This window comes from Shewanella indica (assembly GCF_033842865.1).
In the GTDB taxonomy this organism is placed as follows: domain Bacteria; phylum Pseudomonadota; class Gammaproteobacteria; order Enterobacterales; family Shewanellaceae; genus Shewanella; species Shewanella indica.
In genome coordinates, this window is the sequence record NZ_JAWXXR010000001.1 from 4,334,684 (window position 1) to 4,392,184 (window position 57,501).

At 51.4% G+C, this 57,501-nt stretch carries 53 protein-coding genes and 10 tRNA genes (2 of these 63 only partly in view); 20 read left to right on the forward strand and 43 right to left on the reverse strand.

What is annotated here, in order from left to right; translation table 11 throughout:
* The 4 genes from SIL79_RS19385 to trmJ all read right to left on the reverse strand — a co-directional run.
* Nucleotides 1–715, reverse strand: partial view of an IscS subfamily cysteine desulfurase gene (locus tag SIL79_RS19385; protein ID WP_039033840.1) — the 5' portion only. The gene continues 500 nt to the left of window position 1, outside the view; only the first 715 of its 1,215 coding nucleotides appear in the window; the start codon lies at nucleotides 713–715; the stop codon falls past the left edge of the window.
* Nucleotides 716–796: 81 nt separating this feature from the next.
* On the reverse strand, nucleotides 797–1,258 hold the full coding sequence (gene iscR / locus SIL79_RS19390) for a Fe-S cluster assembly transcriptional regulator IscR (protein ID WP_025011489.1): 462 nt from the start codon (nucleotides 1,256–1,258) through the stop codon (nucleotides 797–799).
* Between the two features lie 197 nt (nucleotides 1,259–1,455).
* Nucleotides 1,456–2,277: a serine O-acetyltransferase gene (gene cysE, locus SIL79_RS19395; protein WP_039033839.1), complete on the reverse strand. Its 822-nt coding sequence runs from the start codon at nucleotides 2,275–2,277 to the stop codon at nucleotides 1,456–1,458.
* A gap of 14 nt (nucleotides 2,278–2,291) precedes the next feature.
* Complete coding sequence (gene trmJ, locus SIL79_RS19400; protein WP_039033838.1) at nucleotides 2,292–3,020, reverse strand: tRNA (cytosine(32)/uridine(32)-2'-O)-methyltransferase TrmJ; 729 nt, start codon at nucleotides 3,018–3,020, stop codon at nucleotides 2,292–2,294.
* Between the two features lie 150 nt (nucleotides 3,021–3,170).
* On the opposite strand from trmJ, the gene suhB reads away from it, so the two are divergent.
* The 6 genes from suhB to SIL79_RS19430 all read left to right on the forward strand — a co-directional run bounded on the left by suhB (nucleotide 3,171) and on the right by SIL79_RS19430 (nucleotide 7,611).
* A complete protein-coding gene (suhB, locus tag SIL79_RS19405; RefSeq protein WP_039033837.1) occupies nucleotides 3,171–3,971 on the forward strand; it encodes an inositol-1-monophosphatase in 801 nt (266 codons plus the stop codon).
* 332 nt (nucleotides 3,972–4,303) lie between these two features.
* Nucleotides 4,304–5,470, forward strand: coding sequence for an NnrS family protein (locus SIL79_RS19410; RefSeq protein WP_162206715.1), 1,167 nt, complete (start codon nucleotides 4,304–4,306; stop codon nucleotides 5,468–5,470).
* Between the two features lie 85 nt (nucleotides 5,471–5,555).
* The gene (locus tag SIL79_RS19415) at nucleotides 5,556–5,960 is read left to right on the forward strand and encodes a phosphate-starvation-inducible protein PsiE (protein ID WP_039033836.1); all 405 of its coding nucleotides are present in this window, start codon (nucleotides 5,556–5,558) and stop codon (nucleotides 5,958–5,960) included.
* A gap of 270 nt (nucleotides 5,961–6,230) precedes the next feature.
* Nucleotides 6,231–6,533, forward strand: coding sequence for a PilZ domain-containing protein (locus tag SIL79_RS19420; RefSeq protein WP_039033835.1), 303 nt, complete (start codon nucleotides 6,231–6,233; stop codon nucleotides 6,531–6,533).
* 72 nt (nucleotides 6,534–6,605) lie between these two features.
* Nucleotides 6,606–7,274, forward strand: a complete 669-nt coding sequence (locus SIL79_RS19425; protein ID WP_039033834.1) for an AAA family ATPase — start codon at nucleotides 6,606–6,608, stop codon at nucleotides 7,272–7,274.
* Nucleotides 7,261–7,611, forward strand: coding sequence for a replication protein RepA (locus tag SIL79_RS19430; RefSeq protein WP_039033833.1), 351 nt, complete (start codon nucleotides 7,261–7,263; stop codon nucleotides 7,609–7,611). Before SIL79_RS19425 ends, SIL79_RS19430 begins: the two co-directional genes overlap by 14 nt.
* On the opposite strand, the gene SIL79_RS19435 is transcribed toward SIL79_RS19430, so the two are convergent.
* Complete coding sequence (locus tag SIL79_RS19435) at nucleotides 7,605–7,847, reverse strand: YecH family metal-binding protein (protein ID WP_071476478.1); 243 nt, start codon at nucleotides 7,845–7,847, stop codon at nucleotides 7,605–7,607. The two genes, SIL79_RS19430 and SIL79_RS19435, sit on opposite strands and share 7 nt — an antisense overlap.
* Before the next feature lie 121 nt (nucleotides 7,848–7,968).
* On the opposite strand from SIL79_RS19435, the gene SIL79_RS19440 reads away from it, so the two are divergent.
* From SIL79_RS19440 to SIL79_RS19450, 3 genes are all read left to right on the forward strand, one after another.
* Nucleotides 7,969–9,645, forward strand: coding sequence for a sensor histidine kinase (locus SIL79_RS19440; protein ID WP_039033831.1), 1,677 nt, complete (start codon nucleotides 7,969–7,971; stop codon nucleotides 9,643–9,645).
* Nucleotides 9,642–10,352, forward strand: a complete 711-nt coding sequence (gene btsR / locus SIL79_RS19445) for a two-component system response regulator BtsR (RefSeq protein ID WP_039033830.1) — start codon at nucleotides 9,642–9,644, stop codon at nucleotides 10,350–10,352. The genes SIL79_RS19440 and btsR overlap by 4 nt, the downstream gene beginning before the upstream one ends.
* A 134-nt stretch (nucleotides 10,353–10,486) precedes the next feature.
* Entirely contained in the window at nucleotides 10,487–11,929 is a 1,443-nt protein-coding gene (locus SIL79_RS19450; RefSeq protein ID WP_039033829.1) for a carbon starvation CstA family protein, read from the forward strand.
* 88 nt (nucleotides 11,930–12,017) lie between these two features.
* Here the strand turns inward: SIL79_RS19450 and SIL79_RS19455 are convergent, their stop codons facing one another.
* The 10 genes from SIL79_RS19455 to SIL79_RS19500 form a co-directional block, all read right to left on the reverse strand.
* A complete protein-coding gene (locus SIL79_RS19455; RefSeq protein ID WP_039033828.1) occupies nucleotides 12,018–12,566 on the reverse strand; it encodes a YaeQ family protein in 549 nt (182 codons plus the stop codon).
* Nucleotides 12,567–12,620: 54 nt separating this feature from the next.
* Nucleotides 12,621–13,532 (reverse strand): precorrin-2 dehydrogenase/sirohydrochlorin ferrochelatase family protein, encoded by a 912-nt coding sequence (locus SIL79_RS19460; RefSeq protein ID WP_071476479.1) that lies wholly within the window; start codon nucleotides 13,530–13,532, stop codon nucleotides 12,621–12,623.
* Nucleotides 13,532–13,891, reverse strand: coding sequence for a rhodanese-like domain-containing protein (locus SIL79_RS19465; protein ID WP_039033826.1), 360 nt, complete (start codon nucleotides 13,889–13,891; stop codon nucleotides 13,532–13,534). The genes SIL79_RS19460 and SIL79_RS19465 overlap by 1 nt, the downstream gene beginning before the upstream one ends.
* Nucleotides 13,892–13,921: 30 nt before the next feature.
* Nucleotides 13,922–14,239 (reverse strand): putative signal transducing protein, encoded by a 318-nt coding sequence (locus tag SIL79_RS19470; protein WP_039033825.1) that lies wholly within the window; start codon nucleotides 14,237–14,239, stop codon nucleotides 13,922–13,924.
* Between the two features lie 249 nt (nucleotides 14,240–14,488).
* Nucleotides 14,489–15,436, reverse strand: coding sequence for a protein translocase subunit SecF (secF, locus tag SIL79_RS19475; protein ID WP_039033824.1), 948 nt, complete (start codon nucleotides 15,434–15,436; stop codon nucleotides 14,489–14,491).
* An 11-nt stretch (nucleotides 15,437–15,447) separates the two neighbouring features.
* Entirely contained in the window at nucleotides 15,448–17,298 is a 1,851-nt protein-coding gene (gene secD / locus SIL79_RS19480) for a protein translocase subunit SecD (protein ID WP_039033823.1), read from the reverse strand.
* A 17-nt stretch (nucleotides 17,299–17,315) separates the two neighbouring features.
* On the reverse strand, nucleotides 17,316–17,648 hold the full coding sequence (gene yajC / locus SIL79_RS19485; protein ID WP_025011473.1) for a preprotein translocase subunit YajC: 333 nt from the start codon (nucleotides 17,646–17,648) through the stop codon (nucleotides 17,316–17,318).
* A 28-nt stretch (nucleotides 17,649–17,676) separates the two neighbouring features.
* Complete coding sequence (tgt, locus tag SIL79_RS19490) at nucleotides 17,677–18,801, reverse strand: tRNA guanosine(34) transglycosylase Tgt (protein ID WP_071476480.1); 1,125 nt, start codon at nucleotides 18,799–18,801, stop codon at nucleotides 17,677–17,679.
* 149 nt (nucleotides 18,802–18,950) lie between these two features.
* On the reverse strand, nucleotides 18,951–19,988 hold the full coding sequence (queA, locus tag SIL79_RS19495) for a tRNA preQ1(34) S-adenosylmethionine ribosyltransferase-isomerase QueA (RefSeq protein WP_319619901.1): 1,038 nt from the start codon (nucleotides 19,986–19,988) through the stop codon (nucleotides 18,951–18,953).
* 58 nt (nucleotides 19,989–20,046) lie between these two features.
* Nucleotides 20,047–20,208, reverse strand: a complete 162-nt coding sequence (locus SIL79_RS19500) for a hypothetical protein (RefSeq protein WP_157823027.1) — start codon at nucleotides 20,206–20,208, stop codon at nucleotides 20,047–20,049.
* A gap of 144 nt (nucleotides 20,209–20,352) precedes the next feature.
* On the opposite strand from SIL79_RS19500, the gene SIL79_RS19505 reads away from it, so the two are divergent.
* Nucleotides 20,353–20,946, forward strand: a complete 594-nt coding sequence (locus SIL79_RS19505; protein WP_039033817.1) for an acyl carrier protein phosphodiesterase — start codon at nucleotides 20,353–20,355, stop codon at nucleotides 20,944–20,946.
* A 98-nt stretch (nucleotides 20,947–21,044) separates the two neighbouring features.
* Nucleotides 21,045–21,698 (forward strand): RluA family pseudouridine synthase, encoded by a 654-nt coding sequence (locus tag SIL79_RS19510; RefSeq protein WP_039033816.1) that lies wholly within the window; start codon nucleotides 21,045–21,047, stop codon nucleotides 21,696–21,698.
* A gap of 98 nt (nucleotides 21,699–21,796) precedes the next feature.
* Here SIL79_RS19510 and SIL79_RS19515 read toward each other — a convergent pair whose 3' ends face one another.
* The 7 genes from SIL79_RS19515 to SIL79_RS19545 all read right to left on the reverse strand — a co-directional run bounded on the left by SIL79_RS19515 (nucleotide 21,797) and on the right by SIL79_RS19545 (nucleotide 29,355).
* Complete coding sequence (locus SIL79_RS19515) at nucleotides 21,797–22,132, reverse strand: hypothetical protein (RefSeq protein WP_233962769.1); 336 nt, start codon at nucleotides 22,130–22,132, stop codon at nucleotides 21,797–21,799.
* Between the two features lie 465 nt (nucleotides 22,133–22,597).
* Entirely contained in the window at nucleotides 22,598–23,818 is a 1,221-nt protein-coding gene (gene sstT / locus SIL79_RS19520) for a serine/threonine transporter SstT (protein ID WP_071476483.1), read from the reverse strand.
* A gap of 141 nt (nucleotides 23,819–23,959) precedes the next feature.
* Nucleotides 23,960–24,856 carry a chemotaxis protein gene (locus tag SIL79_RS19525; protein ID WP_071476484.1) on the reverse strand — a complete coding sequence of 299 codons (897 nt, stop codon included), beginning with the start codon at nucleotides 24,854–24,856 and terminating at the stop codon, nucleotides 23,960–23,962.
* Between the two features lie 75 nt (nucleotides 24,857–24,931).
* Nucleotides 24,932–26,449, reverse strand: coding sequence for a phospholipase D family protein (locus SIL79_RS19530; RefSeq protein WP_052248028.1), 1,518 nt, complete (start codon nucleotides 26,447–26,449; stop codon nucleotides 24,932–24,934).
* A gap of 84 nt (nucleotides 26,450–26,533) precedes the next feature.
* On the reverse strand, nucleotides 26,534–27,007 hold the full coding sequence (locus tag SIL79_RS19535; RefSeq protein WP_039033813.1) for a phosphatase domain-containing protein: 474 nt from the start codon (nucleotides 27,005–27,007) through the stop codon (nucleotides 26,534–26,536).
* An 87-nt stretch (nucleotides 27,008–27,094) separates the two neighbouring features.
* Nucleotides 27,095–27,664, reverse strand: coding sequence for a methylated-DNA--[protein]-cysteine S-methyltransferase (locus tag SIL79_RS19540; protein WP_052248027.1), 570 nt, complete (start codon nucleotides 27,662–27,664; stop codon nucleotides 27,095–27,097).
* 113 nt (nucleotides 27,665–27,777) lie between these two features.
* Complete coding sequence (locus SIL79_RS19545) at nucleotides 27,778–29,355, reverse strand: DNA-3-methyladenine glycosylase 2 family protein (protein WP_071476485.1); 1,578 nt, start codon at nucleotides 29,353–29,355, stop codon at nucleotides 27,778–27,780.
* A gap of 278 nt (nucleotides 29,356–29,633) precedes the next feature.
* On the opposite strand from SIL79_RS19545, the gene SIL79_RS19550 reads away from it, so the two are divergent.
* On the forward strand, nucleotides 29,634–31,463 hold the full coding sequence (locus SIL79_RS19550) for an ABC transporter ATP-binding protein (protein ID WP_319619978.1): 1,830 nt from the start codon (nucleotides 29,634–29,636) through the stop codon (nucleotides 31,461–31,463).
* A 390-nt stretch (nucleotides 31,464–31,853) separates the two neighbouring features.
* On the opposite strand, the gene SIL79_RS19555 is transcribed toward SIL79_RS19550, so the two are convergent.
* The 11 genes from SIL79_RS19555 to gltX all read right to left on the reverse strand — a co-directional run bounded on the left by SIL79_RS19555 (nucleotide 31,854) and on the right by gltX (nucleotide 35,601).
* Nucleotides 31,854–31,929 (reverse strand) — tRNA-Ala (locus SIL79_RS19555).
* 35 nt (nucleotides 31,930–31,964) lie between these two features.
* Nucleotides 31,965–32,040 (reverse strand) — tRNA-Glu (locus tag SIL79_RS19560).
* 188 nt (nucleotides 32,041–32,228) lie between these two features.
* Nucleotides 32,229–32,304 (reverse strand) — tRNA-Ala (locus tag SIL79_RS19565).
* 35 nt (nucleotides 32,305–32,339) lie between these two features.
* Nucleotides 32,340–32,415: transfer RNA gene (locus SIL79_RS19570), tRNA-Glu, on the reverse strand.
* Nucleotides 32,416–32,907: 492 nt separating this feature from the next.
* A tRNA-Ala gene (locus SIL79_RS19575) sits at nucleotides 32,908–32,983 on the reverse strand.
* A 35-nt stretch (nucleotides 32,984–33,018) separates the two neighbouring features.
* Nucleotides 33,019–33,094 (reverse strand) — tRNA-Glu (locus SIL79_RS19580).
* Nucleotides 33,095–33,609: 515 nt separating this feature from the next.
* Nucleotides 33,610–33,685, reverse strand: a tRNA-Glu gene (locus tag SIL79_RS19585).
* Nucleotides 33,686–33,746: 61 nt separating this feature from the next.
* Nucleotides 33,747–33,822, reverse strand: a tRNA-Glu gene (locus tag SIL79_RS19590).
* A 60-nt stretch (nucleotides 33,823–33,882) separates the two neighbouring features.
* A tRNA-Glu gene (locus SIL79_RS19595) sits at nucleotides 33,883–33,958 on the reverse strand.
* Between the two features lie 51 nt (nucleotides 33,959–34,009).
* Nucleotides 34,010–34,085 (reverse strand) — tRNA-Ala (locus SIL79_RS19600).
* Nucleotides 34,086–34,191: 106 nt separating this feature from the next.
* A complete protein-coding gene (gene gltX / locus SIL79_RS19605) occupies nucleotides 34,192–35,601 on the reverse strand; it encodes a glutamate--tRNA ligase (protein ID WP_071476245.1) in 1,410 nt (469 codons plus the stop codon).
* A gap of 267 nt (nucleotides 35,602–35,868) precedes the next feature.
* Between gltX and SIL79_RS19610 the strand changes: the two genes are divergently transcribed.
* The 6 genes from SIL79_RS19610 (at nucleotide 35,869) to SIL79_RS19635 (ending at nucleotide 42,716) form a co-directional block, all read left to right on the forward strand.
* Nucleotides 35,869–36,096 (forward strand): hypothetical protein, encoded by a 228-nt coding sequence (locus SIL79_RS19610; RefSeq protein WP_025890110.1) that lies wholly within the window; start codon nucleotides 35,869–35,871, stop codon nucleotides 36,094–36,096.
* A 261-nt stretch (nucleotides 36,097–36,357) separates the two neighbouring features.
* On the forward strand, nucleotides 36,358–37,377 hold the full coding sequence (locus SIL79_RS19615) for a TRAP transporter substrate-binding protein (RefSeq protein WP_039033792.1): 1,020 nt from the start codon (nucleotides 36,358–36,360) through the stop codon (nucleotides 37,375–37,377).
* A 45-nt stretch (nucleotides 37,378–37,422) separates the two neighbouring features.
* A complete protein-coding gene (locus SIL79_RS19620; protein ID WP_025012078.1) occupies nucleotides 37,423–38,061 on the forward strand; it encodes a TRAP transporter small permease in 639 nt (212 codons plus the stop codon).
* An 8-nt stretch (nucleotides 38,062–38,069) separates the two neighbouring features.
* Nucleotides 38,070–39,467 carry a TRAP transporter large permease gene (locus tag SIL79_RS19625; protein ID WP_319619902.1) on the forward strand — a complete coding sequence of 466 codons (1,398 nt, stop codon included), beginning with the start codon at nucleotides 38,070–38,072 and terminating at the stop codon, nucleotides 39,465–39,467.
* Between the two features lie 88 nt (nucleotides 39,468–39,555).
* Nucleotides 39,556–41,352, forward strand: coding sequence for a sensor histidine kinase (locus SIL79_RS19630; RefSeq protein WP_215774183.1), 1,797 nt, complete (start codon nucleotides 39,556–39,558; stop codon nucleotides 41,350–41,352).
* Entirely contained in the window at nucleotides 41,349–42,716 is a 1,368-nt protein-coding gene (locus tag SIL79_RS19635) for a sigma-54-dependent transcriptional regulator (protein WP_319619903.1), read from the forward strand. The genes SIL79_RS19630 and SIL79_RS19635 overlap by 4 nt, the downstream gene beginning before the upstream one ends.
* Here SIL79_RS19635 and SIL79_RS19640 read toward each other — a convergent pair.
* Nucleotides 42,695–43,957, reverse strand: coding sequence for an MFS transporter (locus SIL79_RS19640; RefSeq protein WP_045282643.1), 1,263 nt, complete (start codon nucleotides 43,955–43,957; stop codon nucleotides 42,695–42,697). The genes SIL79_RS19635 and SIL79_RS19640 overlap by 22 nt on opposite strands.
* Nucleotides 43,958–44,105: 148 nt before the next feature.
* Here SIL79_RS19640 and SIL79_RS19645 point away from each other — a divergent pair, with 148 nt between their 5' ends.
* The gene (locus SIL79_RS19645; protein WP_319619904.1) at nucleotides 44,106–44,987 is read left to right on the forward strand and encodes a LysR family transcriptional regulator; all 882 of its coding nucleotides are present in this window, start codon (nucleotides 44,106–44,108) and stop codon (nucleotides 44,985–44,987) included.
* Nucleotides 44,988–45,040: 53 nt separating this feature from the next.
* On the opposite strand, the gene SIL79_RS19650 is transcribed toward SIL79_RS19645, so the two are convergent.
* The 9 genes from SIL79_RS19650 to phhA all read right to left on the reverse strand — a co-directional run bounded on the left by SIL79_RS19650 (nucleotide 45,041) and on the right by phhA (nucleotide 56,363).
* Nucleotides 45,041–45,502: a hypothetical protein gene (locus SIL79_RS19650; protein ID WP_144361192.1), complete on the reverse strand. Its 462-nt coding sequence runs from the start codon at nucleotides 45,500–45,502 to the stop codon at nucleotides 45,041–45,043.
* Between the two features lie 10 nt (nucleotides 45,503–45,512).
* Nucleotides 45,513–47,630, reverse strand: a complete 2,118-nt coding sequence (locus SIL79_RS19655) for a S8 family serine peptidase (protein ID WP_319619905.1) — start codon at nucleotides 47,628–47,630, stop codon at nucleotides 45,513–45,515.
* Between the two features lie 704 nt (nucleotides 47,631–48,334).
* Nucleotides 48,335–48,781: a hypothetical protein gene (locus SIL79_RS19660; RefSeq protein ID WP_039033784.1), complete on the reverse strand. Its 447-nt coding sequence runs from the start codon at nucleotides 48,779–48,781 to the stop codon at nucleotides 48,335–48,337.
* A 12-nt stretch (nucleotides 48,782–48,793) separates the two neighbouring features.
* A complete protein-coding gene (locus tag SIL79_RS19665) occupies nucleotides 48,794–50,905 on the reverse strand; it encodes a S8 family peptidase (protein WP_319619906.1) in 2,112 nt (703 codons plus the stop codon).
* Nucleotides 50,906–51,365: 460 nt separating this feature from the next.
* Entirely contained in the window at nucleotides 51,366–52,025 is a 660-nt protein-coding gene (gene maiA / locus SIL79_RS19670) for a maleylacetoacetate isomerase (protein WP_162206769.1), read from the reverse strand.
* A gap of 165 nt (nucleotides 52,026–52,190) precedes the next feature.
* Complete coding sequence (locus SIL79_RS19675) at nucleotides 52,191–53,180, reverse strand: fumarylacetoacetate hydrolase family protein (protein ID WP_039033782.1); 990 nt, start codon at nucleotides 53,178–53,180, stop codon at nucleotides 52,191–52,193.
* 261 nt (nucleotides 53,181–53,441) lie between these two features.
* Nucleotides 53,442–54,980, reverse strand: coding sequence for a transcriptional regulator TyrR (gene tyrR, locus SIL79_RS19680; RefSeq protein ID WP_025010902.1), 1,539 nt, complete (start codon nucleotides 54,978–54,980; stop codon nucleotides 53,442–53,444).
* Between the two features lie 198 nt (nucleotides 54,981–55,178).
* A complete protein-coding gene (locus tag SIL79_RS19685; protein ID WP_025010903.1) occupies nucleotides 55,179–55,517 on the reverse strand; it encodes a 4a-hydroxytetrahydrobiopterin dehydratase in 339 nt (112 codons plus the stop codon).
* A gap of 54 nt (nucleotides 55,518–55,571) precedes the next feature.
* Nucleotides 55,572–56,363, reverse strand: a complete 792-nt coding sequence (gene phhA, locus SIL79_RS19690; RefSeq protein ID WP_039033780.1) for a phenylalanine 4-monooxygenase — start codon at nucleotides 56,361–56,363, stop codon at nucleotides 55,572–55,574.
* 286 nt (nucleotides 56,364–56,649) lie between these two features.
* Between phhA and galU the strand changes: the two genes are divergently transcribed.
* On the forward strand, nucleotides 56,650–57,501 hold the 5' portion of the coding sequence (gene galU / locus SIL79_RS19695) for a UTP--glucose-1-phosphate uridylyltransferase GalU (protein WP_039033810.1). Its footprint extends 60 nt past the window's final position; only the first 852 of its 912 coding nucleotides appear in the window; its start codon is at nucleotides 56,650–56,652; its stop codon lies off the right edge, out of view.

Below are 57,501 nucleotides of genomic sequence, written 5' to 3' on the forward strand. Positions count from 1 at the left end.
TACCACGCTCATGACCACCGCCGTGCATCTGTGCTTCCAGACGAATACGAGGCTTACGGCGCACATACAGGGCACCTATGCCTTTGGGGCCATACATCTTGTGACCCGAGATAGACATGAGGTCGACCTTGGTCTTTTGAATATCGATAGGCAGTTTACCGGCACTCTGGGCAGCATCCACATGGAAGATGATGCCTTTGCTACGGCACAGTTCGCCGATGGCATCGATATCGTGGATCACACCAATCTCGTTGTTGACATGCATGATGCTGACAAGAATGGTGTCGTCACGCATGGCCGCTTCCAGGCGCTCCATGGGAATAATGCCGTTGGCTGCAGGCTCCAGATAAGTGACCTCGAAACCTTCACGCTCCAACTGACGACAAGTATCCAGTACTGCCTTGTGCTCAGTCTTGCTGGTGATGATGTGTTTACCCTTCTTCTGGTAGAAGTGGGCAACACCTTTGATAGCCAGGTTGTCAGATTCGGTGGCACCTGAAGTAAACACAATTTCACGGGGATCGGCATTGATCAACTCCGCGACTTGGTTACGGGCGATATCCACTGCTTCTTCGGCCTGCCAGCCGTAGCGGTGTGAACGGGATGCGGGGTTACCGAATACACCGTCCATTGTCATGTACTGTACCATTTTGTCTGCAACCCGGGGGTCTACAGGCGTTGTTGCGGCATAATCCAAATAGATAGGAAGCTTCATTACACACTCCGTACTTCGCAGTCTCGGCCGAGGCTACATACAACGTACATTATTCGTTTTTATATCCAACAGAGGATCAGCTCAAGCGCTGACTCTCTGCTCCTGCTGCATCTTGTCTTGCTTTACCGAGATAAACTGTACATCTCGTTTCTGCATCAGTGCAGCAAGGCTGATGCCATTTAAAAAGTCAGAAATCTGTTTGCTCAGGTCACCCCAGAGCGAATGCGTCAGACAGCGGGTGCCACTTTGGCAATTCCCCTGGCCTTGACAGCGGGTGGCATCGACAGATTCATCTACCGCATGTACCACCATGCCCACCGAGATGTCATTGGCTTCCAGTCCGAGGCGATAACCACCACCGGGACCGCGCACACTGGCAACCAAGCCCTGCTTTCTCAGTTTGGCAAAGAGTTGTTCTAGATAAGAAAGGGAAATCCCCTGGCGCTCGGAAATATCTGCCAGCGGTACCGGCCCCTGCGCCGAATGTATGGCCACGTCCAGCATGGCTGTCACTGCGTAGCGACCCTTAGATGTAAGTTTCATAAAACGACCACGGCTCCCAAACAGGTATGTGGGAATTTCAACATACCCGAGCAATTTAGTCAAGTATAAATCCTACTTGTTTACTCGGGTATTGTGGTTCATAAATCAGGTTGAATACCCTGTCTGCTTGGTGGGGTATTTAACCTTTTTCGCCACGATTATTCAATGGCAAAAGCCGATAAAATGGTCATCGAGTATCAGATAATGGGATCAAACTCATCCATTGACTGTTGACGCTTTTGTGCCGCAGCAGTTTCGGCATCACTGAACTCGCCCACATCCAACTCAGGCAGACGTTCAGTACAGACACTACCGCCCATTTTCTGAACCGCCTGACAAACTTCCTGTACTTTGGAGTCCATCAAATGCATATGATCCAGCATCTGGCCTATGGCATTGGCAACAGGGTCTGGATTATCGGGAGAAACGGCGTAGGCATCAAAACCGTACTTCTTGGCCATGGCACTGCGGCGGGCACTGGTTTCCTTGGATTGAGCCGATGCAACAGTGACGGCCCGGCCAGGAATGCCCACAACGGTAGTGTCCTTGGGCACATCTTTAACCACCACAGAGTTGGAACCAACACGAGCCCCATCATGCATAGTAATGGGGCCAAGCACCTTGGCTCCTGCGCCTATAACCACGTTATTGCCCAAGGTCGGATGACGTTTGCCGGCTTGCCAGGTGGTGCCCCCCAGAGTCACCCCGTGATAAAGAGTGCAGTCATCACCAATTTCGGCTGTTTCGCCAATCACGACTCCCATGCCATGGTCAATAAAAAATCGCCTACCTATGGTTGCGCCCGGGTGTATTTCCACCCCGGTAAGCCAACGGGAAAAAGTAGACAGACAGCGCGCCAGAAAACACCAATTGGCCTTCCACAGTTTATGGCTGATACGATGCAGCCAAATGGCCTGCATTCCCGGATAGTTGAGCAATATCTCCAATGTGCCCCGCGCCGCAGGATCCCTGTGATAAATGGATCCTATGTCCTCTTTCAGTCTGGCTATCACACCCATCTTGATTCCTCGGATTACTCTTCTTTACTGTCGACCTTTTTTTCTACCGATGTCAGGATCCCGCGCAGTATATTCATCTCCTGCGTTTCGATTCTGGCCCGGGTAAACAGGCGCCTCAGCTTAATCATCACCTGTCCCGGATGATTCTTAATGATAAAGCCGGTTTTTTGCAGTGTCCGTTCCAGATGTTCAAAAAAGCGCTCATGATCTTCACTGCTGGGATACTCGACCAGCTCCTGCTCGGCTTGTTGATGTTTCTCCAACCAGGCCACCCGCGTTTCATAGCAGATAAGCTGCACCGCCTGAGCCAGGTTGAGTGAGCTGTATTCCGGGTTGGCGGGGATACACACATGATAGTGGCATTTTTGCAACTCTTCGTTGCTCAAGCCATGGCTTTCACGGCCAAAGACAATAGCGACAGGCCCCTGGCAACTTTCAAGCGCCAATTTGCTGCCCGCCTCACGGGGTTCAAGCACGGGCCAGTCGAGTGTGCGACTGCGGGCACTGGTGGCAATCACCAGACTGCAGTCTTTAATTGCCTCTTCCAGGCTGTCGACTTTGACCAGATGTTTGAGAATATCAGAGGCGCCGGCGGCAAGCGCTATGGACTGACCGTCTGGTTCAGCTTTTGGCTCCGCTAGATAAAGGTTGGATAATCCCATTGTTTTCATGGCCCTGGCCACAGAACCTATATTGCCGGGATGCGTGGTACCTACCAGGACGACACGAATATTGGAGAGCATGGAACAACTTCAAAAATAAAAAATCAGGAGGCGGATGGTACCACAGGCATATTTTTTTGCTTATAGAAAAATCGCCATTTGATATCGGCGTCAACTAGGGTATAATCTGCGCCGAATTTTTGTCCGTTCTTTAACATCCAGGGGATTGCAATGCATCCGATGCTGACTATTGCCGTGCGCGCTGCTCGCGCTGCGGGCCAAACTATTATGCGTGCCTACACCGAACTCGACCGTATTGAAGTCGATGCCAAAGGTGTCAACGATTTTGTGACCAGTGTAGACAAGGAAGCAGAAGCAGCAATTATCTATCAGATCCGCAAGTCCTATCCAGACCACAGTATAGTGGGTGAGGAAAATGGCGAAAACCGCGGCACCAACCAAGATTATCTGTGGATTGTTGATCCTCTGGACGGCACCAATAACTTTGTTAATGGTGTACCTCACTTCGCCGTTTCTATCGCCATGCAGTACAAGGGCAAAACTGAAGTTGCCGTTGTTTATGATCCCGTTCGCGATGAACTGTTTAGCGCCGTCCGCGGTAAAGGGGCCAAGCTGAATGATTTCCGTCTGCGAGTAAACAATGTCAACGATCTGGGTGGAAGCCTGGTTGCCACTGGATTCCCTTTCAAGGCCCGTCAGCACACCGAAACTTATATGAAACTGTTTGGCGAAGCTTTCTCTCTGAGTGCCGACTTACGCCGCGCCGGCTCTGCCGCTCTGGATCTGGCTTATGTAGCCGCCGGTCGTGTAGACGCCTTCTTCGAACTGGGCCTCAAGCCTTGGGATATCGCCGCCGGCGATCTGATTGTTCGTGAAGCCGGTGGTACAGTTACCGACTTCAGTGGCGGTCACAACTACCTGCTCTCCGGCCACATAGTTGCCGGTGCGCCTAAAGCCACCAGCCTGCTGGTCAAACGCTTCCGTCCTCTGTTGAGCGACGCTCTGAAGTAAGTTATTAAGCAAGGTGCTTAATTAAATAGAGAAAACCGCCTTATGGCGGTTTTTTTTATACCTGGGTGCCGCGAAAGTGAAGCCAACCTCAGTCCATTCGCCCCTTGCTTGATGCAATCAAGATTTGCTCAAACCGGGATTAATCAATAAGGCGTTGGACGAGCCAAGCCGAAATAACCAAGGATGAGTATCTTCCCCCTACCCTTCAAGCAGATAACTCTTTGGATGTATTTACATGCATTTACATTACACCTTAAAATACCCGAGTATTTTGTTTGGGTATTTGAGGCAAGACTATGAGCAAATCCGGCACTCGCAACATCCGAGGCAGCATCCTCAACATCGATGAACCGGTCAACAAGCAGTTTCCGCTGGCGCTCTTTCGTTTGGGCTTCAGGCCTTTTTTTCTCGGCGCCAGCCTGTTCGGCTTGTTGTCGCTCTTGCTTTGGGGAGCCTTGCTCAGTGGTCAAACCCAACTGACGTTCCACGCCAATCCCCTGTGGTGGCATGGTCACGAAATGTTATTCGGTTTCACCGGCGCTGTTATCGCGGGCTTTTTGTTAACAGCAGTTCAAAACTGGACAGGGATCCCCGGCATAAGAGGCTGGCCTTTACTGCTGCTCTGGTGTCTATGGCTGGCTCCCAGACTACTCTTGCTCGATGCCGACACAATTCCTTTTACCTGGGTCATGCTGCTGGATCTGGCCTTCTTCCCGATCACGGCGCTACTACTCGGTTTAGCCGTTATTCGAGTCAAACAGTGGCGTAACCTGGTGTTTGTGCCGCTGCTGCTGTTGCTCTTCGGCGCCAACGTCCTCTCTTATCTCGGCCTTGAACAGCCAGGGTTGGCACAAAAGGCACTGCAGGCCGCAGCCTTGTTGATCGTTATTCTGATGGCCCTGCTCGGCGGCAGGGTGATCCCCTTCTTTACCGAACGCGCCACAGATTTCAAGCGCGGGGCGCCAAGCCCTGTACTCGAGGCACTTAGCTTCGCCTCTTTGATTCTCATGCTGATCAGCTTGTTTTTACCCTATTCCTGGTTGACACAAACATTGGCCTTGCTGGCTGGCACAGTACTGTTGTTGCGCTGGGCACGCTGGGGCTGGCATGCCAGCCTCAAGGTACCACTGCTATGGTCACTGCATTTAAGTTACCTGTGTATTCCGATAGGACTGCTGATTATTGGTGTCAGCGGCCAGATGATGTTGGGGTTTCATGCTCTGACCGTTGGCGGTATGGGTGGAATGATCTTGGCTATGATGGCAAGGGTATCTCTGGGGCATTCCGGCAGACCATTGCAGATTGCCTGGCCTATGATCCCCGCCTTTGGCTTAATGTTACTGGCTGCAGCCTTGAGGGTCGCGGCAGCCATTGTGCCTCAGCTAAGTCAAATCTTACTTATGGGCGCGATTCTCTGCTGGCTATTGGCATTTACCACTTTTATAGTGCTTTACGCGCCAATTCTTTGCCGAGCGAGGTTGGATGGCCGCCCCGGTTAAAGGTTCTGTGAAAGCTATCACACAGATTTCGCGGCGAACTGGAAATTTACTGATACTATTTAGGAAATGATTTCAGGGAGTTTTCATGGAACTGTATCGCCAATACGGCTCTAAGAGCCTTAAAGCCGTCGAACATCTGGTCTTGTTTGTTATTGCCATTGCCACAGTCGTCGCCATTGGCCAGGAGATAGTGCATATCTTCAAAATGGGCGCTGTGGCCCTTGCCGATCTACTGCTGCTATTTATTTATCTGGAAGTGCTGGCTATGGTGGCCAATTATGCCGAATCCGGCAAGTTACCTGTGCGTATGCCACTCTATATCGCAATAGTAGCTTTGGCCCGTTATCTCATCCTGGACATGAAATCGATGGAAGACTGGCGCATAGTGGCCATTTCAATCTCAACCTTGGTACTTGCCGCAACCGTGATAGTGATCCGCTGGGGACAGTTAAAAATGCCCTACCCCAAGAATCAAGAGTATGACAACTAACTGGAACCCGGCAGACGCCGGGTTCTTTTTTATCTGCTCTTTAGAACTGACCCTAGCTATCGACAAATCTATGCTATTTTTAAAACACTTACCCCATTTACATAGGGTTTGATTCTCACATCGATAATGAAAATGTATGGTGCAAATACGCTAAATCAGAGTTGTCAGGACACATGTCCAGAGCCGTTTCCGCATCCACAGCCTCGAGAGACTCAAACCTAGTAAATATGGGATAACGGCCTACTATCCATTGAACTTAAGGGGACTGCCATGGATGAAAATCTGGATGACTTTATCGAAAGACGCAGATCATTGCGGGTCGATCTGGAGGCGGAGCGGATCAGGCTTCATTGGATAAATAAAGCGGGTGATGAACTCAATGACGATGGCATCTGTATCGATCTGTCCAGACGGGGAGTTCTGTTTGAATACCATCAGCCCTTTACCTTGGGAGAACTGGTATCTGTAACCTTCCATGCAGGAACCGATTCACAAAATACCATCAAGGGACAGGTGTGCCGTTGCAGCGAAATCAACCCAAAGCGTTTTCACATCGCCATGCAACTTATCTAGACCCCGACGTAGTATCCGGGGTGTTCTATACTTTACATCAACTTAAGTACCAAGGACACGGGGAGAAAATCCATGATACTGCTCGTAGGCGGAGAGAAAGGGGGTAGTGGCAAGAGCTGTCTGGCCCAAAATCTGGCTGTACACATTACCCAGAAATATCGGGCCAACGTGTTAATGGTCGACTGTGACCCCCAGCGCACCACATCCGACTGGATCCAGGCCCGCAACAATGACCCTTCCCTGCCTGCGATCAACTGTATCCAGCTCTACGGCAAGATCCGTAACGATCTCCTGAGCCTGGATGAACGCTTCGACTATGTGATAGTCGACTGCGGTGGCCAGGATAACCTGGCAATGCGGGCCGCCATGTCGGTGGCCAGTTATGTGGTGATCCCTTTGAGACCCAAGCGGCGTGATTTAAAAACCTTGCCCCATATGGAAGATATGCTCAGCACCTGTAAGATGGTCAACCCCAAGATGGTGGCAACAATAGTGTTGACTCAATGTCCGGCGCTGCCTTCACAGTTCAAACGCATTCTGGAAGCGAAAGATGTAGTAAAGTCGTTCGGTCTGAGGGCGCTGGACTCGGTCACTTTTAGCCGCAATATCTATGATGACAGTGAAGAAAAAGGCTCCTCGGTCATCGAAATTGAGCCCGATGGAAAAGCCGCCGAGGAGATACGCAATATTGCCGACGAGCTGTTATCCATCCCGCCGGAAAACTCTTATGAGCTTAACTGATCTCAAACGTCACAAGATCAAACCCAAGGCCAAAAAGGTCTCTGTCGACGATTTCATCGAAGATGCCAATAACTACGCCCATGGAAAACCCAGTCGCTTAGGTGGGAGCTCTTTGGCCAAATCTCGAACGGGACTGGATAAAAAATCAACCCGTCTCTATCGCCATGCAACTTTTACCCTGACTGAAGCCAGCATTAGTCAACTGGACAACATTGCCCGCAAGACTGGTATTGCCAAGTCCAAACTGCTGCGTATCTTCATTCGTAACTTTCACAGTCTAAGCGACAAAGCCCAAGCCGAAATGATTGCCAAAGATCAGGCGAATGAAACTCAGTGACGACAAATTTTGCTCTCAAGGGTGCTCAGCCCCTGAGATGATTCGATAAATTTACCCTTGGCGGCCAGAAAGTTGAGCAAAGCCTCTGCGTCCATTCCCTCGGCGCTGCAGGTATGATAGCGGGCGTCTCTACCGAAACGCTCCTGCATCAAAGCCTTGAGATCGTCCCGTTTAATGGGAGCGGTTTGTTCCAGCAACAACTGCAACACCTGATGGCCATGTACCGACGAATTCATGTATCCTCCACAAAACTATGAGTCGCAGTCGATTTTTAACGGATTTTGCTGCAGTATTCCCTGATTTAACGCAACTTGTTTGTCGTTTTGGCGGTTGTTTGCTTGTGCAAGAGGAGTTGTCATGTCCCTTATTCTATTGCTTACACAGCAGATGAGCCTGTATTTGGTGATCGTTTATCTGGTCAGCAAGACCCCTTTGTTCAAGTTGTTTACCGAAGCATCGACCCGCCTGCCCCATAAGATCTTTCTCTATCTGGTGTTTTCCGGCTTTTGCATCATGGCAACCTATTTCGGTGAGCAAACCCATGGCGCTATCGCCAATACCCGCGCCATGGGTGCAGTACTCGGTGGCCTGCTCGGTGGCCCAACGACGGGTTTGCTGGTCGGCTTGACCGGCGGCTTACACAGATACAGTCTCGGTGGATTCACCGATCTGGCCTGCGCGGTTTCCACTACCTTGGAAGGTTTATCGGCCGGGATGTTCAGCTATTATCTGCGCCGTCAAGGCAAGGCCGAGTTGGTATTCAATCCCATTCTGGTGTGTCTTATCACCTTTTATGCCGAGATGATGCAGATGAGCATTATCTTGCTGCTGGCTGAACCCTTTGATGAAGCTTGGGGGCTGGTGCGTCAAATAGCTCCGCCCATGTTGCTGGTCAACTCCATAGGTGCGGCCCTGTTTATGAGCATGGTACGGGATCAAAAAACCATGTTCGATAAGCTCTCCTCCAGCTTTTCCACCAAGGCGCTGAAAATTGCCGAACGCAGTGTGGGGCTCTTGAGCTCCGGCTTCAACGAGGAAACCAGTACTCAGGTTGCCAAGATAGTCATAGAGGAAACCAATGTCGGCGCAGTGGCCATCACGGACAGGGAAAAACTCCTGGCCTTTATCGGCATAGGTGCCGACCACCACTTGCCCGGCACCTTGATATCGTCCCAAATAACCCTGGATGCCATACACCAGAACAAGGTTATGTTTGCCGATGGGGTGGAAGTTCCCTATGCCTGTTCCATTTCCCCCAACTGTAAACTGGGTTCCAGTTTGGTGATCCCACTTCGCAGTGACAACGAGGTCATAGGCACCATTAAACTGTATGAACCCAAGAATAAGCTGTTTCTCAACATCAACCGCACCTTGGGAGAAGGGATCGCCCGCCTGCTGTCGAACCAGATTCTCTACGGCCGTTTCGAGCAGCAACAAAACCTGCTCACCCAGGCGGAACTCAAACTGTTGCAGGCTCAGGTTAACCCACATTTTCTGTTCAACGCGCTCAATACCATAGGTGCCATCATACGTCGCGATCCGCCCATGGCCAGAACCTTGCTACAACAGCTGAGTCAGTTTTTACGGATTAACCTCAAGCGTACTGCCGGCCTGGTGACCCTGGGAGATGAACTCGAGCATATCGAAGCCTATCTCACCATAGAAAAAGCCCGCTTCATTGATAAGCTCGAGGTGGATATCGCCATACCCGAATCTCTGCTGACCATCAGAGTACCGGCCTTTACCCTGCAGCCCATCATAGAAAATGCTGTCAAACATGGCACTTCGCATCTGATAGACACTGGCCGTATTCAGGTAGAAGGCCGCCGCACAGATGACAGACTCATACTGGAAGTCACCGACAATGCAGGGCTTTATCAACCCGCCGAAGAATCCGATGGCCTGGGGATGAATCTGGTGCATAAAAGAATACAAAATCTCTTCGGCCCCGATTATGGCGTCAGTGTCGAATATCAACGTGACAGTTACACTAGAGTCAGCATACATCTACCTATAACGGAAACAGCCCTGTGATCACTTGTCTTATTGTCGATGACGAACCTTTTGCCCGTGAAGAGTTGGCCGAGCTGCTGCTTCAGGCCGGCGACATTGAAATTCTCGGTCAATGTGGCAACGCCATTGAGGCCATGCAGGCGATAGCCAAGCTCAAGCCTCAGTTACTGTTCCTGGATATTCAAATGCCGAGGATCAGTGGCATGGAGCTTATCGCCATGCTGGATCCCGACAATATGCCCAGAGTGGTATTTGTTACTGCCTACGATGAATTTGCCGTCAAGGCCTTCGATAACCATGCCTTCGACTATCTGCTCAAACCCTTGGATGAGAAGCGCCTCAGTCAGACCCTGGATAAGCTGCGCCGGGATCTCAGACCTCAGTCGCTGTCAGCCATAGCACCGCAACAACTGGAACACCTTCCTTGTTTCAGCGGCAACCGTCTCAAGGTGATCCCGGTCACTGAGGTAGAGTTTGTCTTCAGCGATCTCGGTGGAGTGCATGTTGCGACCGCCAGAGAAAAGGTTCATACCCAGTTAACACTGAAACTGCTGGAAGAAAAAACCCCGCTGCTCAGATGTCATCGCCAGTATCTGGTGGCCCCCAAGGCCATTGCCGAAATAGAACTGCTGGAAACAGGCGCCGAAGTCACCACTCGCAGCGGCGCCAAGATCCCGGTATCTAGGCGCTTTCTCAAGCCACTGAAGCAGCTGTTTGGTTATCAGTAAAGCACAAGCTAACAACCGCTCAGCGGCCTAGATAACCGCTCACCCCCGACTTTTGACCGCTGACCCAGTTCCCGCTGGGCCTTGTAACCAAAGTGTTTACAATTGCGTCAACTCAAATCGGGGAGATTACAACTATGATGTGGTTTTTGCTGTGTGTCGGTCTATTGATTGGCGGCTACTTCATCTACGGTACTTTTGTAGAAAAAATATTCGGGATCAACAATAAAAGACAAACACCCGCCTACGCCCAAACAGACGGTGTTGACTATGTGCCCATGTCCAAGGGCAAGGTCTACCTTATCCAATTGTTAAATATTGCCGGCGTGGGGCCTATTTTCGGTCCTATTCTGGGGGCGCTATACGGCCCGGCGGCCATGTTGTGGATTGTTATCGGCTGTATCTTTGCCGGTGCGGTGCACGACTACTTCTCCGGCATGCTGTCGGTACGTAACGGCGGTCAGTCAGTGCCTAACCTGGCGGGTAAGTACCTTGGTAAAGGCGCCAAGAACTTTATGAACATCTTCGCCATCATACTGCTGTTGTTGGTAGGTGTGGTATTTATCTCGGCTCCTGCCGGCTTGCTCGGTAAGCTTACCGGCGGCAGCGTCGGTCTGTTTGTCGGCATTATCTTCGTTTACTACCTGATTGCCACCATAGTGCCGGTAGACAAAATTATAGGTCGCCTCTATCCCTTCTTCGGCGCCTTACTGCTGTTCATGTCTATCGGTTTGACCATAGCCATAATCCTGTCCAGTGAACATACTCTGTTGCCGGGCTTTGAAGCCGGTGACTTTCTGCAGAACCTGAACCCTGACAATGCCCCGTTGTGGCCAGCGCTCTTCATCACCATCGCCTGTGGTGCCGTGTCAGGTTTCCATGCGACGCAGTCCCCACTGATGGCACGCTGTGTTGAAAATGAATCCAATGGCCGCTTCGTGTTCTACGGTGCCATGATAGGCGAAGGTATCATTGCCCTTATCTGGTGTGCCGTGGCTCTGTCTTTCTTCGACGGTGTCGAGGGACTGAAAGCCGGCATGGACGGCAACCCTGCCAACGTGGTTTACAGCGCCTCAACCGGCCTTCTCGGTGCAGTCGGTGGCTTCATGGCGGTGCTTGGGGTAATCATTCTGCCTATCACCTCCGGCGATACCGCCTTCCGCTCCGCCCGGCTGATCTTATCTGAGTACTTCAATATGCCTCAGACTGAGATGCCCAAGCGACTGATGTTGGCAATTCCGCTGTTCATCATAGGGGCCATACTGACCCAAGTGGACTTCGGTGTCATTTGGCGCTACTTCGGGGTCGCCAACCAAGCCACTGCAGTGATGATGCTATGGACAGCTTCAGCCTACCTGCTACGCCACAACAAGCTGCACTGGATCTGTACCATTCCGGCGATGTTTATGACCACAGTGGTGATAAGCTTCCTGCTCAACTCCAGTACCCTGGGCGCAGGTCTGCCAATGACAGTATCCACCATCAGCGGCATAGTGGTGACTCTGCTGATAACCGCCCTGGTGATAATAAAGACCAAGGGCCGCAACGAGGTCGATGAAATACTCCCAGAAGAAGGTTAAGCTCTGGAGGTAAAACGTTGCATAAACCAAGAGCCGCCCTTTTGAGGCGGCTCTTGTTATGTAAAACGATTCGCAGCAACCGAGCCAATCACAATGCCAAGGGCTTCAACACTTTAGGTTCTACCATCACGCTGGCACTGTCGCTGCTCAGATAAATAATCCCGTCGCTGATATTGCAGCCCAGTTTCATTGAACGGCTGACCAACTGCGCCATCTCCTTCACCTGCTCTTCGGGTATCTCCCACACCTTAAGGTTGGCATAACGGTTAAAGGCATGTTGATTCTGTTGCCACCATACCGGCACGCTGCGGCCACCATAAGCAAACAGCTGCACTTCGTCGGCACGGCCGCTAGCCTTGCGCAGCCATTTTTCATCGCTCTGGCCAAACTCGACCCACAAACGAATATCACCGTTAAGCTCGCGATCCCAAAGTTCGGGTTCATCATCAACACATAAACCCTTGCTGAAGGCCAAACTGTCAGAAGCGTTGAGCGCAAAAGCCAACAAACGCACCATCATACGCTCGTCGGTTTCCGACGGATGTTGGGCAATGGTCAGCTGATGATCCTGATAATAATGCCGGTCCATATCAGCAATACTGAGCTGAACTTTAAAAATACTCGCCTTCAAGGCCATGATAACTTCTCTGTGATAGGAGGCAGATGCAGCCTCAATAAGGAAATAAAGGGTTTAAATAGCGCCGGGGCGCAAATGTTTGGCGAATGGGAACGCCGCTTTGAGCCTGGCGACTTCGTTTGCGTCGGCCAGACGCAGCATCCGCATGCCGGCTTGATAGGATGCCAACAGGGCACTGTCGGCCATGGGGGCTGTGCGTGACGCGTCCCGGCGGATAAGCTCCAGTAACTCAGCCGTTGGGGCGCCATCTGTTATCAGGCTGTCTATCCGCTGCAGCATCGGCATCGCGGCCAGCGGCAACAACTGCAGATGGCAATCATCTGCCAGCAGCAATAACTCTCCCTGCGCCTCGCCTGAGACAAAACTCAGCTCAAAATTCTCCCGGGTGCTGGCATCAAACCTGTCACCATTGAGCTTAAAAAAATGCTCCCAGAAGCGCCGCCTGGCATCCACCGAAGGCAAGCGCTGCTGCACTTCCTCTCTGTGATCGGCAATAAAATCCAGCAAAGAGCTGAGGCTTGGCGGCAGCAGAGTTTCAAGTTTAGCTCTCAAGTCTCTCGCAAACACAGGCGCGGCACCGGCGGTACTGATGGCCATTACCAGCCGTCCTCTATCAACGATGGAGGGCGTGATAAAATCACACTCGGATGGGGTATCAACCACATTGACCCATGCACCAAGCTCGCGTGCCTTGGCCGCCAGGGTTTGGTTTAGATTACTATCAGCTGTAGCCAGATAAACCAGCTCTCGCTCGGCAAGATCCCGATCTTCCACGCCCCGGCGAGACAGCCAAATCCGTCCGCTGGCGGCATAGGCTTCCACCTCGGCGTTCACCTTGGGCGCCACAAGGTGAATTTCAGCTTGAGTTCTGGCCAAAAGATCCAGTTTACGGCTGGCCACTTCACCACCACCGACCAACAGCACTCTTATGCGTGAGGTGTCAACAAAAAGAGGAAAATACTGCATTAATCCTGTACCAAAGGCAGTTCGTGGGCACACCAGGCGCGATAACCACCGTCAAGGGCAGCCACATTCCGGTACCCCAAGCGTTGCAAACTCAATGCCGCCAGTATAGCGCGTTGCCCACCGGCGCTGTAGAGTAGCAGCGCCGCTGACTTGTCCGGGAATCGCTTACCAATATCCCGCTCCAGTATGCCTCGGGACAGATGCTTGGCCAGCGGCAGGCGATCTTTTAGCCACTCATGATCTTCTCGTACATCAATGAGCTGCCAGCGATCATCATGCTGATACTCTTCTATGCTTAACTCTCGAACCAGATCCCTGGCCTGTTCAACCAAGGCCGTAAAATCAAGGCTATTTGTCATTTGTCACCTCCGGGCCCTGCCATCGATAGCTTAATTATGGCACTCGCTGCGTTCGGCGCTACACTGCCAGCAAAGTTCAAAACTGGCGTCGTTGAACTCATGACATTGCAGGCACTGCCACTGAGGCCTATCGGCATCGAGACTAGCCAATTGTGATTGTGCTTGCTCCCGCTGAGATTCCGGGACCCACAGCTCTACGGTTTGCATATCAACCGGCAACTCTCCCACGCCGCCCAGCAGAGCTTCACCGCGCAGCTCAACCCTCAATCCTGAGGTTTCCAGCATTCCCTTCCAGGTATGGGCCTGCAGCAGATTACCACCGGCTACCATGACTTTTCGTTCTTCCATGTTTCTTCCTACAACTTTAGGCTCTGCCACGGCAGAGAAATTAAGGAATGGATCCTGTGGAAGGATCCGCAGCCCATGCTACTGATAAACGCCTGGACTGTCGAGTGACAGCATTAAGTGAATTTACCTTTTGATAACAAAAGCGCATATTTGAGCCATAAACTCAGGTTTTATTCCAACTCGGAGCTATCTCCGTAATGCTCAGACACAAAAAAGCCACCCGCAGGTGGCTATTTTCTACCCGGTTTATCAGGGCATAATGGAAGGCTGATCGGCGCCTTCCTTCTCCACTTCCACCGGCATCATATGCTCGCGGTTGATCCCAAGTTTAATGGCCAGGAAACTCGCCACATAGATGGAGGAGTAAGTACCCACCAAAATCCCCATCAGCAATGCCGTGGCAAAGCCGTGGATCAGGGTGCCCCCCTTGAGAAACAGCGCTACCACAGTAATAAGCGTGGTTCCGGTAGTGATAATGGTACGGCTCATGGTCTGGGTGATTGAGGTATTCACCACTTCCACAGGTGTTGCCTTACGCATCTTGAGGAAGTTCTCACGAATACGGTCAAACACCACGATAGTATCGTTGAGCGAGTACCCCACCACGGTCAGCAAACCTGCCAGTACCGTCAGGTCGAACTCCAACTGCAGGAAGGAGAACACCCCCAGCGTCACTATCACGTCGTGCGCCAATGCGGCGACCGAACCCATAGCCAGACGCCATTCAAACCGGAAAGAGACGTAGATAAGAATACAGATCAGCGCAACCAGTACCGCCAGGCCACCCTGCTCTGCCAATTCCTTACCGACCTGAGGGCCGACAAATTCTACGCTCTTTTGCTGCACTGCCGGGTCTTGCTTGGCAGCAGCGGCAAAAACTTCCTTAACCTGAAGGTCGCTCTTGATGTCTTCGCGCACCTGCAGGCGCACTACCACATCGCGACTGGAGCCGAAGTTTTGCACCACGGCACCCGAGGTCGGTTCGGTATCGAGGGCAAGACGCAGCTCGTCCAGGTTAGCGGGTTTGCTAAATTCCATGATGACAGAGGTGCCACCGGTAAAATCCAGCCCCCAATTGATCCCCTTGGTTGCCAGGGAAGTCAGAGAAGCTACGACCAACACTGCCGACATAATACTGATAGGCAGAGCATGACGCAGGAAGTTGATAGAGCCTTTAATTGATAAAATCTGCAACATAATCAGCTTCCTCAGATCGACAGTTTCTTCACGCGCTTGCCGCCCCACATGGCGTTTACAACCGCTCGGGTACCGACAATAGCGGTAAACATGGATGTCGCGATACCTATCATCAGGGTCACGGCGAAGCCTTTAATGGCGCCGCTGCCCACTGCGAACAGGATAAGTGCGGTGATGAAGGTGGTAATGTTGGCATCGGCAATGGTGGAGAACGCGTTGCCATAACCTTCATGAATAGCCTGCTGAACACTGCGACCTGCGCGAAGCTCTTCACGGATACGTTCATAGATAAGCACGTTGCCATCCACCGCCATACCCACTGTCAGCACCATACCGGCGATACCCGGCAGCGTCAGTACTGCGCCCGGGATCATCGACATCACACCCACCACCATGATCAGGTTTGCACACAGCGCCAGGTTGGCAATAACACCAAAGGCGCGGTAGTAGATCAGCATAAAGATCAATACCACAGCCATACCCCAGAGCATTGCCTGCATCCCGTTTTCAATGTTTTCGGCACCCAGGCTTGGGCCTATGGTACGTTCTTCCACTATGGATACAGGTGCAATCAGCGCACCGGCGCGCAGCAGCAACGCCAGGTTCTGGGCTTCGCCATGAGACAGACCCGTGATAACGAAGTTACGGCCGAGGCGGGCTTGAATGGTCGCGACAGAGATGACTTCCTCGATCTTATCCATCTTCACGCTGCCATCAGGGTTACGCTTACCGCTGTCCTTATACTCGATAAACAAGGTCGCCATCGGCTTGCCGATGTTGTCTTTGGTCACGTTGGAGAAGATATTCCCGCCCTTGGCGTCCAGGCTGATACTCACCTGAGGCCGGCTGTATTGATCGAAGCTTGGCTGAGCGCCGGTAATATGATCACCGGTCAGCATCACTTCTTTCTTCAATACCGCAATACCCCCTTCACGACGTGGATACACCTCGGAGCCGGGTGGCACCCGGCCCGATTGCGCCGCATTCATGTCGGCTTTCTCATCGACCATATGGAATTCAATGGAAGCGGTCGCCCCGAGGATCTCTTTGGCGCGAGCAGTATCCTGTACCCCCGGCAGTTCAACGATAATGCGCTCGGCGCCTTGACGTTGTACTACGGGTTCAGCAACCCCAAGTTCGTTCACCCGGTTACGAATAGTGGTGATGTTCTGCGACAGAGCGTCTTCTTTCACCTGCTTGAGGTAGACTTCGCTCATGGTGGCCATCAGGGCAAAGTTATTGCCCTCGCTGGCGTCGCTGAACACCATATCGTTGGAGCGACTCTTCAGGAAACTCTCGGCTTTAGCCAGATTCTCGGCATCACGGAACTTGATCTCAATGCCTTTGGCCGTAGCCTTGACACCCGAGTAGCGGATCCCCTCTTCCCGCAGTTGACTGCGGAAATCGGCGATCTTGGCTTCTTCCATCTTGCGAATGGCTTCGCCCATGTCCACTTCCATCAGGAAGTGCACACCACCACGTAGGTCAAGACCCAATTTCATCGGTGAACCACCGAGTGACTCGAGCCAGGCCGGTGTCGCCGGTGCCAGGTTCAACGCTACGCTGAACTTGTCACCCAAGGCTTCTGCTATCGCTTCTTTGGCCAACAACTGCTGTTCGGCATTGTTGACTCTGACGAGTAGCTGACCGTTTTCCAACTCGGAACGCTTGACACCTATACCCTTGCTTTGCAGCAAGTCGTTCACTTGTGTCTGGGTCGTGACAGTCACATCCGCACCGCGGGTGCCCACCACTTGTACCGCGTGATCCTCACCAAAAAGGTTAGGCACGGCATAGAAAGCCCCGATGGCGATGATAATGATCACCATCAGGTTCTTCCATAAAGGATACTTATTTAACACGCCTCAGCCCCCTTGGCTTATAGCGACTGGATAGAGCCTTTTGGCAATACCGCCGCGATATAATCTTTTTTGATGGTGATCTGGGTGCTGTCGTTCAGGCTCAGCAGAACATAATCATTCTCATCGCTGATCTTGGCGATTTTGCCTATGATGCCACCACTGGTCAGGACTTCGTCGCCCTTACCCAGGGACGCCATCAGATTTTTGTGCTCTTTAACACGCTTGGACTGAGGACGGAAGATCATGAAATAGAAGATCAGACCGAAGATCACCAGCATGAACACCAATTCCATGGTACCGCCAGACTGAGGAGCACCGGCCGCACTAGCGTAAGCATTTGAAATAAACATATTTTTCTCTTCTTATCAGCAAATAAAATCAATCCACCAATTCAGGTACTTCACGGCCTTGACGACCATAGAAGTCCTTCACAAAGGCGTCTAATGTACCTGTCTCAATGGCGCCGCGCAAACCTTCCATTAACCTTTGGTAGTAACGCAGGTTATGTATGGTATTGAGACGGGCCCCGAGAATTTCATTACAGCGGTCCAGATGGTACAGATATGCCCGTGAGTAGTTCTTACAGGTATAGCAGTCACATTCCGGATCCAGCGGTGATGTGTCGTCACGATGCCGCGCATTGCGGATCTTGATAACACCTTCTGTGACAAACAAGTGGCCGTTGCGGGCATTACGGGTTGGCATCACACAGTCAAACATGTCGATACCGCGACGCACGCCTTCAACCAGATCCTCCGGTTTGCCTACCCCCATCAAATAACGAGGCTTGTCTGTTGGGATCTGCGGGCAAACATGCTCCAGTACTCTGTGCATGTCCGCCTTGGGTTCCCCTACAGCCAAGCCGCCGACGGCATAGCCGTCAAAACCTATTTCCAACAAGCCCTTGAGGCTTTCATCACGCAGATCTTCATAGACACTGCCCTGAATAATCCCAAACAGTGAGTTGGGATTTTCCAGGCGGTCGAACTCGTCCCGTGAACGTTTTGCCCAGCGCAGTGACATCTGCATCGACTTGCGGGCTTCGTCGTGAGTGGCAGGATACGGCGTGCACTCATCAAAAATCATCACCACATCCGAGCCGAGCGAATATTGGATCTGCATCGACTTCTCGGCATCCATGAAAATCTTTTCGCCATTGATGGGCGAGCGGAAATGCACCCCTTCTTCGGTGATCTTGCGGATATCACCTAGGCTGAAAACCTGGAAACCACCCGAGTCGGTGAGAATCGGCCGTTGCCAGTTCATGAAATCGTGCAGATCACCATGCTTACGCATGATCTCTTCACCTGGGCGCAGCCAGAGGTGGAAAGTGTTCCCCAGCAGAATATCGGCTCCGGTGGCACGCACTTCTTCCGGAGTCATCCCCTTCACAGTGCCGTATGTTCCAACCGGCATAAAGGCCGGAGTCTCGACCGTACCTCGTTCAAAAATCAATCGGCCTCGGCGCGCGCGGCCATCAGTAGTATCCAATTCAAATTTCATGATTTACCTCGTCAGAGAAACAGTCTGACCTTAATTGCGCGGACTCGGGCCGCAGTGTTTAAACAACAGAGGGTCGAAAAGGCAAAAGGTTCACCCTTAAGACAAAATACCCGCTCATTGAGGCGGGTATTTTAAAGCAAAAGTCGTAATCAGTGAGCTTTTTTAGTCACAAACATGGCATCACCGTAACTGAAAAAGCGGTATTTTTCGGCAATCGCGTGCCGATAGGCGTTCATTACCTCATCAAAGCCGGCAAAAGCACTGACCAACATAATAAGAGTCGACTCCGGCAGGTGGAAATTAGTGACCATGGCATCCACTACCTGAAACTCATATCCGGGATAGATGAAAATATCTGTATCCCCTTTGAAAGCCTGCAGTTCGCCTTCACTCGCGCGAGCAGCGCTCTCGAGCGAACGCACGGAGGTTGTGCCCACCGCGATCACCCTTTTTTCGGCCGCCTTGGTGTTATGGATTTTAGCGACCACCTCGGCCGGCACTTCGGCCCACTCAGAGTGCATCTTATGTTCCAGTATGTTGTCGACCCGTACCGGCTGAAAAGTACCGGCACCAACATGCAGAGTCACAAAGGCGATATCCACGCCTTTGGCTTTCAGCTCGGCCAACATATTGTCATCAAAGTGCAAACCGGCCGTCGGCGCCGCAACCGCGCCCGGAGTTTGGTTATAAACTGTCTGATAGCGCTCTTTGTCGGCATCTTCATCGGGACGGTCGATATAAGGCGGCAACGGCATATGGCCTACCTGCTCCAGCACTTCAAGCACACTCGGACCGGATACCAGTTCAAGTTCAAACAGCGCGTCGTGACGTGCCAGCATCAACATTTTGAAGCCGCCATCGAGCAAAATTTCACTGCCTTCCTTCGGCGACTTTGAACTACGCACATGAGCAAGCACCCGCTTGTCATCCAGCATCCGTTCCACCAGGATTTCCAGCTTACCGCCGGTTGCCTTCTGCCCGAACAGGCGTGCCGGAATAACCCGGGTATTGTTGAATACCATGAGATCGCCGGGTTGAACCAGGTTCAACAACTCGGTGAAGCGGCAGTCGCTAAGAGCCCCGCTGTTACCATCCAGAGTGAGTAATCTGGACGCACTGCGTTTCTCCATAGGGAACTTGGCAATCAGTTCCTCTGGAAGATCGAAAGAAAAGTCTGCTACACGCATGAATGGGCCTCGGCTTAGCTGGAAACGGCGGCTAGTCTAGGGATTTGAGGCGTTAAGATCAAGGCTCCAGCGGTTCGTTTGCCTTTTCGGCAAGGGGCTTGTTGTCATCGAAGGGCTCGCGCCGATATTCGAGTTGCTCGAACGGAATATCTATATCTACCCTGCGCCTCTGGGGCCTTGGCGTTTTGTTGATAAGTTTATTGAACCAGTCCCACATCATCCTTGATCCTCTGTGTCACCGAACGCTAAGCGTAGCATCTTTTTCCACTGAGCAAAAAGAGAACATTCACCAGCGTCAGAGACTATTTTCATTTGCCGGCTTGTCATGGTAACTTGAGGGCGAATTCGACACCCAGTAACCAATATGAACTTCCTTGCACACCTGCATCTGGCCGATATCAGCCAAACATCTCTCGGCGCCAATCTCGCCGGCGACTTTGCCAAAGGCAATATTCAACAGTTTCCCAAACATTTGCAGCAGGGGCTCTGGCTCCACAGACAGATAGACAAGTTGACCGATAGCCACGAATTAACCCGCGAGTTAGTGCGTACTTTCCCCAAACCGCTTGCCAGAGTGGCACCTGTACTGATGGATTTGGCCTTTGACCATATGCTGGCAAAGTACTGGGAGGAATATCATCATCAACCTTTGGCTGCCTTTTGCGATAAGGCCTACGAGAGCCTCAGACAAACGCAATCCCTACCCGAAGGCTTAGCCAAACTGGCGCCAGTGATGGAGCAGCAAAATTGGCTGTTGAATTATCAAAGTCGCCAGGGGCTCAACAGTGCTGTAACCGGTGTGAGTCGCCGACTTTCAAAACCTGAGCTGTTCAACGGTGCCCAACAAGCGCTGCAAAAACTCGATACTGAAATTGAAATCGCCTTTCGAACCTTTTACCCACAATTGATGGCTTACAGCCGGATATGGGCCAGAAAGACACCCGCGGAATTTCTTTGATCTAAACCCAGCCCAAGGGCCGCTTCGGTTGAACCCACAAAGCCACTTTTGCCGGGCCCATGGCTTTGTTAAAATTGCGCCTTCACGAAGGAGAGTTCATGCAAGTTTTTGAGTACCGCCCACCGGCCCTGCCCTGGCTCGATATCCGCTATCTGGATCGCGATATTATTATCATCAACAAGCCATCCGGGCTGTTATCCAACCCTGGCCGCGCCGCCGTAACCCATGATTGCGCCCTCACCCGCTTACAGCGCCTGTATCCGGAAACCATATTGGTGCACAGGCTGGACTGCGCCACTTCAGGGATAATGGTTTTCGCCCGCAACAAAGCCGCCGAGTCCAGTCTCAAGACTCAGTTTCAGGAACGGCAAAGCGATAAACTGTATGTGGCCGAGGTGGCTGGACATCTTGAACAGCCAGCCGGTGTTATCGACTTGCCTCTGGCAGCGGATAAGGCCAACCCACCGCTGCAGCAAGTCTCAGAGCAAGGTAAGAGAGCGGTCACTCACTACAAAGTGCTTGAGCGCCGTGAGGATTCCAGCCTGGTGGCATTACAACCGGAAACCGGCCGGACTCATCAGCTCAGAGTCCACATGCTCGCATTGGGGCATCCGATTTTAGGGGATGATTTCTATGGTGGATGTGAGATTGAAAATGCCCGTCCGCGACTCTGTCTGCATGCTGCCAGCCTGGCATTTTGCCACCCTTACTCGGGTGCCGAGATGCATTTTGTCAGCCTGTCGCCTTTCTGACCCTTGCAAGGCTTGATAAAGAAAGCCTTAGAAAAAGCAGCTAAAGAAAACGCCCGCTTAGCGGGCGTTTTCTTTTTTTACAATGAGTCAAACAATTATTAAGCACTCATCACTGATTTGGGTTCCAGACTGAAGCTATCGCCTCCTTCAGTGCAAAACTGCAGCTTGCCCTCTGCGGTTAAAATAAAGTATTCACCAAACAGGTTACCACCCATATCTTCCAGACATAAACCGGCATTGGTCTGTTTGGACTTCATCTCATCCACGCTGTGGCAACCATCGCTGAACCAGGTTTCCAGAAACAGCTTGCCACCTTGACGATACAAGGTCAGTTCTTCACCACTGCCTGGGCGACTATCCTGCCAACAACCAAGAAATTCTCGCTGTTGTTCGTTCTGTCGGTGCAGACGCTTGCGCTTTTCTACTCCAGACATATCCATACCCTTAAACCATGTCAGCCCAGCCTCTTTGGCTGACCCCAAATGCATGACATTAAGCATAGAACTCATAGTGCCCCTTTACCCGGCCAAAAGTAACATAAAAGTGAAAAATTTGATTCCAAATCATTAAAAACCAATAAGTTAGAATGAAATCTCTCGAATGTGCGCAGTGTAGCCCAGTGACAAAATAAAAGTGTGATCAAGATCACTTATTGCGGAGAATTTAAGCAATTTATGGAATAACTCACACAATCCCCTTACCACCGGCCGTTTGAACGGTCACACCGTGGCAAATGGGGACCAAAAACAAAGGGCGGCCCAGAGGCCGCCCTGTATCTTCAACAATGTTTCCTAGGGAATGCTTCTTGCAAAGGACTAGGGCCATTTGCTGCGAACCACGCCTTGCACCCAGGCCTGTAAGTCGACGCAGAGCACACATGGGGCTTGTTCGCACCTTCCTTAGCTTAGCTTGCGATCTTCGGCCTGGCAGACTGCCGCGGTAAACAACACATCAGTGGAAGAGTTCAGCGCAGTTTCAGCCGCATCCTGAATAACCCCGATAACAAAGCCCACGGCCACCACCTGAATGGCAATGCTGTCACTGATGCCAAACAAGCTACAAGCCAGAGGGATCAGCAGCAATGAACCACCGGCTACCCCGGAGGCACCACAAGCCGACACGGCGGCCACCAGGCTCAACAGCAAGGCAGTTGGCAAGTCGACACTGGTTCCCGTGGTATGCACAGCAGCCAGGGTCAGTACGGTAATGGTAATTGCCGCGCCGCCCATGTTGATAGTGGCCCCCAGAGGAATAGAAACCGAATAGGTGTCTTTATGCAGTTTGAGGCGCTCACACAAGGCCATGTTCACCGGAATATTGGCGGCGCTCGAACGGGTAAAGAAGGCGGTTACGCCACTCTCTCTGAGGCAAGCGAACACCAATGGGTAAGGATTGCGTCTTGTCTTGTAGAACACCAAGAGCGGGTTCACCACCAGGGCTATGATAGCCATGCTTCCCAGCAAGACGCCTAGCAGACGGCCATAATTGTACACTTCCTCAAAACCGCTCTCGGCAAAGGTCACGGCCACCAGACCGAAAATGCCTATCGGCGCCAAGCGGATAATAAAGCGCACCATCTGTGAGATACCATGACTGACATCGGCAAATACCTGTTTGGTCGAATCACTGGAATGATGCAGTGCCAATCCAAGACCAATACCCCATGCCAGAATACCGATATAGTTGGCATTCATCAGAGCATTGACTGGGTTGTCGACCAATTTGAACAGCAGGGTATTGAGAACTTCCAGAATACCTTGCGGCGGCGTTAACAACTGTTCAGGCGCCCTGAGCTTGAGTGTGGTGGGAAACATAAAGCTCATTACCACAGCTGTAAGTGCCGAGGCAAAAGTACCGAACAGGTACAAGGCGATAATTGGCCGCATATTGCTCTTGGTATTTTTCTTCTGATTGGCAATCGATGCCGCCACCAGCAGAAATACCAGGATCGGCGCGATCGCCTTAAGCGCGCCGACAAAAAGATCTCCAAGAAAAGAAACGCTCTTTGCCCATTCCGGAGCAAAGTGTGCGAGCCCCATGCCCGCGATGATCCCCAAAAGGATTTGCAGTACAAGACTGCTCTTGGCCAATCGGGCCAAAAGTAAAGAAGATTGGTTCATTGCCTGACCTGTCGTTATTATCTTTCTGGCACCAGTGCCACAGGAGTTACGTTTTTAGCGGATGAAACCGCTAATGTCTAGCTTTGAAGCCTATTTGTGTCGTCTGGATAACCCTGAGCACGCATTTTGGCAACAGTGATGTCATTTTTGACTATCTTGTGCAATTTTGGCGCCTCTGAGCATGGCATCAATAAGTTCATGGGCATCGAACTTGGTGAGGGCTTCGTTGGCACCTACCTGGTGCGCCTGGCTGACACTGATCTCACTGGACAGCGAGGTATGCAGGATAATGTAAGCTCCGGCGAGTGCCGGTTTGTCTCTCACCTCAAAGGCGAGCTCATAACCATCCAGACCCGGCATTTCGATGTCACTCACTAGGAGATCCACTGGGCGCTTTTCGGCCGCGGCCTTTTCCATGATAGCCAAAGCCTGGGCACCGTTTGAGGTGACCTCATAAGGGATATTAATGGAGTCCAGCGCATCAGACAGTTGCTTTCTGGCTACTTTAGAGTCGTCCACCAACAAGATCCGCAGCGGTTTCAACCTTTCCCTTTGCACATCGGTCAGCATGGCCACACTCTGGGCCGCAATCGGGAAAATCTTTGACAGCAGCAACTCAACATCCAGCAATTGCACCAGCTTATTGTCGTAACGAGTCACTCCGGTGAGATAAGCATTGCGTCCCAGGTTATCCGGCGGTGATTCAATATCACGCCAGTTACATTCGAGGATCTTGTCGATACCGCGAACCAGAAAGCCTATCTCCATCCGCTGACAATCTGTGATGATGATAAAGCAACTCTTGCGCTCCTCTGCGGTAACCGGGCGATAACCAACGGCCGCCGCCATATCCACTACAGGAATGGTATGTCCTCTGAAGTTTACCGCCCCCATCACAGCCGGATGAGATTGGGGGATCTGGTTTAGTGGCATATAAGGTACCAACTCACGGATCTTCAGGGTACCTATGGCAAACAGCTGGCTTGCCGACAGATGAAACAGCAGCAGTCCCTGAGATTGATTGGCCTTACTCTTCATAACAACACCATTACAGACAATAAGTTAAACGCTTCAGGATAACACAGGCTTGAACCTATGGTGGTCAGCTGCAATTCACAATTGCGACTCAATAGGCAAAAGGCTGAGAATATCGGCGCTGAGACGGCGCCAGAAACCGGCGGCGGGCTCGTTATAGAACACCTCTTGTTTGGCATCGTCATGCCACACCAGCTCATCCTCCTCCAGCGCCAAGCGGTAAGCATTACGTAGTAAGGCGCCGCCCAGTTGCCGCTGCATGTGTTCGGCAAGCTCGGGCTGATGTAGCAGTATGCCCATTTCAGTATTGATCCAGGCAGAACGGGGATCAAAATTGAACGAACCGACGAACACATCTTCGCCGTCCAGCACAAAAGTTTTGGCATGTAAGCTGGTGCGTGAGCTGCCGCGCCATGAAGAAGGCTTATGGTCGGGGTCAGCCTTGACTTCATAGAGGCTGACACCGGCTTCCAGTAGTTGCCGACGATACTTCTTGTAGCCACCATGCACGGCCACTACATCTGTGGCTGCCAGGCTATTGGTCACCACAGTAACCTCAATGCCATTGGCTACCGCCTGTGCCAGGGCATCTGCCCCTTTGGATGTGGGCACAAAATAGGGCGAGATGATCAGTATGTTGTTTTCAACCTGGGACAGAAAACGACCGATATCGGCCAGCATCCAACTCTCGGGCTCGGCGCTGCGCAGCTTATCGGGCGGGTCGAACAACACCTTGGCTTCGCCCCAATACCAGTCGAGTTGCTGCTGCTCCATGTTCGTTATCAACTGGCTCTGCAACAAGCGCTGATAATAGGGGTGATCCTGCATCGCCTGCTGTTCCTGCCGCATCTTGGCATCGGCCTGCAGCAATTTTTCCCGGGTCAGACGCTTGGGCAGCAATTGCTCAAGCGGAATAGTCAGCGGCGCATTCCAGTAAAGATCAAACTGATCAGAGATAGCCGGTATCGCCTCGCCTATGGCGAGCAAGTCAAAGTCACCGAACTCAAGTTCATCGTTAGCGGAAAAATACTCATTGCCTATGTTGCGCCCTCCCACCACAGAAACCATGTTGTCCACCGTCAGCGACTTATTGTGCATTCTGTGGTTCAAGCGGGCGAAACTGAACAGCCAAGACAAGCCTCTGAAGGTGCGGGAATATACCGGGTTATAGAGGCGAACCTGAATATTGGGATGATGATTTAAGGCCGCCAGTCCGGATTCGAGCGGCGCACTCGTGGTATCATCAAGCAGCAGCCTTACCCGCACGCCGCGCTCGGCAGCTTCCAACAGTTGCCACACCAGGGTTTTGCCGGTTTCATCGGCCCGATAAATGTAGTACTGCAGATCGATACTGCTCTGGGCACTGCGGATAAGCGCCAACCTGGCAATGAAGGCATCGACACCTTCGGCCAACGGCAGCACACCCGTCTGCGATGGGTGGATGGACAATTGAGGTTCCAGATAATCCAGCAAGACAGAACTCTCCGGCGTTGCCAGATAGCTGGAGTCGCTGTATGCGGGATCCCGTGTCGGTGCCGAACTGCAAGCGCTAAGCAAGGACAAGAGGACCAGCAATATTCCAAACTGTGGCAACATTCTGAATATTCTTCGAAATAATGAAGAGTATTCAAGCATTAATTCGTTCCGGGATCCAGTATTCCCGCCTCCGGCGTTAATTTGTTAATCCTGTAAAGCATAGAGCACATCGAACACAAACTGATCCCAACCATGGGATTCAAAGGCAACATCTGCCACCGCACGAATGCGGGCAACTGCATGCAGCGGCGCCACGCCATGCTCCATCAAGTAGTAGGCCAATAATAGGCAAGTACGGTTTTGCCCCGACTCACAATGTACCAATACCCCTAGACCGGCCGCACGCTGACGCTGGATAAAGTCGAGTGCCTTGGGTAACTGCTCGACGCAGAGCCGCAAATCGGCATCCGACGGGGCTTCTCCACTCGGTAAAGGGATACAGGCAAACTCAAATGGCGACTGAGGCCAATCGGCGGCCAAGTTACCAGCCATATTATCAGCCAAGGAAAGAATGGCGCCTATCCCGGAGCGTTGCAGCTCATCAAAATCCCAGTTCTGGCCTACCGGCCCCCGGCTTCCTGCCAACTCTCCCTCTTCCAGCCAAAAGAGTGGTTGCATCTGTGTTTTCCTCAGTAATACGCAACTTTTGCTTGGCTTCAGAATACCCCAAATCGATAGAGAGTTTCGTTGATTTATGCCAAAAGATTAACTGGGACGACCGGCTTCCAAGTCAAGCAATTGTTGCTTCATGGCGAGGCCCCAGGCATAGCCGGTCAACTTGCCATCCTTGCCTATGACTCTGTGGCAAGGCACGATAATCGCTATCGGGTTGGCGCCATTGGCAGTGCCGACAGCGCGAACAGCTTTGGGATTATCAATCTTTACGGCCAGCTCACCGTAACTGGTAAAACTGCCGTAGGGCAACCCCACCAATGCCTGCCAAACAGCGCGTTGAAAGCGTGTCCCCTTGGGAGCCAAAGGCAGTTCGAAGACCTGTCTGGTGCCGGCAAAATACTCCAAAAGCTGGCTCTTGGTCTGTGTCAATATCGCCTCTGCCCGCGCCTTTTGCGCCGTACTCGCGCTCGCCAGCGGGATCCGGCGCTCTCTGTCATCCCCCGTCAAAACCGACAGATGTGACAGCCCATGGGGCCCTGCGGCAAGCCACAGCCGGCCCACAGCCGAATCCATGCTAAGCTCCGCCACCGGCAGCAATTCTGCTATCGGCCACTCTTTACTCAACGATACGGCCAAGCTCGGATTATCTTGTGTACTCATAGGATTAATCCTTTGATTTTATAGCTTTTGAATAGGTGTTTGACAGATGCCTTTGCAACCCATTCCATTCTCTTCATTCAGCGCTTTCATTCAGTGCTTTCATTCCGAGCTGTCTATGGGCGCTGTGCCGAATGCCAAAGTTGCAGAGTAAGGTAGCTGCCCCAGGGCGACGCCGCTTCAGTGACACCTTGCAGTAATGCTTGGTAATGGCCCGCACCTTGATTGCCTTTATGCTGAGCAACTGCGCCTTGTTTAACCGAATCAGGATTAAGTTGAGCCAAACTCTCGTTACCCTTGGTCGAGATTGCTGTTTCAACAAGTAGCCTGAGCAGACGTTTACGGATTATCAAATCGCCGCCGAGCAACACATCAGGATCCGACAACCCGCGCATTCTGGCGTAGGCTATGGTCCAAGGGCCAATCCCTTTCAAACTGAGCCAAGCCTCAGGCTCGGTATCACCATGCTCAAGCTGAAAACGCGCCAACTCGGCCAGTGCCGTCTTTCTGCTTGCGGGCATTTTCAACTCGTCAAAGTCCGCCGCCAACATACTTTCGGGCTCGGGAAAGAAGCTGATTTCGCGCCCGGCGATAACTCGCCGCTCACCTCTGGCTGCCACCAACTGCCCCAACAGTTTTGTGGCTTGGGTAACGCTGACCTGCTGGCCCAGAACAGCCCGCACACCGGCTTCAAACAGAGAGCCTGCTGCCGGCAGCCTCAGCCCCGGCTCCCAACCAAAGGTGGAGTCTGCCAGTGTGATAGGTTGCAACACTTGCTCAACCTGCTGCATATCAGCGTCGAGATCCAATATCCTTCTTATCCGATTGACCAATACCGGCAACAAGCTAAGCTCGGCGCCCTCTTCCAATGCCAGGGTAACTGCGACTCTATTTTGCGAGGCCTGCAACTCGGCAAAAAACCAAGCTTTGAACCCGCCTTTGTCGCTGTTGAGTAACAGGCTGCGACCATAGCCCTGGCGGCCATTAAGTTCAAACCACTCCATTCCTGTTACCGCCCGCAGGCGATAGAAATCAAGCAGCGCTTGCCAGGCATAAGGCGGCCGGTAACTCAAAAACAGTTGCAGCCTGTTACTGTCGTCCATTTGCGTATCAGCGCTACGTCTGAGTGCCGACGGGGTTAGCTGCAGCTGACTCTGAAACACTTCGTTGAAACGGCGAATACTCGTGTATCCCGCAGCCAAGGCCACCTGCGTGATAGGGAGCCGGGTTTGGTGCAGCAACTGCTTGGCAAACATCAATTGCTGAAACGCAGCGTATTGCTTGGGAGACAGGCCCAGCGCTTCGACAAACAGCTTGCGCAGATAACGACTGCTGATCCCGAGACGCAGTGCCAAGTGCTCGACACCTTTCGCCGACTCGCCGCTCAAGGCGCCCTGCTCTATCAGAGTTACCGCCCGCTCCAGCGTGGTTCTCGTGCCTTTCCAGGCACAGGAACCTGGCGCGCTTTCCGGCCGACAGCGCAAACAGGGGCGCAAACCTTGATTTGCTGCGGCTGCGGCCGAGAAAAAATATTCGACATTTTCCTCTTTCGGCGCCACCGCCGGACAGATAGGCCGGCAATAGATCCCCGTCGTCTTCACCCCGATAAAGAAACGGCCATCAAACCTGGGATCGCGACTGAGTCTCGCCCGGCGGCAGGTGTCGGCGCTGAGCTCAGTAAAAATCGTCATCATCTGTTTCGCTATCGTCTATAACCTGGATGCAGATTACCCCGCAAACACGAGGGAAACCAGCGGAAAACGGAACTGGACCCCGAGACTAAACCCAAACAGTTGATCCGGAATAATAGCTGCCCTGCCGGTAAAAATTGGGTATGCTGGAACGGCTTGAATAAAAATCACTCCAGATCCGCAAGGCCCGATGTCTGCCCGCATAACCGGGCAAGAATCATTCTTTGCCAAGAGATAAATCGCCCATAACAGTTTGCCAAGAGAAGGCCATGATAAAGACGTTGTTTTCCCGCTTTGAACACTGGACGGATCCACTGCCGGATATAGAACCATCTCCACCGCCCAAAGGGCTCTATGCTTTTTGTCGCCACTACACCAAAGGTTTCGAACGACCGTTGATATTGATGTCAATATTGACCGCAATTCTGGCCATGCTGGAAGTGTCGCTGTTTGGCTTTATGGGGCAGTTGGTTGACTGGCTGGTAGACAAGGATCCACAAACCCTGCTGCAGGATGAAGGACTCAAGTTACTCGGCATGACCTTGCTGGTACTCGTGCTCTTGCCTGTACTCATCTTGCTGCACGCCTTGATTGTCTACCAAAGTCTCTTGGGCAACTATCCGATGGCCATCCGCTGGCTGGCGCACAAATACTTGTTGAAACAGAGTGTTTCCTTCTATCAGGACGACTTTGCCGGCCGCATAGCCACCAAGGTGATGCAAACCTCTCTTGCGGTGCGGGAAACCGTGATGAAACTCCTGGACGTGCTGGTCTACATAATGGTGTATTTCACCTCCATGTTGGTGATGATCGCCAGTGCCGATATGCGCTTGATGCTGCCCATGTTGGCATGGCTTGCCATCTATATCGGCCTGCAGTGGTATTTCGTGCCCAAGTTGAAAGCCGTGTCTACCGAGCAAGCCGATGCCCGCTCAACCATGACAGGTCGAATCGTCGACAGCTACACCAATATTGCCACGGTCAAACTCTTCTCCCACACCCAGCAGGAAGCCGAATACGCGCAGTCGAGCATGAAAACCTTCCTGGATACCGTGCACAGGCAGATGCGTCTGGTCACCGGAATTAACGTCAGTGTGCAGCTACTGAACTATTTCCTGGCCTTTAGCGTGGCAGCCGTATCCATCTGGCTCTGGAGCGACAGTGCCATCAGTGTTGGCGCCATAGCGATTGCCGTCAGCCTGGCTCTGCGCCTCAACGGCATGTCGCAATGGATAATGTGGGAAATCAGCTCACTGTTTGAAAATATAGGGACAGTGGCCGATGGTATGAGCACCTTGTCCAAACCCACCCGCATTCTGGATGCCGAAGACGCCAAAGCCATTTTGGTTGAGCAAGGGCAAATCGATTTCGATAAGGTCAGCTTTCACTATGGAGAACAGAGCGGTGTGCTGGAAGGCCTGGATTTACAGATCAAGCCAGGTGAAAAAGTCGGTCTGGTGGGGCGCTCGGGTGCCGGTAAGTCCACCTTGGTCAATCTGCTGATGCGTTTTCATGATGTGGAAAAGGGAAAAATTCTGATAGACGGTCAGGATATCCGTAAAGTTACCCAGGATTCGCTGCGCTCACAGATAGGCATGGTGACTCAGGATACCTCCTTGCTGCACAGATCCATCAGAGAAAATATTCTTTATGGTCGTCCCGATGCCACGGAAGAGGAACTGGAGCAGGCAATCATCAAGGCCCAGGCCAGTGAGTTTATCGCCTATTTGACAGATCCGTCGGGAAATACCGGGCTGGATGCCCAGGTGGGTGAACGGGGCGTCAAATTATCCGGCGGTCAAAGGCAGCGTATTGCCATCGCCAGAGTGTTATTGAAAGATGCGCCAATATTGATCCTGGATGAAGCCACCTCGGCACTCGACTCGGAAGTGGAAGCGGCAATTCAGGAAAGCCTCTATCAACTGATGGAAGGAAAAACCGTTATCGCTATCGCCCACAGACTATCAACCATAGCCGCAATGGATAGATTGATAGTGCTGGATCAGGGCAAAGTGGTCGAACAAGGCAGCCATCAGGAACTGATCCGCAGCAAAGGAATTTACGCCCAGCTGTGGGCTCACCAAACAGGCGGTTTTATCGGTGTAGACTGAGATATCTTTACCGCCCTGCTTTTCGGCATAGAACAACATTTCAGGAAGCCATCACGGCTTCCTGGTTTTTTAAGCCTTCCATACCATATAAAGAGACACTCACCTTGACTAACTGCCACATACTTATTCAAGTAGCGACTTTTTATTCAAGTAGTAACTAGGCGGGTATCCGGGCAAAACAATCTGGCGTATCGGTAATGAGGCCTGTGCCTGATAAGAGCAGTTAATAAGAACTGCATTTTAGAGCCACGTTTCGATACATGGTTGGATAAATACTCTAACAAGCCATTCGGGGTTAGAGCGCACTTTTGCTAGGACGCAAACGTTAAAGAAACAGATAACAAAAAACCACCCTGAGGTGGTTAGTGTTTCTCTTGAAGAGAGAATCTATGGTGGAGCTAGACGGGATCGAACCGTCGACCTCTTGCATGCCATGCAAGCGCTCTCCCAGCTGAGCTATAGCCCCGAAATTCTGTCAAAAACAAAATCTCTTGAAAAATGTGGCATCCCCTAGGGGATTCGAACCCCTGTTACCGCCGTGAAAGGGCGGTGTCCTAGGCCTCTAGACGAAGGGGACCCCGGACTCACGTTTAGACTCTGTGAAAGGAGTACAGGTTTTGCGAAACACTGCAAAATGTGGCATCCCTTAGCGGATTCGAACCACGGTTACCGCCGACTCTCTACCCAGAGAAAGTGGGCGCTGTCCTAGGCCTCTTGGCTAAGCCAACCCCGGACTCACTGTTCACACTCCGTGATAACAGTATTTGGTGGAGCTAGACGGGATCGAACCGTCGACCTCTTGCATGCCATGCAAGCGCTCTCCCAGCTGAGCTATAGCCCCGAAATTCTGTCAAAAACAAAATCTCTCGGAAAATGTGGCATCCCCTAGGGGATTCGAACCCCTGTTACCGCCGTGAAAGGGCGGTGTCCTAGGCCTCTAGACGAAGGGGACCCCGGACTCACGTTTAGACTCTGTGAAAAGAGTACAGGTTTTACGAAACACTGCAAAATGTGGCATCCCCTAAGGAATTCTAACCACGGTTACCGCCGACTCTCTACCCAAAGAAAGTGGGCGCTGTCCTAGGCCTCTAGGCTAAGCCAACCCCGGACTCACTGTTTAGACTCTGTGAAAGGAGTACAGGTTTTACGAAACACTGCAAAATGTGGCATCCCTTAGCGGATTCTAACCACGGTTACCGCCGACTCTCTACCCAGAGAAAGTGGGCGCTGTCCTAGGCCTCTAGGCTAAGCCAACCCCGGACTCACTGTTTAGACTCTGTGAAAGGAGTACAGGTTTTACTAAACGCTGCAAAATGTGGCATCCCTTAGCGGATTCGAACCACGGTTACCGCCGACTCTCTACCCAGAGAAAGTGGGCGCTGTCCTAGGCCTCTTGGCTAAGCCAACCCCGGACTCACTGTTCACACTCTGTGATAACAGTATTTGGTGGAGCTAGACGGGATCGAACCGTCGACCTCTTGCATGCCATGCAAGCGCTCTCCCAGCTGAGCTATAGCCCCGAAATTCTGTCAAAAACAAAATCTCTCGGAAAATGTGGCATCCCCTAGGGGATTCGAACCCCTGTTACCGCCGTGAAAGGGCGGTGTCCTAGGCCTCTAGACGAAGGGGACCCCGGACTCACGTTTAGACTCTGTGAAAAGAGTACAGGTTTTACGAAACACTGCAAAATGTGGCATCCCCTAAGGGATTCTAACCACGGTTACCGCCGACTCTCTACCCAAAGAAAGTGGGCGCTGTCCTAGGCCTCTAGGCTAAGCCAACCCCGGACTCACGTTTTAGACTCTGTGAAAGGAGTACAGGTTTTACGAAACACTGCAAAATGTGGCATCCCCTAAGGGATTCTAACCACGGTTACCGCCGACTCTCTACCCAAAGAAAGTGGGCGCTGTCCTAGGCCTCTAGGCTAAGCCAACCCCGGACTCACGTTTTAGACTCTGTGAAAGGAGTACAGGTTTTGCGAAACACTGCAAAATGTGGCATCCCCTAAGAGATTCGAACCACGGTTACCGCCGACTCTCTACCCAGAGAAAGTGGGCGCTGTCCTAGGCCTCTAGGCTAAGCCAACCCCGGACTCACTGTTTAGACTCTGTGATAAGAGTGCAGGTTTTACTAAACGCTGCGAAAATGGCATCCCCTAGGGGATTCGAACCCCTGTTACCGCCGTGAAAGGGCGGTGTCCTAGGCCTCTAGACGAAGGGGACCCCGGACTCACTGTTTAGACTCTGTGATAAGAGTGCAGGTTTTACTAAACGCTGCAAAATGTGGCATCCCCTAGGGGATTCGAACCCCTGTTACCGCCGTGAAAGGGCGGTGTCCTAGGCCTCTAGACGAAGGGGACCCCGGACTCACGCTTTAGACTCTGTGATAAGAGTACAGGTTTTACTAAACACTGCAAAATTGGCATCCCCTAGGGGATTCGAACCCCTGTTACCGCCGTGAAAGGGCGGTGTCCTAGGCCTCTAGACGAAGGGGACCCCGGACTTAAGCATTTAAACTCTGCTTAAAAAGAGCTGATTGAGAGTAGTTGGTGGAGCTAGACGGGATCGAACCGTCGACCTCTTGCATGCCATGCAAGCGCTCTCCCAGCTGAGCTATAGCCCCAAGCTATCTCTCATTACATTTGAGTGTACTGCCAGCAACTTGCTGCCCTGTGTCTCAACTGCGAGGCGCATTCTATGCAGCACACCCAAATGTGTCAACGCCTTTTTTAGGAATTTATTCTGGCTGCTACAAATTCAACCGCTTTGGAGATTCTTTGCTCGCAACGAGCTTTCCCAATGAGAAATAAGGTTAAATCCACAGCAGGAGATTGGCCCGCACCAGTTACGGCAACCCGTAAAGGCATACCGACTTTACCCATTCCCACCTCCAGCTCGGCCGCTGTTGACTCAATGGCATTGTGAATCGCTTCCACGGTCCACTCAGGCAAAGCCGCCAACTTCTGCTGCACCAGTTGCAAGGGCTCCAATGCGACCCCGCGCAAGTGCTTCTTGGCCTGCGCTTCATCAAACGCCTCGAAGTCTTCATAGAAGTAGCGGCTGGAAGCAGCCATCTCTTTAAGTGTCTTGCTGCGCTCTGCCAATGCAGTAACGATTTCAGCCAGGGCCGGGCCATTACTGGTATCTATCTGCTGATCACGCATATGCCATTCAAGGAAACCGGCCACATATTCTGGATCCAGCGACTTCATATAGTGCTGGTTCAACCAAATCAGCTTCTCGGTATTGAATGCCGAAGCCGCCTTATTGATATCGTCCAATTTGAAGAACTGCTTCATCTCCTCCAGTGAGAAGATCTCCTGATCGCCATGGGACCAGCCCAAACGCACCAGATAGTTCAGCAATGCTTCCGGCAAATAACCGTCATCACGATACTGCATTACGCTCACTGCGCCGTGACGCTTGGAAAGCTTGGCACCATCGTCACCCAGGATCATGGATACGTGGGCATACTCAGGAACAGGTGCACCCAGGGCCTTAAGAATGTTGATCTGTCTTGGAGTGTTGTTGATATGGTCTTCACCGCGAACCACGCAAGTGATACCCATATCCCAGTCATCAACCACCACACAGAAGTTATAGGTAGGTGTACCGTCGCTGCGGGCAATGATCAGATCATCCAGTTCTTCGTTGGCAATTTCAATCCGGCCACGAACATGATCATCAAAAACCACGCTGCCTTCCTGGGGATTTTTGAAACGTACTACATATGGTTCATCTGTATCACGGGGAGCGGCATCACGGCAGCAGCCATCATACTTCTGACGTTCACCCTTGGAGGCCTGCTCTTCACGCAGAGCTTCAATGCGCTCACGAGAGCAATAACACTTGTAAGCCGTGCCCTCTTTCAGCATCTGAGCAATGATCTCGTTGTAACGATCGAAGCGCTTGGTCTGATAGTAAGGACCTTCGTCCCAATTCAGGCCCAACCATTCCATCCCTTCCAGAATGGCATCAACCGCCTCCTGAGTAGAACGCTCAAGATCCGTATCTTCGATACGCAGCACAAACTCGCCATTATTGGCACGGGCGTGCAACCAGGAGTATAGAGCCGTACGGGCACCGCCCACATGAAGAAAGCCGGTAGGGCTGGGAGCAAAACGCGTCTTGGTGGTCATAATTGAACACTAACCTTAAGAATAAACGCCTGCCAGGCAGGCAAATGAAAAGTGCGCATATTCTAGCAGCCTAACCCTACAAGGGAAAAGGGCTCTGGCCGACAGTCACAAGATAGATATTGCGGTCCTGACTTGCTCAGCTATGACATGACATGCACAAGGCAGGCTCAGATCATCATCCTAGGCTGTAATACCATTGCTTCTTTCACACTGACTAAATTTTCAACTACGCTTCAGGGAAGCATCTTTTTTTGTGGAGCAGAGGCTATGACAGGAATCAGTCAATCGGCTTCCCTCGCCAGCATTGCGGCCTATTTGAAGCACACCAACGACTATGACGAACAAACCGCACAAAAAGAAGCCAGAGAAGTGATGCATAACCTGGTGACCATGCGTCAGAAAGGCTTTATTACCGGCTGGTACTTTGACGAACAGGGTCACCTGGAACTGCTGCCCAGTGACGCCGTCCTCAAGCGCATAGATCCCCCCAAGTAAATCAAAATCACAATAGGCGGTTTTCCACCCACAACCGACGACAGAGTGAGCAAGATCTCACTCAAACAGCAAAAAGACGTGACAAACATCAAATAAACTACACTTTAGCAACCAATGGGTTACAAAAAAGTGATCAAATTGGCGCGCTACTTGCCTTACCCAATACAGACCTTAGGGAAAATCGGCTGTATTCCCGCTGGAAATACGCACTTTGGGGTACGTATTTTTCAATAACTCAAGAGCATATAAAAAGGACACATCATGAGTGCATTCAATCCATCCAAACTCTTTACCCGGCCGCTGAGAACCCTTGCCAAAGTGACGGCTTTAGCCGGCGCCTTGGCGAGCTTCTCGGTTCTGGCAGAACCGGTAGAGATAAAGTTTTCCCACGTTGTGGCAGAAAACACCCCTAAGGGCCAGATGGCACTGAAATTCAAGGCCTTGGTCGAAGAACGCCTGCCAGGTGAATATCAGGTCAGTGTGTTCCCCAACTCACAACTCTTCGGAGACAACAATGAACTGGCCGCGCTGCTGCTCAACGATGTGCAGTTGGTTGCGCCATCACTTTCCAAGTTCGAGCGTTACACCAAAAAACTGCAGCTGTTCGATCTGCCGTTTCTGTTCAAAGACATGGCCGCTGTCGACAAGTTCCAACAGAGTGAAGCCGGGCAAAAGCTGCTGAACTCCATGAAGCGAAAAGGCGTTGTTGGTCTCGGTTATCTGCACAATGGTATGAAGCAGTTCTCTGCCAATGAGCCGTTGCTGTTGCCAAAAGACGCCAGCGGCAAAAAATTCCGGGTTATGGCCTCTGACGTACTGGCAGCCCAGTTTGCCGCCGTCGATGCAACTGCAGTGAAAAAGCCCTTCTCCGAGGTGTTCACCTTGCTGCAAACCCGCGCTATAGATGGTCAGGAAAACACCTGGTCCAATATCTACTCCAAAAAATTCTTCGAGGTGCAGAGCCATATCACCGAAAGTAACCATGGTGTACTCGACTACATGGTGGTGACCTCCAACACCTTCTGGAAGAGCTTGCCCGGCGATAAGCGGAAAATCATCAAAGAAGCGCTCGATGAAGCCATTGCCTATGGCAACAAAATTGCCGGTGACAAGAATGACCAGGACCGCCAGTTGATCATCGACTCCAAACGTTCTTTGGTAGTTGAGCTCACCCCTGAGCAACGCCAGGCCTGGGTTGATGCAATGAAGCCGGTATGGGCCAAATTTGAAGACCAAATCGGCAAAGACGTGATAGATGCCGCCGTGGCCGCCAACCAGTAAGTCAGTATGGGGGCTCCGGCCCCCGCAATTTCTGCGGAGAGCAATATGATTTCACGCGCCTTGGGCTACTTTGAGGAAGGCTTTCTCAACTTATTGATCACCCTGATGACGGTACTTGTCTTTGTCGAAGTCGTTGCCCGCTTCTTTTTCAATACAGGATTTCTCTGGATGCAGGAGCTGACATTGACCCTCTGTGGTTGGTTTGTCCTCTTTGGCATGTCATACGGCGTTAAAGTCGGTGCCCATATAGGTGTCGATGCCTTCGTCAAAAAGCTCCCCAGGACAGGCCGCAAATACGCCGCCATGCTGGCTGCGGTCATCTGTTTGATCTATTGCGGCCTGTTCCTTAAAGGCAGTTGGGATTATCTCAGCCAGATGTATCAGATTGGAATACCCATGGAAGATATCGACTTCCCCCATGCCCTGGTTGCCAAACTGGACCCCGATTTTGCCTGGGAAACCCTGCGCATAGATGTTGAAGATCCTGCTGTGCCGCTGTGGATCTCCCAAAGCATTCTGATAATCGGTTTTGCCATGTTGACCTGGCGTTTCATTGAACTGTTTTTTGCCATTCTGACCAACCGCTCACAAGGATTCAGCTTCCACGATGAAGCCAAGGAAAGCATGCACCTGGCAGATGAAAACGAAGCCGGCGAAGACAAAAACAACTCCAAGCATGAGTAGGTAACGCCATGACAATAGCTACCCTCTTTATCGTCTTATTTGTTTGTATGCTGCTCGGCATGCCCATTGCCATTGCACTGGGTTTCTCCAGCATGCTGACTATTTTACTGTTTTCCAACGATTCGCTGGCCTCTGTGGCCCTGAAACTCTATGAGTCCACTTCAGAGCACTACACTTTGCTGGCGATCCCTTTCTTTATTCTGTCCTCGGCCTTTCTCTCCACCGGCGGCGTCGCCAGACGGATCATCGACTTCGCCATGGACAGTGTCGGCCATATCCGCGGCGGTTTAGCCATGGCCTCGGTCATGGCCTGTATGTTGTTTGCCGCCGTCTCCGGCTCTTCTCCGGCCACAGTGGCAGCTATCGGCTCGATAGTTATCGTCGGCATGATCCGCGCCGGATATCCACAAAAATTTGCCGCCGGGGTTATTACCACCTCAGGTACCCTGGGAATACTGATCCCACCATCGATTGTGATGCTGGTGTATTCGGCAGCCACTGAAGTGTCCGCAGCGCGGATGTTTATGGCCGGACTGATCCCTGGGTTACTGGCGGGGATGCTGATCATGCTGGCCATCTATATAGTGGCCCGAATCAAGGGATTACCTTCCCTGCCCTTCCCCGGCATTCGCAAGCTCTCTATCTCAACGGCCAAGGCCATGGGTGGCCTGATGCTGATTGTCATAGTGCTGGGTTCCATTTACGGCGGGGTCGCCAGCCCCACAGAAGCCTCGGCGGTCGCTTGCGTCTATGCCTATTTCATTGCCGTCTTCGGCTATCGAGATATCGGGCCACTGAAAAATGTCGCCTGGCGCAATCCTGGTGAGCCGGTAATCAAAGCCATAGGTCGCAATCTGGGGTACAGCCTGCTGGGATTACTCAAAACACCGGCCGACAAAGAGATACGCGCCGTCGTCAGGGATGGCGCCAAAGTCAGTATCATGCTGCTGTTTATCATAGGCAACGCCATGCTGTTCGCCCATGTGTTGACCACAGAGCGGATCCCTCACATGATTGCCGAAAACATAGTCGGCATGGGCCTGCCGGCCTGGGGCTTTCTCATCATAGTCAACCTGTTGTTGCTGGCCGCAGGTAACTTTATGGAGCCATCAGCCATTTTGCTTATCATGGCGCCCATCCTCTTCCCCATCGCCACCCAGTTGGGGATCGACCCCATTCACCTTGGGATCATCATGGTAGTCAATATGGAGATAGGAATGCTGACGCCGCCGGTGGGGCTTAATCTGTTTGTGACCTCGGGGATCACAAGCAAGAGCATAGGTTGGGTAATCCACGCTTGCCTGCCTTGGCTGCTGCTGTTACTGGGGTTCCTTATTCTGATCACCTATGTTCCTCAAGTATCTCTGTTCCTGCCTGAGTATCTGGATTCACTGCGGGGCTTTTAATCCTTGAAATCAACAGGGCTATCGGCGAGTCTAAGACTCGCCGATTTCTTACGCCGGAATTACACCGCAATAACGCCGGGACAATAAGATGCCGCTCAACAACAAGACCCGAAAGCGCCTGCTTATCACCACCATGCTGGTGACGGGTCTGTTTATTACCCTCAAACTGACCTACTGGTACCATCTGGATAAGGGATTCACCCAATACCAATCCCTGGCAGACAAACAGCTCAGCGAAGTCATAGGCTTTATAGAAGGCGCACTCATTCGCTATGAGAGTATTCCCCATGTGCTGTCCACCAACCCCATGCTGGCCCGGGTAATCAAGAGTAGCGCAGACAAGCGCGAAATCAGCAAAATCAACAAGTACTTTGAAGAGATACAGCATGTCACCGAAGCCTCTGATATCTATCTGCTCAACAGCCAAGGGGATGCCATTGCCGCCAGTAACTGGCAACAAGCCTATTCGTTTATCGGTCAGAATTATGCCTTTCGCCCCTACTACACAGAAGCCATCGCCGGCAGACTGGGCAGCTATTACGCCGTCGGTACCTCGTCCAACACCAGAGGGTTTTATTTCTCTTACCCGATTTACGATCAGGGTAAGGTGCTCGGTGTCATAGTGGTCAAGGTCGATATTGCCGATATTGAAGAGCAGATGACGGGGCTGGCCAAGGCGGGCCAGTATGAACTGGCCATCAGCGGTGAGGATGAAATCATCTTTCTCGCCAGTATTGCCAATTGGCGCCTGAGGTCACTGCAACCCCTGGCTGCGGAAAGGTTACAGCAGATAACCCTTAGCCGCCGTTATGCCGACCGTAAGCTGCAGGAACTCAGGATAGATCCGCCCTACCGGCAGGAAACTCTCCCCCACAGGGCACTGTATCGGATAGAAAACGATCAGGGCCGGGCCCAATATCTGGATACCCGCAATGAAATGATCAAGGTAGGCTGGTATGTGCATGTGCTGACACCTGTTGCCCCTTTGTATCGTTCACTGCCCCCTGTGATGCTGCTGTCCGCCAGTATCTTTCTGTTGCTGGCATTGGGTCTGCTGTTCAGTCTCGAGCGGCGCCGTAACCTAAGACGCATGCGCCAAGCCCAGAGCCAGCTGGAACATAGGGTCAAAGAACGTACCCGGGAGCTGGAAGATGCCAACACCCAACTGAAACAAACCCAGGATGAACTGATCCAGGCCGCCAAGCTGACTGTCATCGGCAGTCTGTCTGCCAGCATCAACCATGAAATCAATCAACCATTGGCGGCGCTGCGCAGTTATGCCCAAAACACTCAAACCTTTCTTGGTCGGGGCATGCATGACAAGGCGCAGGAAAACCTGGTCACCATCATCAGCCTGACCGACCGCTTGGCGGAAATAGTTGCCCAGTTCAAGAGCTTCACCCGTAAGAGCCAGGGCCAGGACAAGCCCACCAGTATCAATGAAACCGTGCAGGAGGCGCTGACCATAGTGCATCCGGAAATCGACAAACAGGGGATCCGGCTCGAACTGCAGCTCCCGGGTAAGCCCTGGTGCTTCTACGGCGATAAAATACGCCTGCAACAGGTACTGGTGAACCTTATCAGCAATGCCATAGTCGCCATGCAACGAGTCGATGAGCGTTTGTTGACCATCAGCATCAGCGTAGAAGATATGCTGTGTATCCGAATTCAAGATTCCGGCCCCGGCGTCAACGAAAGCCAGATGGAGAAAATTTTCGAACCCTATTTTACCACCAGCCAACGACAGGGATTGGGTCTGGGACTCTCCATCTCCCGCCGAATTGTCGAGTCCATGCAGGGCTCCATCAGCGTCGCCAACGCCGCAGAAGGCGGCGCTGTATTTCAGATCCTGTTGCCTCTGTACCACGGCGAGGAAACCCAATGAGCGAACAAGAATACACTGTCCTGATCCTGGACGACGAACCCCATATAGGCACAGTGCTGAGCCAGTTATTTGAACTCGAAGGCATCAGTGCCAAAGCATCGACTCAACCGAAAGAGATCTTGCGCCACCTCAGCCGTGACTGGATGGGAGTAGTCATTACCGATGTCAATATGCCCGGCATGGATGGCATCAGTGTTATGCAGCAAATCAAACAGCTGGATGCCGATCTGCCGGTAATACTGATCACCGGCTTTGGCGATATCGCCATGGCGGTCAGCGCCGTTAAACAGGGCGCCTACGACTTTCTGGAAAAACCCTTCAACAATGAACATATATTGGACGTCGTCAAGCGGGCACTGGAAAAGCGCAGCCTGACGCTGGAGAACCGCAAGCTCAAACAGGAGCTGGAATCCCAGAGCCTGCCAGGCCCCAGGATCCTCGGCAACAGTCCGGGGATCCGTCAGATGCGCCATCTCATCCACCAGGTGCTGGATACTCCGGCCGATATCCTGATCGAGGGTGAAACCGGCACTGGCAAAGAGTTGGTTGCCCGTTACCTGCACGATCACAGCCCCAGGCACGGCGCCAACTTTGTCGCCATCAACTGTGGCGCTATCCCGGAAAACATCATAGAGAGTGAGCTGTTTGGTGCAGAAGCAGGAGCCTTTACCGGCGCCGACAAGACCCGGATAGGCAAATTTGAGTACGCCAACGGCGGCACCCTGTTCCTCGATGAAATTGAGAGCACACCTATGGCATTGCAGGTCAAGTTGCTGCGTGTACTGGAAGACAGGAGAGTCGAGCGTCTGGGCTCCAATAAATCCATAGCGCTGGATATCAGGGTGATTGCCGCAACCAAGGTCGACCTCAAAGAACTGTGCCGCCAGGGCAGCTTTCGCGAAGATCTCTTCTATCGTCTCAATCTGGTGACTGTAGCCATTCCGCCGCTGAGGGAGCGACGGGAAGATATTCCCTTGCTGTTTCTGCACTTTGCCCGCATCGCTTCGGCCCGCTACCACAAGGCGCTGATTGCCCTTGGCGGTGAGCAGCAGGCCCGTATCAGTACCCATGAATGGCCCGGCAATGTGCGCGAATTGAGAAATCTGGCGGAACGTTATGTTCTGCTTGGTGCCGAGGCTGCCTTTGCCGGCGCCATAGGCAGCAGTGACAGCCTGCAAAGCGGCATGTCACTGACTCAAAGGGTGGAGTTTTTCGAAAGACTGCTGATTGAAGAAGCCCTGGCGCACAACAAGGGCTCCATCAAGCTGACCATGGAACAGTTGGAGCTACCGCGCAAGACCCTCTACGACAAGATGCGCAAATATGGTCTTGAGCGTAAAGATTACCTCAACGATGCCCCCTGAGGCGTATCCATCTCCTGGCTGAGCGGCTGTTTTTGCCGCCAGCCAAGGCGCCAAACCGCCAGCGAAGTCAAAAACAGCAAAACCATGGATCCCATCACCACGCCCTGCCACTCGCCTCGCTGCCAGAACAGCATCAAAAAAGGGCCTCCCATTGCGGCGCCAAGATAATAGCAGCACAGATATAATGAAGTGGCCTTGGCCCTGTGGCTGCTGGCGCGCATGGCCACAAAGGAGTTACAGCAACTGTGGGTAATAAAGAAACCGCAGGAGGTAAGCAAAAAGCCTACGCAGATCCACACCTGGGTATCCAGCAGAGTCAGCAGACTGCCGCACAACATCAGCAGCAAGGAAATTCTGAACAGTGGCAACTGCCCATGGCGGGCAATCCACCTGGCGGTGTAATACGATGCTAGTGTGCCGCTCGAATAGCAGAGGAAGATCAGTGTCGCCTCAAACCGGCTCCAATCATAAGGCGGTGCCATCAAGTGCAACTGAATAAAGCTGTACTGGTTGACCATCATCATAAATGCCAGCCCACCAATAAGGTAAGCCAGTCGCATCTGACTATCCTTGAGGTGATGTACAAAGCCCCGTAAGTCTTCACTGCCACCGCGCCAGAAACGCCACTGTTTCGGCAGCCGTTCTCGCTTGGCGGCGCTGACGGCATTGGGCAGTAAATAGCTGACCAGTGCCACCCCAAACAGACTCACCGCCAGCAGCAGCCACATGGCATCCTGCCATAATAGATGTTGCGACATCAGCCCGCCAAACAGCCGACCGATAATGCCACCGAAACTGTTGGCGGTAATGTAAACCGCCGCGGCCTTGAGCATGGTCTCAGGTCTGAGTTGCTCCTTGAAATAAGCCATGGCGATGGCCGGTACAGCCGCCAGCAATATCCCCTGAAGCAACCTCACCGCCACCAGTGCATTGAAATCTTTAACAAATACCAACAAGATATTGGACAGCGCCAGGGCCCAGAGGCTGATAACTATCGGCTTGTGACGGCCAATCCTGTCCGAGACTATGGCATAGCCAAGCAAGGAAAACGCCAGCGTAAAGCTGGTGACAGAAAGCACCAGAGTCGACTTGGCCGCCGTTACCTGAAAATGCTCGGCAATCAAGGGCAGCATCCCCTGCATCAAATACAGATTGATATAAACCACCACTGATGCCACGCACAGTGCCCAAATCAAACGGGTATCACGCGCATGCCGGCCAACGGCTTCGACCTTAGTCACTCCGACCTCTTAAATTAGCAAAGGATTCACCACAACAAGGTTAGCACCGGACAATGCATAACAATAATAGATAAATAATATCGATTTCATCAATTTTTGTTATGCTTGAAAAACTTCCTCAAGATTATCCGCAAGAGTAAGGCGAGACGTGGACATCCGACAACTAAAACACCTGGATAACCTGGTTAAGTACGGCAGTTTTACCCGAGCAGCAGAGAAGCTGAATTTGGCCCAACCCGCCCTCAGTCAGAGTATCAAGCGGTTGGAGCAATCTCTCGGCGTCACTCTGGTCGACCGCAGTGGCAGCCGCCAGGAAAGCGGCATTCGCCTCACTGCCGAAGGGCTGGCGCTGCATCAACATGCGGTATTGATCCTCAAACAGCTGAGTCAGGCAGAGGCCCATATCCGGGCCATGGCCGAGCTGGCCAAGGGCGAAGTGCGAATTGCCGTGCCCGGTATGTTGGGCTCTTTCTACCTGCCGTCACGGGTGATGGCTTTTCGCCATCAGTATCCGGATTTGAAGCTGTCTCTGTTTGAGGGAGGCACCCGCGATGCCCTGAGGATGCTGGAGCAGGAAGAGGTGGATATAGCGATTATCACGGCCCAGGACCTCAAGCCCGAGTTCGAGTCCTGTTTGTTAATTAGAGAACAGATGGTGGTAGCGTCTAGCCCTGAACACCCCTTGGCCACAAACGAGGCCGTAACGCTGGAGCAGTTTTTCGCCCATGAGTTGGTGATGTTCAAACCCGGTTATTTTCATCGTGAATGGATGCTGAGCCGAGCCAGAGAGCTGCAACTCGAACCTAAGATCGCCTTTGAAACCAATCTGATAAACCTAATAAAACAGATTGTAAGTCAAGGATTTGCCGTCACCAGCGTGTTGGAAATGGTGGTCAATGAAAGAGATGACATCATCGCCCTGCCCTTCGCACCGCCAGTGTATCTCGACTTGCATATTGCCTGGAAGAAACAGCGCCCGGTAAGCCAGGCCGACCGGGCCTTTGTGGAGTTTTTGCTGGCCAATAAGTAACAGGCCCGGTGGGACCCGGGCCTGTTTGTGTTTTAGTGGATCATCTCAGCGGCTCACATAGGCTCTTGTTTAAGTACCGCCCTATCCAGCTTGACTCTCATCACTTGCGGATCCCGCTTCAGCTTTTCGAGCACAGCAAGGAGATCGCTGCCTTCTCTAGCGGCCAACACCATCAGTTGAGTGTCATTTTGCCAATCCAACCTCAGGCCTGAATCGGCAGCAAAGGTCGCGGCATCAACACCTGGCTTAAGTTTGACCACCAACTTTCCGGTCACGGTCGCAAAAGGCTCGCCGGCCTCTGTCACCAGTTGCTCTCCCTGACTCAACCTGCTGGCTTTCTGCACACCTTTGTCTGTCTTGATATAAAAGGTATCCTTAAGCCCAAGGAAGTCAGCTCTACTGCCCTGTTGCCGATACTGCTCGCCGTTATCTTCAAAAGGATTTTTATCATGCGCCATCGCAGGAGTCGCCAAAAGTGTCAGTCCCATGACTATCATTACTGTTGAAATCTTCATCTGTTACTCCTTAAGATGCTGCCTTGGCCTTGTGGCCATGAAAACGAATGGACCAGCCCTTCAACATACCGTTACTCTCATTGGGAATACTGATATAGCCCTTATCATATTTGATAAACCGATATTCACCGCTGTTCACATCTATCAGCTTAATGGTCCACACGCCTTTGGTGTTTTCACCATAGAAAGCATTTGAGAGCATAGGTGTCTTATCATAGCCTTTGACCAGATCATTCGGATTATTGGGATCCATCACGCCCTGATACACCATGCCGTTGAAAGGCGTCATCAACACACTTCGGGTACCTGCCGGAGACACCAGCTCAACCGCCAGATCAGGAAGACGCAGGTGATCGGCGCTGAGCTCAATCTGCACCGCTTCCACCACCATATCCTCGGCAACCTCAAGAGAGTCTGACACCCCGGCAATATTGGCGTCCGGAATCGCCTTATCAAGCTCCATTTCACTGGCAATCCAGTCTGTCAACAGATACTCACCCAAGTCTGCCTTGTAGTCCTTGGCCATAGCGACAGCTGCACTAACATCTACCCGACCAAAGCCATACTCATTGTGGAAATGAAATCCTGCGGCATTGTCCTGCCAGCCTGAGATAGCCTCATAAACAGGCGCGTCGTCGCCCTCACCGATAGCAACCGTCTTGGCGGGTATATCGGCATCCACCTTGGTGGCAGTTGCAGCCAGGATATGGCGAATATCACGCCAGGAAAGAGAGGGATTGGCACTCATAATCATGGCGACCGCACCACTGGTATTGGGCGCCGCAGACGATGTTCCGTTCATACTAGACGTGTAATCACATTCCAAATTGAGTGGATGCTGACCACCATCAAACGGTGTTGCCGGGCGCTTCTGAATAACTGACCAGCCCTTGTCACAGCTGGCTCTGTCCGCGGTCACAATGGCGGGATCATCATCACCATATTCCCCACCCGGCGCAGTAACGAACACATTGGAGCCTACAGAAGAATAGCTTGAGCGCTTACCGGCTGCATTGATTGCCGAAACCACTAAATTAAATACGTTGGCGTTGTCGGTAGACATATTGGAATTATGGAAGGGCAAACCTTGGTTGGGCACTTTACCTTCCTTTGGCGCGCTGAAATAATCTCCGGGGATCCAGTAAGTATTGAATGCTCTATAATATGCATAGCCATTACCGGCAGACTTGACGAAGATGCTGCCCTTGCCGTCAAAACTGTCTTTGGTAATAGCACCATAGACCTCATATTCATCTTCATCGAATCCATGGGGGAAAGGCACTGAATAACCATAGCTCTGGTTAAACACCCTGGCATTGTCACTGTAAGCACTGGCGCCATGGGACTTGGCGAAATTTTCAAAGGTTTGTACGCTCTTGACCTTACCGCTGGGATCCCAATCCAGGAAGTTAAAGCCGATAAGACTGGCTTCAGGCGCAACACCGCGCCCCCCTATGCTATTCCAACCGGCAGCGGCTATGATCCCACCCACCGCAGTACCATGCGCAGCACTATCGGCAAATGGCGTCGGGTCAATAGTGCCAGTGATCAGATTATAGGATCCGCCCGCAATCACATTGGCACTGAGATCCGGGTGACTGATCTCAAGGCCATCATCTACCACAGCAACAATAACACCTTTACCGGTAACACCTGAGGCAATGGCATCACCGACATTCATATCTTCACCGGCCACACCACGATTCTTGGCAAAGGCATTTTGGCCTGTGTTTTTCAAATGCCACTGATGCTGATACAGAGGGTCGCCACCGTCGATACGCAATGTCAGCGTTGAGACAGACTCGCTCTTGCCGTCACTGACTTTGAAGCGCACGACTTCTGTGCCTTCCAACGCATCTGTCTGGTAGCTGAAGTTGCCCTTGGCCGCATCATTGATGGTCAAAGTCCCTAACTTGACTTCGCTGGGATCCACTAACGAAAAGGTTATCCCTCCTTCGGCATCTCTTCCTTCCAGTTGTCCATTGAGGCGTACCGACTGACGAACGTCATAGGTTACATCCCGGCTTTCCGGAGGTGTATTAACCGGCTCAGGCGCTTTCTTGCTGTCACTGCCACAACCCGCCAATAGGGCTGCAGCTATGCTCAGTGAAATAATCGACTTATGCATGCTTCTTTTCCTTTTGATAATAAAACGTCATATCGCTGAAAACTGGTTTTCGGAAACAGCTAGTTAATAGGTATGACGTACTTCTTATTGTTATAACCTGAGAGAAACCAGGCGTTAACATGAGTAACACACAATAGAGTCGTTTCAATAGCAAAGGCAGAGGTTGGGAAAAGTCCTACACAAAATTAGAATTAATCCGTTTTTATCGATTTGTAAAAAATGATGAAAAATCAAGCCTCGAAATACTTTTTAAAACTACAACAATAATTAAAATGAACATTACTTAACCAAGGATTTAAACAGATAAAAAGTGGATTAAAGACAATACTAAAACTATCAAACACACCATTAAAAACATTACCATATGAAAATATGGCAATTAAAAATAGCTTTAATTATAAATTGCCAGCCATCTTAATGTTCATCCCTCTTAATGAAGTTATTTGTTAAACATACAGATTTCCGCAACCATAAAAAGCTCTTTTACAACACTATTCAATCCCAGCATTAAACCTGTAACTTACACTGTACACTTAAAAAGATATACCCTGCAGGGTTCTAATCCTTTACAAGAATCAGAACCTGCAGGTACGTCTATAACCCAGCATGTCACAACAGCGGCTATCAATATCAACCTATTTTAATAGGATTCAGTATATCTGCTCTGTGCTAGCCAAGAATGTCACTAGTGGTTATTTATACTGTTACCAAGGTTGATAGAAGTCCTGTGCCAGATCCAATTCTGCTCTGAGAACCTGTGGATTCTGTTTTATTGAACCCAAAACCTTTAATAAATCGCTTCCATCCGGTGCGGATAACAGAAGGAGGTTGTTATCACTTCGCCAATCCAAATGCAAATTATGCTGTTGAGAAAATTCGGTAGCCGAGACACCTTCTGCCAATTTTACAATGAATTTTCCTGTTGGAATTGCAATAACATCACCAGCAGAATCAACCAAAGGCTGTCCCTTTGATAAAGTTTCTGCCTTTACAACTCTATCATTAATTTTCACCAATGGAGTATCCACGTCATAAACTTCGGGAGCTACTTTATCCAACAAAGAATCATCACTCAAAAATGGTCTAGCCTGTACTGTCATAGACATGGCAGAAATAAGTAACGAAACAACTATCACTGTAATATTTTTCATACTACCCTCTCCTTAAGAAGCGCTTACGGCTTGGTGACCATGGATACGTAAAGACCAGGACTTGAGTACTCCATTAGCCTCATTTTCCAATAGCTTTTCTTCTACATTCACCTTTCCTACTCGGAAAATATATCCCTGTTCGCCACTATTTACATCGATAACCTTCAAAGTCCAATTTCCTCTGGCATTTTCACCATAAAAAGCATTGGACAACATGGGAGTATTTGTATATCCAGAGTTTCGAGTGGGAACAAATCCATTATAGGGAGTCATAATAACGCTACGGGTACCCGAAGGTGAAATTAACTCAACAGCCAGATCAGCCAAACGCTTATGCTCTACCGTAAGATTAATTTGTACCCCTTCAACAATCCAATCTGAATCGAACTTCTGCACATCACTTACCCCCTCCAAGGAAGCATCCGGTATTGCCCCATTCAGTTCGGTACGAGACAAGTTATCACTTATCTGATATTCGCCTAAGTTCACCTTATAATTTCTAGCCATGGCAACAGCTTTACTGACATCAATGCGTCCGAAACCATAAAAATCATGGAATTTAAACCCAGCAGCATTGGTAAACCAAGCAGGCACAGCTTCATAAAGCTGACTAGCATCCGTATTTAAAGGAACTCTGATAGGCTGAATATTGGCATCTACCTGCTTGGACGTCATGGCCAGAATATGCCGGATATCACGCCAGGAGAGTGATGGATTGACACTCATTATCATGGCAATCGCACCACTGACATTCGGGGCTGCTGCCGATGTCCCGTTCATGGTAGAACGATAGTCACACTCAAGATTGAGTGGATGCTGGCCCCCATTAAAAGGGGTTCTGGGGCGCTCTTCGGTAACCGAACTGCCTTTGTCACAACCGGCTCTGTCCGTAGTCACAATTGCAGGGTTCTGAGTACCATATTCCCCCCCGGGAGCATTAACAAAAACATTGGCCCCCACAGATGAATAACTGCTACGTTTACCATTTGCACTTCCTGCGCTGACCACAAGGTTATAGAGGTTGGTATTATTGGGAGACATGTTGGCATTGTGATAGGGTAATCCTTTATTGGCTGGCCTATTTTCATCTCTGGCTGTAAAGAAGTCTCTTGGTAATAGATATTTAGGTTGTCCTATAGCGTTATATCCCAACAAGTTATAATTATATCCATTACCGGCAGACTTGACGAAAATACTGCCCTTGCCATTAAAACTCTTGGTAGTCACCTGCTGATAAACTTCAAACTCATTTTCTCTCATTGAGCCCGGAATCATTGGTTGGTTTCCATAGCTTTGGTTAAACACCCTGGCTCGGTCGCTATAAGCACTTGCGCCATGGGATTTAGCGAAATTTTCAAAGGTTTGTACATTGCGGATCTCACGGCTAGGGTCGCTATCCAGAAAGTTAAAACCGATAAGCTTGGCTTCAGGTGCAACTCCCCGGCCACCTATACCATTCCACCCGGCAGCAGCAATGATTCCTGCAACCGAAGTCCCATGTGAAGCACTATTGGAAAATGGTGTCGGGTCAACTGTACCTGTGATTAGATTATAGGATCCGCCCGCGATCACATTGGCACTGAGATCCGGGTGACTGATCTCCAGACCATCATCTACCACAGCAACAATGACATCTTTACCGGTAACACCCGAGGCTATGGCATCGCTGACATTGATGTCTTCACCGAGCACACCACGGTTTCTGGCAAAGGCATTTTGGCCTGTGTTTTTCAAATGCCACTGATGTTGATACAAGGGATCGCCTCCCTTTATTCTCAAGGTTAATGCCGAAATAGATTCACTCTTGCCGTCACTGACTTTGAAGCGCACGACTTCTGTGCCTTCCAACGCATCGGTCTGGTAGCTGAAGCTGCCCTTGGCCGCATCATTGATGCTCAAAGTCCCGAACTTCACTTCGCCGGGATCCACTAACGAAAAGGTTATCCCTCCTTCGGCATCTCTTCCTTCCAGTTGTCCATTGAGGCGTACCGACTGACGAACGTCATAGGTTACATCTCGGCTTTCCGGAGGTGTATTAACCGGCTCAGGCGCTTTCTTGCTGTCGCTGCCACAACCCGCCAATAGGGCTGCAGCTATGCTCAGTGAAATAATCGACTTATGCATGCTTCTTTTCCTTTTGATAATAAAACGCCATACCGCCGAAAACTGGGTTTCAGAAGCAAATCTTTAATAGGTATGGCGTATTTTTTATTGTTATAGCTTAGCCAAAACAAGCATTAACATATGTATCATATGTAACAGCGAGTTCAATGGGAGAAAAACGACAAGCAGGAAAAATCCTACATACGATACGAGATGCGTTATTTTAAGCATGTTATAAAAGACTAAATAAAGAAATGATAAACCTATAAATCTAAAAATAATTTCCTGTATAAACCTAAACAAAAACGCAATAAAAACAGCATATTGTTTAAATAATTAGTTACAAATTGCCGGGAAGATTTTATTTTTAAAAGCCTGTTATTAACAGAAAGGTATCATTTTATAAGAAAGGTTTTTCAAGCGCTGGGAATTTTGAAGTTTATTTTATAGTCACCGCATAGATGACTATAAAATAATAAACCTACTGGGCATCTGGTTGATTTTCAGGTGCAGCATCAATAAAGGCCGGCAGAATCAGGCACTCATCATTAATACGGCAAATGTTGGGGTATGGAGACAAGTCGATATTAAAACGCTTGGCATTATAAACCTGGGGAACCAGACAGATATCCACCAGGCTGACCTGGTCGCCGAAACAATACCGGCCCGAGTACTGTTGCAGCTGTTGCTCCAATGCACCAAAGCCCTGCTCGACCCAGTGGCGATACCAATCATTCTTGGCCGCGTCATCCAACTTGAGCGTCCCGGTCAGATACTGCAACACCCGCAAGTTGTTCAAAGGATGTATCTCACAGGCAATTCCCATCGCCATAGCCCTGACCAGCGCCCGCTGCTCAATATCACCCGGCAACAGCGCCTCACCGCCAAAGGCTTCATCCAGATATTCAATGATCGCCAGCGATTGGGACAGCACCAACTCGGCGCGCTCGTCGTTGTCATCCGTCACCACCAAAGCCGGTACCAACTCCTGCGGGTTTAGCGCCTTGAAAGCGGCCTGATGCTGCTCGCCGCCATTGCGCACCAGATGAACCGAGAGCTGCTCGGCGCAAAGCCCCTTGAGGTTGAGCGCAATCCGCACCCGATAAGCGGCGCTGGAGCGCCAGTAACCATATAATTTCAACATAAGTTGTTCTCCCAAAGCTCGCTAACCTTAGATTGCGACTCTGCCCTGGTGATGTTTTATCCAAAGCCTTAACGCTGACACATTCGAAGGCAATACCAAGCCGGTATAAAAACCAACGGGGCTTCATCTTTATTGAGAGCCCCGTTTTGTTATCAAGTTATTTTACTCGGCTATATACTCAACTACCTGCTGATCTATCGTGCCGAAGATGCTGTGCCCGGCATCATCCAGCATTTCGATTCTGACCCTGTCTCCAAAGCCCATAAATGGCGTCACCGCCTTGCCCTCGGCAATCACTTCCAGCATGCGCTTTTCGGCCAAACAGCTGGAACCTGCGCTTCTGTCATAGTTGGAAATGGTGCCCGAACCTATGATGGCACCGGCGCCCAGGGGGCGAGTCTTGGTGACATGGGCGATCAGCTCGGCAAAGTTGAAGGTCATATCCACCCCGGCATTGGGCTTGCCGAACAGTTCGTTGTTCAGATGGGTGATCAGCGGCAGATGAACCCGGGTATCCTGCCATTTATCTCCCAGCTCATCCGGTGTGATTGCCACCGGTGAGAAACTGCTGGAAGGTTTGGACTGGAAAAAGCCAAAGCCCTTGGCCAGCTCGGCCGGGATCAGGTTACGCAGCGACACATCGTTAACCAACATCAACAGCTTGATATGAGAGGCGGCGTTTTCAGCGCTCACCCCCATGGGCACATCATCTGTGACCACGGCAATTTCCGACTCGAAATCTATGCCCCAATCTTCGCTTGCCAGCGGGATATCGGCTCTGGGAGCGATAAAACTGTCTGAACCGCCCTGATAGACCAAGGGATCTGTCCAGAAAGACTCCGGCATTTCGGCGCCGCGGGCCTTGCGCACCAGCTCAACATGATTGACATAAGCGCTGCCGTCGGCCCACTGGTAAGCGCGGGGAAAAGGTGACAAACAACGGCTCTCGTCAAAATCCTGGGTGTTATCCAACATGCCGGCATTCAGGGCATCGGAAAGCTCTCTGAGCTGAGGTTCCAGCAGTGACCAACTGTCGAGCAATTGCTGCATGGTCTGAGCTATGGCGGGAACAGCCACTGTCTGCTTCAAATCTCGACTGACCAACATGAGTTGACCATCGCGGCGTCCATTGTCATATGTCGCTAATTTCATACCTGCTCCTTCCTGTCTCTGTCCGGATTAATGGTTTTCATCAGGCAATCTGCCCGGCTCAATCCGTTTCTGTTATCCCGCCAGTAATACCTCATGCCGCGGGCAATGAAAACTCTGTGACTCACTTCACATTTAACCGCTTTGAGAACGGGTTTGTAAACTTTTACTGACACTTATCACCAGCAAGCGCCGGCAAAGGCTTTGCGTTCAAGGAATGGCTAAATATCAGCCATTCCGGCGGCAAATCCGCTTTACAGGGTTTCAGCGCTTCTTGCTGATCTCATATTCCCTGAGTTTATTGGCAATGGCGGTGTGGGATACCCCCAACTTTTTCGCCAATTGGCGGGTACTGGGGTACGCCGGATAGAGACGCCGCAGCAAACCGGCTTCAAACTGCTTCATGGCTTGATCCAAGGTGCCTTCAAACTCCTTGTCGAAATAGCCAAAACCTTCGGCATAGGAAGGCAGTTTCAACTGTTCTATAGTCAATTCGGCCGAACCGTCCCACATGGATACCGCTCTGAACACGGCGTTTTTCAGTTGCCGCACGTTACCGGGCCAGGCATAGGTCAACAGGTGATCGCGGCAGGACGCCGAGATCCGCCGCACCGGGCTGGAAAGCTGCTGGCTGTAGTGTTCAAGGAACATTTCCGTCAGCGGGATAATATCGACCCTGCGTTCACGCAGCGCCGGCATATGGAAACTCAGTACATGAATTCGGTAGTAGAGATCTTCACGGAACTCACCGGTCTGACAAAGCTCCGCCAAATTCTTCTGGGTCGAGCAGATGATACGGACATCGGCGCGCACCTCTACATCGCCGCCGATACGGCGGAAACTGCCATCCTGCAGCAAGCGCAACAATTTGACCTGAGCGGCCTTGGACATCTCGGCAATTTCATCGAGGAAGACGGTGCCGCCCTTGGCTTCTTCAAAGAAACCCCGCTTAACCACTTCACCCTTACTGACATAACCAAACAGCTCCTCTTCTGCGGCACTGTCGGGCATGGCGGCGCAGTTGATGGCAATAAAGGGTTTCTCCCGTCGCATGCTGGCATCGTGACAGGCCCTGGCCATCAGCTCTTTTCCTGTACCGGTTTCCCCGGTGATCAGCAAAGGCGCATCCAGCTGTGCCATACGCTTGGCCTGCTTGAGTACCTCTTTCATCTTGTCGCTGACGGCCAGCACTGAGTCAAAGCCACTGCTCTGGCTCTGCAGCGCGTTGAACTGTTTGCCCACCCGCGCCGGTGACTTGAGTGCCACCACGGCGCCAGCGAGAATACTCTTGTCGTTTTCATCCGGCAGATAGATAGGCAGCATTTCGGCCAGATACTCGTTGCTGCCAATAGCAACCCGGGTAGCCTGCGCCAACACCTTGGGCTCACTGAGCCAGCGACCAAAATTAAAACCTTGCACCCAGTGATTGAGGGATTCATCTATTACTTCATGTTCGGCCATTTCCAGAATAAGCAAGGCGGACTCGTTGACGATACGAATTCGCCCCTTTCCGTCGAGGGAGAACACGGCATCCGGCAGGGTTTTCAAGAGGGTTTTTAGGGCGTAATGCTCCTGCTCCGAGGGCATAAAGGAAACGGTTCTGACGTCGTGCACCCCTTCCACCTTACGGATTTGGGGCATCAACTCACTCAAGGTCTCAAAGCCGACCTCGGCAAACTGCAAATATAAGAATCCCTTGTTACTGGCGTCGATAGCGATAAGGTTAATCCCGTATCGCTCCAGCACCATTAAAATATCCTTGGCTAAACCAACGCGATCCTGACAACTGACTTCCAAGCGCATAACTGTCATTCCCTTTTATAATTCAGATTCTTTGGGATTATCGCCCGCACGAAGAGGTCTGCAAGCGATGTAAAAATGCGCCCTATACGTTAGAAGGTTCTGACACAAGTGGCAAGCTCGCTTTACAGCAGATTTGTAACAAAGGGAAAGGATTCAGTGTGAAGATACAATCAACACACTGAATATATTAGGAAAAGATTAATCCAGTAACTGGTCTGTCTTGGCAGCCATGATAAAGTCGTTACGGTGCAACCCCTTAATGGAATGCGACCACCAGGTCACAGTCACCTTGCCCCATTCAGTCAGGATCCCCGGGTGGTGAAACTCTTCTTCAGCCAAGTCCGCCAGCTTATTGCTAAAGGCCATCGCCTGCCGGAAATTTTTAAACTTGTAAACCCGCTCCAGCTGCATGATGCCATCGCGCACCTGCACGCCCCAATCCGGGATCATCCGAATAAGCTCAGCAAGCTCGGCATCTGTCACCTTGGGAGCATCGGCGCGGCATGCTTCGCACTTCATATTGGCCAGTTCAGTCATAACATCTCCTTGAAAGTGGCCTGCACTTTTGCACACAGGCCATTACCGCCAGTATCAGCTGGCTTTGGGTTGAAATTTGGGGGTAAAGAGTCCCAATCGTTTGGCTTGAGTAACCGCCTTCATAATGTCCATGCGGGCGATTTCATCCAGAAAATCTATATGCTCTATCTCGTAATAGATGGGCTGCATAATGTCTATCCGATAGGGAGTGCGCAACACATCCAGTAGTTCAAAGGGTCTGCGCTCCGGAGTGTCACTGAAGGCGTACAGCGTCTCGCCCGGCGAGCTCAAAATGCCGCCACCGTATATTCTCAGGCCGTCGGTCTGGGTACGCAGCAAACCAAACTCCACGGTAAACCAGTAAAGACGCGCCAAAAAGACTCTATCTTCCTTGCTGGCATCAAGCCCCAACTGACCGTAAATATGGGAGAAATGAGCAAAGGCCGGGTTGGTCAGCAAGGGACAATGACCGAAAATCTCATGAAAGATATCCGGCTCCTGCAGGTAATCAAACTCCTCCCTGCTGCGGATAAAAGTCGCCACCGGAAACTCCTTGTTGGCCAGGAGTTCAAAGAAGCGCCCGAATGAAATAAGCGCCGGCACCGCCGCCGTCTTCCAGCCCGTGGTGTCCTGCAACACGGCATCCAGCTCTCCCAGTTGCGGGATCCTGTCTTTGGGCAAGTCCAATGCCTTGAGCCCTTGCATGTATTCATCGCAGGCGCGACCGGGCAAGTTGTGTTCCTGGCGGGAATACAACTCCTGCCAGATGGCGTGTTCATCTTGCGGGTAATCTATTCGGCCATCACTGCCTGGATGACGTGCCACATATTGAGTTGCTTTACTCATAGTCCATACTCACTGCCTGAATCGTTTCTGATTTCATGTTCACTCAAGGGCGAACTTTTGTTAACCAGCTCACACTTTATTTCCGGAGGCTAGTGATGAAAATTTGTAAAGAATGGGTTACAAAATAGTATTTAGCTCGGTAAACTCAGTAGCTTGCTCTTGCAGCCCAGGCAGAATTTTTTGCAAGTTTCCAGCAAAATAAGCCCTTTTTGCAAATGGCTTTTCAGTTTTACTGCATTACAATAGGGGCTGATTTATCCCGAGCACCCAAGGTATCTGAATGCCGATAAAATCAACCACCATCCGCAAGGCGGTGATCCCCGTTGCGGGTCTTGGCACCCGTATGCTGCCGGCCACCAAGGCGATTCCCAAAGAGATGCTGCCGGTAGTAGATAAACCCTTGATTCAATATGTAGTCAGCGAAGCGATTGCCGCCGGCATCAAGGAGATCGTGCTGGTCACCCACGCCAGTAAAAACTCCATTGAAAACCACTTCGATACCAGTTTTGAACTGGAAGCCCAGCTAGAGCGCCGGGTAAAGCGGCAACTGCTCAATGAAGTGCAGTCCATCTGCCCGCAAAATGTCACTGTTATCAGCGTCCGCCAGGCTCAGGCCAAAGGGCTGGGGCATGCCATTCTCTGTGCCCGTCCGGTAGTAGGTGATGAGCCCTTCGCCGTGCTGCTACCGGATGTATTAGTAGACGATGCCGCCAGCGATCTTTCCCGCGATAACCTGGCCGAAATGGTCAGCCTGTTCGACCAAACAAGAACCGGGCAGATAATGGTCGAAGGTGTACCGCACGAGAAGGTAGACCAATACGGAATAGCCGATGTCAACGGCCACGATCTTAAGCCGGGCGAATCCCAGCCGCTGATCAAACTGGTTGAAAAACCGGATGTCGACGAAGCCCCCTCTAACTTGGCTGTAGTGGGCCGCTATGTGCTACCTGCCGCCATTTGGCCCTTGCTAGGCAAAACACCGGCCGGTGCCGGTGATGAAATCCAGCTTACTGATGCCATTGCCATGCTGATGCAAAGCCAGCAGGTCAACGCTTACTATATGCGTGGCAAGAGCCATGACTGTGGCAACAAGCTTGGCTATATGCAAGCAACGGTAGAGCATGCATTGCGCCATCCC

Bases quoted from the DNA above. Each gene is read 5' to 3' on its own strand.
- SIL79_RS19505 (WP_039033817.1), top strand. From the start codon at position 20,353: ATGAACTTCCTTGCACACCTGCATCTGGCCGATATCAGCCAAACATCT.
- SIL79_RS19530 (WP_052248028.1), bottom strand. From the start codon at position 26,449: ATGTTGCCACAGTTTGGAATATTGCTGGTCCTCTTGTCCTTGCTTAGC.
- sstT (WP_071476483.1), bottom strand. From the start codon at position 23,818: ATGAACCAATCTTCTTTACTTTTGGCCCGATTGGCCAAGAGCAGTCTT.
- iscR (WP_025011489.1), bottom strand. From the start codon at position 1,258: ATGAAACTTACATCTAAGGGTCGCTACGCAGTGACAGCCATGCTGGAC.
- secF (WP_039033824.1), bottom strand. From the start codon at position 15,436: ATGTTGCAGATTTTATCAATTAAAGGCTCTATCAACTTCCTGCGTCAT.
- SIL79_RS19540 (WP_052248027.1), bottom strand. From the start codon at position 27,664: ATGAGTACACAAGATAATCCGAGCTTGGCCGTATCGTTGAGTAAAGAG.
- SIL79_RS19655 (WP_319619905.1), bottom strand. From the start codon at position 47,630: ATGCATAAGTCGATTATTTCACTGAGCATAGCTGCAGCCCTATTGGCG.
- tyrR (WP_025010902.1), bottom strand. From the start codon at position 54,980: ATGCGCTTGGAAGTCAGTTGTCAGGATCGCGTTGGTTTAGCCAAGGAT.
- queA (WP_319619901.1), bottom strand. From the start codon at position 19,988: ATGCGTGTAGCAGACTTTTCTTTCGATCTTCCAGAGGAACTGATTGCC.
- gltX (WP_071476245.1), bottom strand. From the start codon at position 35,601: ATGACCACCAAGACGCGTTTTGCTCCCAGCCCTACCGGCTTTCTTCAT.
- SIL79_RS19420 (WP_039033835.1), top strand. From the start codon at position 6,231: ATGGATGAAAATCTGGATGACTTTATCGAAAGACGCAGATCATTGCGG.
- SIL79_RS19415 (WP_039033836.1), top strand. From the start codon at position 5,556: ATGGAACTGTATCGCCAATACGGCTCTAAGAGCCTTAAAGCCGTCGAA.
- SIL79_RS19545 (WP_071476485.1), bottom strand. From the start codon at position 29,355: ATGATGACGATTTTTACTGAGCTCAGCGCCGACACCTGCCGCCGGGCG.
- cysE (WP_039033839.1), bottom strand. From the start codon at position 2,277: ATGGGTGTGATAGCCAGACTGAAAGAGGACATAGGATCCATTTATCAC.
- SIL79_RS19435 (WP_071476478.1), bottom strand. From the start codon at position 7,847: ATGAATTCGTCGGTACATGGCCATCAGGTGTTGCAGTTGTTGCTGGAA.
- SIL79_RS19630 (WP_215774183.1), top strand. From the start codon at position 39,556: ATGCCGCTCAACAACAAGACCCGAAAGCGCCTGCTTATCACCACCATG.
- SIL79_RS19660 (WP_039033784.1), bottom strand. From the start codon at position 48,781: ATGAAAAATATTACAGTGATAGTTGTTTCGTTACTTATTTCTGCCATG.
- SIL79_RS19620 (WP_025012078.1), top strand. From the start codon at position 37,423: ATGATTTCACGCGCCTTGGGCTACTTTGAGGAAGGCTTTCTCAACTTA.
- SIL79_RS19500 (WP_157823027.1), bottom strand. From the start codon at position 20,208: ATGATGTGGGACTGGTTCAATAAACTTATCAACAAAACGCCAAGGCCC.
- SIL79_RS19470 (WP_039033825.1), bottom strand. From the start codon at position 14,239: ATGGAAGAACGAAAAGTCATGGTAGCCGGTGGTAATCTGCTGCAGGCC.
- SIL79_RS19425 (WP_039033834.1), top strand. From the start codon at position 6,606: ATGATACTGCTCGTAGGCGGAGAGAAAGGGGGTAGTGGCAAGAGCTGT.
- SIL79_RS19685 (WP_025010903.1), bottom strand. From the start codon at position 55,517: ATGACTGAACTGGCCAATATGAAGTGCGAAGCATGCCGCGCCGATGCT.
- SIL79_RS19535 (WP_039033813.1), bottom strand. From the start codon at position 27,007: ATGCAACCACTCTTTTGGCTGGAAGAGGGAGAGTTGGCAGGAAGCCGG.
- phhA (WP_039033780.1), bottom strand. From the start codon at position 56,363: ATGAGTAAAGCAACTCAATATGTGGCACGTCATCCAGGCAGTGATGGC.
- SIL79_RS19615 (WP_039033792.1), top strand. From the start codon at position 36,358: ATGAGTGCATTCAATCCATCCAAACTCTTTACCCGGCCGCTGAGAACC.
- SIL79_RS19465 (WP_039033826.1), bottom strand. From the start codon at position 13,891: ATGACAAATAGCCTTGATTTTACGGCCTTGGTTGAACAGGCCAGGGAT.
- SIL79_RS19635 (WP_319619903.1), top strand. From the start codon at position 41,349: ATGAGCGAACAAGAATACACTGTCCTGATCCTGGACGACGAACCCCAT.
- SIL79_RS19665 (WP_319619906.1), bottom strand. From the start codon at position 50,905: ATGCATAAGTCGATTATTTCACTGAGCATAGCTGCAGCCCTATTGGCG.
- SIL79_RS19460 (WP_071476479.1), bottom strand. From the start codon at position 13,532: ATGCAGTATTTTCCTCTTTTTGTTGACACCTCACGCATAAGAGTGCTG.
- SIL79_RS19440 (WP_039033831.1), top strand. From the start codon at position 7,969: ATGTCCCTTATTCTATTGCTTACACAGCAGATGAGCCTGTATTTGGTG.
- yajC (WP_025011473.1), bottom strand. From the start codon at position 17,648: ATGTTTATTTCAAATGCTTACGCTAGTGCGGCCGGTGCTCCTCAGTCT.
- SIL79_RS19510 (WP_039033816.1), top strand. From the start codon at position 21,045: ATGCAAGTTTTTGAGTACCGCCCACCGGCCCTGCCCTGGCTCGATATC.
- suhB (WP_039033837.1), top strand. From the start codon at position 3,171: ATGCATCCGATGCTGACTATTGCCGTGCGCGCTGCTCGCGCTGCGGGC.
- SIL79_RS19625 (WP_319619902.1), top strand. From the start codon at position 38,070: ATGACAATAGCTACCCTCTTTATCGTCTTATTTGTTTGTATGCTGCTC.
- SIL79_RS19430 (WP_039033833.1), top strand. From the start codon at position 7,261: ATGAGCTTAACTGATCTCAAACGTCACAAGATCAAACCCAAGGCCAAA.
- SIL79_RS19650 (WP_144361192.1), bottom strand. From the start codon at position 45,502: ATGAAGATTTCAACAGTAATGATAGTCATGGGACTGACACTTTTGGCG.
- SIL79_RS19455 (WP_039033828.1), bottom strand. From the start codon at position 12,566: ATGGCCTTGAAGGCGAGTATTTTTAAAGTTCAGCTCAGTATTGCTGAT.
- SIL79_RS19675 (WP_039033782.1), bottom strand. From the start codon at position 53,180: ATGAAATTAGCGACATATGACAATGGACGCCGCGATGGTCAACTCATG.
- SIL79_RS19450 (WP_039033829.1), top strand. From the start codon at position 10,487: ATGATGTGGTTTTTGCTGTGTGTCGGTCTATTGATTGGCGGCTACTTC.
- SIL79_RS19525 (WP_071476484.1), bottom strand. From the start codon at position 24,856: ATGAAGAGTAAGGCCAATCAATCTCAGGGACTGCTGCTGTTTCATCTG.
- SIL79_RS19610 (WP_025890110.1), top strand. From the start codon at position 35,869: ATGACAGGAATCAGTCAATCGGCTTCCCTCGCCAGCATTGCGGCCTAT.
- tgt (WP_071476480.1), bottom strand. From the start codon at position 18,801: ATGAAATTTGAATTGGATACTACTGATGGCCGCGCGCGCCGAGGCCGA.
- trmJ (WP_039033838.1), bottom strand. From the start codon at position 3,020: ATGCTCTCCAATATTCGTGTCGTCCTGGTAGGTACCACGCATCCCGGC.
- SIL79_RS19515 (WP_233962769.1), bottom strand. From the start codon at position 22,132: ATGTCTGGAGTAGAAAAGCGCAAGCGTCTGCACCGACAGAACGAACAA.